Here is a 57,181-nt window from a genome sequence, read left to right on the forward strand (position 1 = left end):
TCTCTCGGAAAACTTATTTTAAAACAATAAGTTAGCTTTAAAAGAGAGGTTGCAAAGCAGCGAAAGCTGTGTAGAATGCGCCGGGCTGACAGGGTGGTGGTTTGATCCTGTTGGTGGCTTCGATCAGGTAGATCGGTAGCGGTTGAAGAGGTGGTTGACAGCGGTTTGAAACGCTGTAGAATTCGCCTCCCGCTAACGAGAAGCTGGATGTTGGTCGGGGATGCAAGTAGTTGAGTAGAAAGAACTTCTTCGGAAAGAACTTCGAAAAACAGCTTGACGCAAGATGAGGCTGCTGTAGAATGCGCGCCTCGGTTGAGACGAAAGACTTAACCAACCGCTCTTTAACAACTGAATCAAGCAATTCGTGTGGGTGCTTGTGAGGTAAGACTGCTAGTCGCAAGATTATCAGCATCACAAGTAACACTCGTTAATTTGAGAGTTTTTTGTCGATTGCTGAGCTAAGTTTAGGGTTTTCACAAAACCCAAGCAGTATTGAACTGAAGAGTTTGATCATGGCTCAGATTGAACGCTGGCGGCAGGCCTAACACATGCAAGTCGAGCGGTAGAGAGAAGCTTGCTTCTCTTGAGAGCGGCGGACGGGTGAGTAATGCCTAGGAATCTGCCTAGTGGTGGGGGATAACGTTCGGAAACGGACGCTAATACCGCATACGTCCTACGGGAGAAAGCGGGGGACCTTCGGGCCTCGCGCCATTAGATGAGCCTAGGTCGGATTAGCTAGTTGGTGAGGTAAAGGCTCACCAAGGCGACGATCCGTAACTGGTCTGAGAGGATGATCAGTCACACTGGAACTGAGACACGGTCCAGACTCCTACGGGAGGCAGCAGTGGGGAATATTGGACAATGGGCGAAAGCCTGATCCAGCCATGCCGCGTGTGTGAAGAAGGTCTTCGGATTGTAAAGCACTTTAAGTTGGGAGGAAGGGTAGTAACTTAATACGTTGCTATTTTGACGTTACCGACAGAATAAGCACCGGCTAACTTCGTGCCAGCAGCCGCGGTAATACGAAGGGTGCAAGCGTTAATCGGAATTACTGGGCGTAAAGCGCGCGTAGGTGGTTCAGTAAGTTGGATGTGAAATCCCCGGGCTCAACCTGGGAACTGCATCCAAAACTGCTGAACTAGAGTACGGTAGAGGGTGGTGGAATTTCCTGTGTAGCGGTGAAATGCGTAGATATAGGAAGGAACACCAGTGGCGAAGGCGACCACCTGGACTGATACTGACACTGAGGTGCGAAAGCGTGGGGAGCAAACAGGATTAGATACCCTGGTAGTCCACGCCGTAAACGATGTCAACTAGCCGTTGGGAGTCTTGAACTCTTAGTGGCGCAGCTAACGCATTAAGTTGACCGCCTGGGGAGTACGGCCGCAAGGTTAAAACTCAAATGAATTGACGGGGGCCCGCACAAGCGGTGGAGCATGTGGTTTAATTCGAAGCAACGCGAAGAACCTTACCTGGCCTTGACATGCTGAGAACTTTCCAGAGATGGATTGGTGCCTTCGGGAACTCAGACACAGGTGCTGCATGGCTGTCGTCAGCTCGTGTCGTGAGATGTTGGGTTAAGTCCCGTAACGAGCGCAACCCTTGTCCTTAGTTACCAGCACGTTATGGTGGGAACTCTAAGGAGACTGCCGGTGACAAACCGGAGGAAGGTGGGGATGACGTCAAGTCATCATGGCCCTTACGGCCAGGGCTACACACGTGCTACAATGGTCGGTACAAAGGGTTGCCAAGCCGCGAGGTGGAGCTAATCCCATAAAACCGATCGTAGTCCGGATCGCAGTCTGCAACTCGACTGCGTGAAGTCGGAATCGCTAGTAATCGTGAATCAGAATGTCACGGTGAATACGTTCCCGGGCCTTGTACACACCGCCCGTCACACCATGGGAGTGGGTTGCACCAGAAGTAGCTAGTCTAACCGCAAGGGGGACGGTTACCACGGTGTGATTCATGACTGGGGTGAAGTCGTAACAAGGTAGCCGTAGGGGAACCTGCGGCTGGATCACCTCCTTAATCGAAGACTTCAGCTTCTTCATAAGTTCCCACACGAATTGCTTGATTCATTGAAAAAGACGATTGGGTCTGTAGCTCAGTTGGTTAGAGCGCACCCCTGATAAGGGTGAGGTCGGCAGTTCGAATCTGCCCAGACCCACCAATTGTTGTGGGGTTTGGCCTTGTACGAATATGGGGCCATAGCTCAGCTGGGAGAGCGCCTGCCTTGCACGCAGGAGGTCAGCGGTTCGATCCCGCTTGGCTCCACCACTTACAGCACGTGTTGAGAGTTCAGAAATGAGCGTTCCTACGACGAGTAGATGAATGTTGATTTCTGGTCTTTGACCAGTACGAATATCGTTCTTTAAAAATTTGGGTATGTGATAGAAGTGACTGATTAATTACTTTCACTGGTAATTAATTTGGTCAAGGTAAAATTTGCGTGTTCTCAATTGCAAATTTTCGGCGAATGTCGTCTTCACGTTAGAGACAGTAACCAGATTGCTTGGGGTTATATGGTCAAGTGAAGAAGCGCATACGGTGGATGCCTTGGCAGTCAGAGGCGATGAAAGACGTTGTAGCCTGCGATAAGCTCCGGGGAGTCGGCAAACAGACTTTGATCCGGAGATCTCTGAATGGGGGAACCCAGCCAGCATAAGCTGGTTATTACACACTGAATACATAGGTGTGTAAGGCGAACCAGGGGAACTGAAACATCTAAGTACCCTGAGGAATAGAAATCAACCGAGATTCCCTTAGTAGTGGCGAGCGAACGGGGACTAGCCCTTAAGTGGCTTTGAGATTAGTGGAAGGCTCTGGAAAGTGCCGCCGTAGTGGGTGATAGCCCCGTACACGAAAATCTCTTAGTCATGAAATCGAGTAGGACGGAGCACGAGAAACTTTGTCTGAATATGGGGGGACCATCCTCCAAGGCTAAATACTACTGACTGACCGATAGTGAACTAGTACCGTGAGGGAAAGGCGAAAAGAACCCCGGAGAGGGGAGTGAAATAGATCCTGAAACCGTATGCGTACAAGCAGTGGGAGCCCACTTTGTTGGGTGACTGCGTACCTTTTGTATAATGGGTCAGCGACTTATATTCAGTGGCGAGCTTAACCGAATAGGGGAGGCGTAGCGAAAGCGAGTCTTAATAGGGCGTTTAGTCGCTGGGTATAGACCCGAAACCGGGCGATCTATCCATGGGCAGGTTGAAGGTTGGGTAACACTAACTGGAGGACCGAACCGACTACCGTTGAAAAGTTAGCGGATGACCTGTGGATCGGAGTGAAAGGCTAATCAAGCTCGGAGATAGCTGGTTCTCCTCGAAAGCTATTTAGGTAGCGCCTCGTGTATCACTGCTGGGGGTAGAGCACTGTTTCGGCTAGGGGGTCATCCCGACTTACCAAACCGATGCAAACTCCGAATACCAGCAAGTGTCAGCACGGGAGACACACGGCGGGTGCTAACGTCCGTCGTGAAAAGGGAAACAACCCAGACCGTCAGCTAAGGTCCCAAAGTTATGGTTAAGTGGGAAACGATGTGGGAAGGCTTAGACAGCTAGGAGGTTGGCTTAGAAGCAGCCACCCTTTAAAGAAAGCGTAATAGCTCACTAGTCGAGTCGGCCTGCGCGGAAGATGTAACGGGGCTCAAACCATACACCGAAGCTACGGGTTCATCTTAGGATGAGCGGTAGAGGAGCGTTCTGTAAGCCTGTGAAGGTGAGTTGAGAAGCTTGCTGGAGGTATCAGAAGTGCGAATGCTGACATGAGTAACGACAATGGGAGTGAAAAACTCCCACGCCGAAAGACCAAGGTTTCCTGCGCAACGTTAATCGACGCAGGGTTAGTCGGCCCCTAAGGCGAGGCAGAAATGCGTAGTCGATGGGAAACGGGTTAATATTCCCGTACTTCTAGTTACTGCGATGGAGGGACGGAGAAGGCTAGGCCAGCACGGCGTTGGTTGTCCGTGTTTAAGGTGGTAGGCTGAATGCTTAGGTAAATCCGGGCGTTCAAGGCCGAGAACTGATGACGAGTTATCTTTTAGATGACGAAGTGGTTGATGCCATGCTTCCAGGAAAAGCTTCTAAGCTTCAGGTAACTAGGAACCGTACCCCAAACCGACACAGGTGGTTAGGTAGAGAATACCAAGGCGCTTGAGAGAACTCGGGTGAAGGAACTAGGCAAAATGGCACCGTAACTTCGGGAGAAGGTGCGCCGGTGAGGGTGAAGTATTTACTACGTAAGCCCATGCCGGTCGAAGATACCAGGCCGCTGCGACTGTTTATTAAAAACACAGCACTCTGCAAACACGAAAGTGGACGTATAGGGTGTGACGCCTGCCCGGTGCCGGAAGGTTAATTGATGGGGTTAGCTAACGCGAAGCTCTTGATCGAAGCCCCGGTAAACGGCGGCCGTAACTATAACGGTCCTAAGGTAGCGAAATTCCTTGTCGGGTAAGTTCCGACCTGCACGAATGGCGTAACGATGGCGGCGCTGTCTCCACCCGAGACTCAGTGAAATTGAAATCGCTGTGAAGATGCAGTGTATCCGCGGCTAGACGGAAAGACCCCGTGAACCTTTACTATAGCTTTGCACTGGACTTTGAGTTTACTTGTGTAGGATAGGTGGGAGGCTTTGAAGCGTGGACGCCAGTTCGCGTGGAGCCAACCTTGAAATACCACCCTGGTAACCTTGAGGTTCTAACTCTGGTCCGTTATCCGGATCGAGGACAGTGTATGGTGGGTAGTTTGACTGGGGCGGTCTCCTCCTAAAGAGTAACGGAGGAGTACGAAGGTGCGCTCAGACCGGTCGGAAATCGGTCGTAGAGTATAAAGGCAAAAGCGCGCTTGACTGCGAGACAGACACGTCGAGCAGGTACGAAAGTAGGTCTTAGTGATCCGGTGGTTCTGTATGGAAGGGCCATCGCTCAACGGATAAAAGGTACTCCGGGGATAACAGGCTGATACCGCCCAAGAGTTCATATCGACGGCGGTGTTTGGCACCTCGATGTCGGCTCATCACATCCTGGGGCTGAAGCCGGTCCCAAGGGTATGGCTGTTCGCCATTTAAAGTGGTACGCGAGCTGGGTTTAGAACGTCGTGAGACAGTTCGGTCCCTATCTGCCGTGGACGTTTGAGATTTGAGAGGGGCTGCTCCTAGTACGAGAGGACCGGAGTGGACGAACCTCTGGTGTTCCGGTTGTCACGCCAGTGGCATTGCCGGGTAGCTATGTTCGGAAAAGATAACCGCTGAAAGCATCTAAGCGGGAAACTTGCCTCGAGATGAGATCTCACTGGAACCTTGAGTTCCCTAAAGGGCCGTCGAAGACTACGACGTTGATAGGTTGGGTGTGTAAGCGCTGTGAGGCGTTGAGCTAACCAATACTAATTGCCCGTGAGGCTTGACCATATAACACCCAAACAATTTGATGTTTGTGTGTCTAGATGAAGACTGCAACAGCCGAAAATCTGCAAGAACTGCAAAATACCTGATATCACATACCCAATTCGGAGCAACGTCTAACGACGGTACTCCAGCTGAATCGCTTGACGACCATAGAGCATTGGAACCACCTGATCCCATCCCGAACTCAGTAGTGAAACGATGCATCGCCGATGGTAGTGTGGGGTTTCCCCATGTGAGAGTAGGTCATCGTCAAGCACCTATACCAAAACCCCCGATCAGGAAACTGGTCGGGGGTTTTACTTTGCGCGCGTGAAAATAAAGCGTTATGCACTGACCCCGGGTACTGCTCGGTTTGGGTTTATCTCCGGCTCATAGCTCTTTGGTAGGCAATCTAGCTGTCTCAGGCATATATAGCGCATAAAAAAAGCCACCTTCCGGTGGCTTCTATCTGTTCGTCTGGGTTCAGTCGCCGCGGTATTCGCAGCCACTGGTGCAGGTTTCATGAATGCGTATGCGCGACAGTTCGGGAAGAAGGGGTTTGAGTTCTTGCCAGATCCACTTGGCGAGCACTTCGCTGGTCGGGTTTTCCAGTCCAGGGATATCGTTGAGGTAGTTGTGATCCAGCTGCTCATAGAGTGGCTTGAAGATCGCCTTGATCTCGGAGAAGTCACGAATCCAGCCGGTATAGGGGTCGACTTCCCCCTCGATATAGACTGCAACCCGAAACGAATGGCCGTGCAGGCGGCCGCATTTGTGGCCTTCGGGGACGTGAGGCAGTCGGTGGGCGGCCTCGAACATAAACTCTTTGAACAGTTCCACGGGCATTTCTCTCTGGTCGTACGCGGCTATCAGCACGCTTAGCTAAGGTGCGAATCTTACCAGTTCAGGCGCTGATTTACCGGGTTTGGCCCGCTCGCGTGTATCCAATCCGTACGGATTATTGCTGATTACGCTCAAGGCGATAGGTGCTTACGGCCTCGTAGACGGCCTTTCTCAGGCGATTGATGCCGCCAATCGGACGATGCTCGGGCAATGCGTGCCATGGATTGAAGGACAGGTTGTCACAGAACAGGTTCTGTTCGCGGCTATCGAAGTCCTGTGCGGGAAGCCGAATGCTCGCGACTGTCTCGAAAGGTGAGATGGACTCATCCCACTCGACGCTGGGATCCTCTATCGGCATGTAGTACTCGGGGTCCTGTCGCTGCACCTGCAGGGCAAAGCAGGCGGGTACGCGGTCGAGAGAGAGCTGTTGATAGAGCGCATTGCGCAGGAAGTTGGGTAGGTCCTGGTTTTGCGCGGGCAAGGTATAGCCTGGGCAGGCCTGCGGGTCAGGTATGACCCGGTATTTGATATTGAGCGGTCCCAGCTTGAAGGGGGCGATGGAGTTGTAAGTGGTCGCCACGGGGCTTTCTGGGGCGGGCGCGAGGGTTTTCAGGGCGATAACCAGGTGCCTGATCTCCCAGCTTTCAGGGTTCCAGCTGGGAAAGAACGCCAGGGCTTTCTTGCCATCGGCCTGGGCGGCAAAGTTGCTCTTGTATTCGGCTACATCACGGACGAAGAAGGCGGGGTGATTGAACATCACGAAGTCCTGTTCGGCGGCGTGCTGTGGGCTCTTGCTGAGTTTCTCTCCGGGTACGCCGAGCAGTTTGATGGCCATCCCGCGGGCATCACGGGCGCGGTCGAACTGTGGGTAGGCGTTGCCGTTGGAAAGTCGCATCCAGGCTTGCCAGGTTTTCCCGGGTTCACTGAAGACGCCGTGCTGCAACTCGGGAGCGAGGGAAGGGCTGACGGTGAACTGGGCTTTTACGCAACCATGGGCCTTGGCATGGGCATCGCGCAGCACCCGGGTGTTGTCGCGATGCTGTTCGACGACGCGGATGGCATCTTCGATAATGCTGCGAGTCAATGCCGCCTCATTGGCTGGGATCTGTTCTTCGCTGGACACCGGCCCGGAAAACTTCCAGTGGTAATAAGCGCTGCCGATACCCCAACCGCCCAGGCCAATGATGACGACCAAGAGGAGTAGTTTGCCCAGGAGACTGCCTAGCCAGAGCCAGAGTCGTTTAAGCATCGCGTAAGTCCCTGTGAGTGGTTAGTGGTTTCGCAACCGGTAGTCGATCCTTTCTAGTTCTGGCACTCCGGCCCCGGGCTCCACTCCTTGGCGGCAACGGGCTGGAGCTGTTGTTCAAGGCTTGGGTTGCCCAGCACTTTGAGGTACTCGACCAGCGCCCAGCGCTCTTCCGGCTGCAGGGCGCGCCCGATCACGCCATCCTGGCGGCAACCTGCGCGGAATTCATGGCCCTGATTGCTGTTTCCGGTGATACGGGTATCGAAGAGGAAGCCCCCTGCGAACTTCTCGCTGTCAAAGCCGACATGCTTGGGGTTGAACTCGAAGTTGCCCACCCAGAACTGGCTGTCGCGCTCCGAGACGGGGGAGAGCAGTTGGAACAGGTTGGGTACTGAGCCGTTATGCAGAAATGGCGGAGTGGCCCAGATACCGTCTAGTGGCCTGGCCTTGTAGCCGCGTTTTTCCTGGACACCGATAGGCAGGCCGAAGCCGTCCATGCGCCAGCGCTCGCGGTCGGAAATACCGGCATCCTGATAGGCGCGGTTTTCCACGTAAGCGGTGACATAGGCCAGGGCCTTGGCGCTGGAAATGTTGTTCAGGTCGATATCATCCAGGGTTGCGCCAAAAAGTCGGACATCCAGCTTGCCGAGTTCGGCCTTGGTCCAGCCGAGCTTGCTGATATCGAAGCGGTGATCGGCAATATTGTCGGCGGTGGTCGGGTCGGTGCCTACGATTGCGGTGGGCACCACTCGCATGCGCCATTCGGGGTCACGGGAGGGGGCAAAGCGCTCCGCTGGCTTTTTCGGGTCGGGGGCATGGCAGTAGGCGCAATTTTCGCTATAGAGCGCACGTCCCTGGCTTGCGAGGGGCAGATCGATCTTGCCGAAGACCTGCTCTGGCCAGGCCGGTGGTTTGAGTTGCTTGAGGGTCTCTTCCAGCGTGTGCAGATCGCGCAGGCGTACGCTGGAGGAATAGCGCTCGGACTCGGCCGCTGGGTGCCCGTCAGCCCCGAGCAGGTGCAGGGTTGCCCCCACGCCAAGCGCTTCGCCGACGTTGCGCGCCATGGGCTGCATGGCTGAGCCGTTCCATTGAACCCAGTCGAATTTCCAGATGTCCCAGACCTGCGGATAGCTTACCGGTGCATTGGCGATGCGGTAGTTGCTGGGGTCGATGGCATCGCCGAAGACGCTGTTGGCGATGCGGCCGAAGGCGTCGGTGCGGCCAAAACCCTCTTCGGTGGGGTAGAGGCCGCGGTGCCAGTCGTTAAAGGCGGTGCCGAGCAGCCTGTCGAGTACAACTTTGAAGTCGCGGCGTAGTTGCGCGTGCTTGGCCGCGTATTCATCGCCGAGCACTTGCTTGGCGAAACGGCGAAACTTCAGCGGGTTGTAGTAGGTAAAGGCCATGCTCATGCCGAGCGACTGTCCGAAACTACCGCCGCGAATGGTCGGCACGGTCGACGCCAGCGAATGCAGTGCCGCCCCGCCATCGATGCGTACCGACTGGCCCTTGTAGCGCAACTCGCCGGTGTGGCAGGCGGCGCAGCTGATATCCAGATAGTGTTCGCCGCTTTCATCGTCCGCATGGCGGGCAAAACCCACAGGCAGATTACCGGGGTTCTGTGGACTAGGCTGTTGTTCCGGGTCGACCAGAAAGCCGAAGCGCGCCAGATAGTCGGGTGCGGCGAATTTTGCGCGGCTGAGGGGCAGCTCAAGTGCGCCGAACCACTCATAGCGCAGGCCTTTAACCTGGGTGCCCTGTGGCGTGTAGTAATAGGTCTGGCGCTCGTCCATGCTCCACTGGTCGAGGTAGTGAAGCTTGTCCGGCTTCTGGTACACCGGCAGATTCGGCTTGGCGATGAAATAGAGGCTAACGCTGAGAGCGATAATCAGCAGTACGAGTACGCCAGAGAGAACCCTGCGGATGATGCGCATCGGTACATCCTTGTAGTGTTTTTATTTTAAGGTTTATGCCAAGCAAATCTGTTTATGGCAAGTGGCCAGTGTCTATGGATGATTGGCCGATGCAACTTCATTGCATAGTCTGTGCAATGGTTAGGGCGTTTTCTGAATTGAGAAAGGAGTAGGCGATGCATCCCTTTGACGCGGAAAAACCACCGCAGTTGGCGCTATTGCTGGGTTATGCGGGGTTGGTGCCTTTTGTCAGTGGGGCGCTGGGCATCTGGGTGACGCCGGAAGGCTGGCGGCCTTTCGTTCTCGAGGCGCTGCTTGATTACGCGGCTGTGATCCTGGCTTTTATGGGAGCGATTCACTGGGGGCTGGCGATACGTGGAGAGGATGCGGGCGAACATGCACAGGTGCAGCTTGGTCTTTCGGTGATACCGCCATTGCTGGGCTGGTTGGCCATCAGTGCCGGGCTGCCGATGAGCCTGGCTTTGCCGCTCTGTCTGCTGGCGTTTCTGGGGCTTTATTTTGCCGACTTGAGAGCCGTCAAGCTGGGGCTTGCGCCCGGCTGGTATCCGAGTTTGCGCAAGCCGCTGACCTGGGTGGTGTGCCTTAGCCTACTGCTGGCCTGGGCCAGTGTCTGGGTGCGCTGAGTTCAGCCATTGCTCGACGCAGCGCAGGGTCTGGGCCTGGCGCTGCGACCAGTCACCATGAATGCATTGCAGCGGTTGTTGATGCTGGCGTAGCCAGCGCTCGCAGTCGCGATAGAAGTCGAGGCGCTGTTGCAGCTGGGGCTGACAGCGCTGACCATCTTCGACCCAGGGTACGGCGACAGGGTCGAGCAGCAGGTGCAAATGGTAGTCGCGTTGCAGCAAGGCCTGCTCGATCCAGTCCGGGCAGTCGCCAAACAGTGCCTGGCTCCAGAGCAGGTTGCTCAACAGATGGGTGTCGAGTATCAGCAACTCCGGGCGGCGCAAGCGTGCGGCGTCTTCCCAGTCCAGCTGACCCTGGGCGATGCTGCTGATATCGGCGTAACAGGTATCGCGCTGTTCTCGCTCGATAAAATGCCGAACAAACTCACCGACCACCAGCCCGCCGAAGGCGCTGTGGATTTCCTGCGCCAGCCAGCTCTTGCCGCTGGACTCCGGGCCGGTCAGGACCAGTACCTTCATGCTTCAACCAGGGCGCGATCACGCTGCCAGGTCAGCCAGCCGCTGATGGCCAGCAGGGTGAAGAGAGCATATAGCCCGGCGGTCAGGAGCAGGCCATGGGTGAGGAACAGGGCGACAAACAGCAGGTCCAGGACAATCCACAGGGGCCAGCATTCGACCCTTTTCTGCGCCATCCACACCTGGGCCACCAGGCTGAACGCACTGAGCGCGGCATCCTGCCAGGGGGCCGTCGCGTCGGTGTAGCTGGCCATCAGAAAGCCCAGCACGAGGGCTCCCGTTGCCCCCAGGGTCAGGCTGAACATCAGGCCCTGGCTGGTCAGACGGCTGACCTGGACGCCCTGGTGGCTGGCACCGCCGAGGGTCCATTGCCACCAGCCATAAAGCTGTAAAGCGGCGTACACGCCTTGCAGGAGCATGTTCGAATAGAGTTTGCCTTCAAAGAAGATCCAGGCATACATCAGCACCATCACCAGGCCGATTGGCCAGCACCAGCGGTTCTGTCTTACGGTCAGCCAGACCGCCAGGACACCAATGGCAGAGGCAATGATTTCCAGGTTGGACATGGGACTCCAGTCGCCAGGGGCAGGTATAAGCTCGGATGGCCGGCGATTGTAGCCATTGCTGTGTGGTTCGTCTTTGCTTATCCCTTCTGGGTTTGACCGGGCTGTGCGTGGGTTTGGCGATATACTGCACGGCACTTAGCGGAGGGTTGGCGTGGTCAGGTCGGTTGTGAGTCTTATCGTGATGGTCTATCTGGCAGCCCTCGGCCTTGTGGCGCAGGCTGCCCCAGCGGTGCCGGCCCGCGAGGTGTCGTCGAGCGCCTCGGTGGTGTTCCTCAACCCGGGCTTTTCCAATGAACCCTTCTGGGTGGGTTACAGCGATTTTATGCAGGCGGCCGCCGACAGTCTGGGCATACGCCTGCGTATCCTCTATGGCGAGCGCGATCCCCAGCGCATTCTGCGGGATGCCCGCAGCGTGCTGGCCGACAGCGATCAGCCGGACTATCTGGTCTTTGTCAACGAGATGTATGTCGGTCCGGAACTGCTGCGCCTGTTTGCTGCAAGCCCGATCAAGACCTTCTCCCTGCATAGTACCCTGACGCCTGAGCAGCAGAGCATCATCGGCGGTCCGCGCGAGCAGTACCGCAACTGGATCGGCAGCCTGATACCCAATGATGAAGAGGCCGGTTACTGGATGGCCAAGGCGCTGATCGGCAAGTTGCGGGGGCGCTCAGGCAGCCTGCTGGCGTTTGCCGGCGTTCGCCATACACCCTCATCCAGTCTGCGTGAACAGGGCCTGCAGCGAGCCCTGACGGAACATCCCGAAGTGCGCTTGCAGCAACTGGTGCATGGCGAATGGAAGCGCCAGCGTGCTTACGAGCAGGCGCAGATGTTGCTGCAGCGTTATCCGGATGTGCGTCTGGTCTGGTCGGCCAATGACGAGATGGCCTTTGGCGTCATGCAGGCGGCGCAGGAGCTAGGACGCCAGCCCGGCAAGGATATCCACTTGTCGGCGCTGAATACTTCCGATGAGGTGCTGCAGGCCCGAATCGACGGCAAGATCTGCGTCCTGGTCGGTGGTCACTTTACCCTTGGCGGTTGGGCCATGGTGATGCTGCACGATTACCATGCCGGCATCGATTTCGCCGAGCGTGGCGGCAAGAACCGGGTCGACCAGCTATTCAGCCTTCTCGATGCAGGGCAGGCCGCGCGCTTGCAGCAGCGCATCCGGCGCAAGGGCTACGGACTCGACTTTCACCAGTTCAGTGCCCTCTATCGACCGCAGCTGAAAGACTACGGCTTCTCCAGCCAGCCTCTGCTGGAGTGATTCAGACCCCGGCCAGATGCAGCACCAGTTTGACCGCGGCGAAGATCAGCAGTACGAAGACAAAGGTAAACAGTACGCCCATGATGATGAAGTGGCTCGGTTTGCCTCGGCTGAAGTCGCGGCTACGGTTTTTCCCACTTTGTACGCCCAGGGCCGCAGACAGCACGCTCTGCAGCACTTCCCAGAATGTCAGGGGCTTGTCGTTCTCGTCATCCATGCACACCTCCTCGTCATTGAAGATCAACCGCGATGGTTGCTTAAGCTTAGTCGTACTGGGCAACTCCGCTCCAGAGTGACGTAAGACGGTTATGGCAAGGCAAAAGCTTATTAGAAAATAATTCTAGAAAGATGTTCTTGTATTTGTATACTGGCTCGGCGCGCAACCTCTATCAGCCCCTATACCTACAGGAATATCCCATGAGTCAGACCCTCCAGCTGTACCAGAGCGTTGGTGCCAAACAGTTCAGCGCCATGATCCGCGAGGTCGCACCGTACTTCGCCAGCATCGATCCGCAGTTCGTCGAGCTGCGGGCCGGCTATGCCGAAGTCACCTTCGCCAAGCGCCGCGAGGTGCTTAACCATATTGGCACCGTACACGCCATTGCCCTGTGCAATGCGGCGGAGCTGGCGGCGGGAACCATGACCGATGCATCCATCGGCAAAGGTTATCGCTGGATTCCCAAGGGCATGACGGTGGAGTACCTGGCCAAGGCCGATGGCGATATCCGCGCCGTGGCCGATGGCAGCGGGGTGGACTGGAGCAGCCTGGGCGATCTGATGGTGCCGGTCACGGCCTATGTCGGTGACAAACTGGTGTTCCGTGCACAGATCAATATGTACGTCAGTCAGGCCTGAGCGGGGGAGTTTAGCCATGGCAGCATTTAGTATGAGCGAGGTGCACTATCCGCCAGCTGACAAACGCTGGATCAGCCTATGGCTGATTCTGCTGGTGACCGGTATCGCGGGTTTCGACAGCGCCCTGGCGCAAGACCAGGTGTCGACCTCGCAGATTGAACGCGGGCGTTACCTGGTGCGGACCAGCGGTTGTAACGACTGCCACACCCCGGGCTATCCGGAGTCGGCCGGCCAGGTTGATGAGCAAGACTGGCTGACGGGCAGTGACCTGGGCTGGCGGGGCCCCTGGGGTACGACTTACGCGGGCAATCTGCGTCAGGTTGTACAGCACATGGATGAACAGCGTTGGCTCAGCCATGCGCGGACTGCCTGGCGGCCGCCCATGCCCTGGTTCAACCTGCGCGATATGAGCGATGCCGACCTGAGCGCAATCTATCGTTATATTCGCCATCTAGGCGCGGCAGGCGAGGCGGGGCCGGCTTATGTGCCGCCAGGGCAAGAGCCGAAAACCGCCTATGTGCAGTTTCCGCCGGGTCCCTGAGTACGCCACCTGCTCGACTCAGTTCTGTGGCGTTAGCCTACGCCGCGTGCGGCTGTCGAGCAGGTGGCTGGCGCGGGCGCGTAATTGCCCGCAGCCGCCATCGATATCCTGGCCCGCCGAGTTGCGCACCTTGGTCAGCACGCCGCGGCTGTGCAGATAGCGCACGATCTGCACGATACGCTCGCCATCGGGGCGCTGGAACTCATCGGCTTCCAGGCTGTTGTAGGGGATCAGGTTCATGATCGCGTACTTGCCCTTGAGCAGGCGCAGGATGCCGTCCATTTCCTCCTGGCTGTCGTTGATCCCCTTGAGCAGCGTCCACTGGTACTGGATCGGGTAATCAATCTGTCGCGCGTAGGTTTCGCCCAGCTCGACTAGCTCTTCAGGATCGATCCGCGGCGCACGCGGCAGCAGTGTCTGGCGCAGTTCGGCATCGGTGGTGTGCAGCGAAAGCGCCAGGGCCGGTTTGATCTGCTGCTGTGGCAGGCGCTCGAAGACCCGCGGGTCGCCGACGGTGGAAAACACCAGGTTGCGCTGGCCAATACCGCCTTCGGTGCCGAGCAGGTCGATGGCTTCGAGCACGTTGTCGAGGTTATGCGCCGGTTCGCCCATGCCCATGAAGACCACTTTCTTCACTGGGCGAAAGCGCCGCGCCAGAGCAACCTGGGCGACGATCTCGGCGGTGCTCAGCTGGCGCAGCAGGCCGCTCTTGCCGGTCATGCAGAACACGCAGCCCACCGCGCAACCGACCTGGCTGGAGACGCATAGGCCGTCGCGCGGCAGCAGCACGCTTTCCACCATCTGCTTGTCCGCCAGCTCCACCAGCAGGCGCGCCGAGCCATCGCCGGCCGGGTGTTCGGCGCTCAAGCGGGCCAGGCCGTCGAGCTCGCGGCTCAACTGCGGCAGGGCATTACGCACCGTCAGTGGCAGAAAGTTCTCGGTCTTCTGGTTGCGCGTGCCGGTATCCAGCGGCTTGCCTTGCAGCCAGGCACGGGTGATCCGCCCGATGTGCAGGGGCTTGGCACCGAGGTCGGTGAGGCGCTGGTGAAAATCGTGAATATGCATGGGGCGCGCATGCTACCACCGGGTCGATTGCGGTGGTATCCGTCGGCAGGGGCGGACGTCGGTTGGGGAGCGGAAAAGCGCGTATGGCTTTGCTCAAGCCGCTCGGGACACTCATACTAGCGCCTTGATTGGCCTGACCTAGCTGTGCGGAGCGGTAGATGAAATTTATACACCAGCGCGAACACCTCAACGAAGACGATGTCGTCGTGATCGAGTGCTCGCAGACCTGCAATATTCGCCTGATGAGCGATGCCAACTTCCGCAGCTTCAAGAATGGTGGCCGGCACACCTATCACGGCGGCGCATTCGATACCTTCCCGGCGAAGATCACCGTACCCAGCAGCGGCTTCTGGAATATCACCATCGATACAGTGAGTCGCAAGGCCATCAGCGTGACGCGCAAGCCGACGCTCAAGCATTCGATCAAGATCGTGCGCAAGTCCACTTCGCGCCTGAGCTGAGTGCGCGGGCGCTACTCGGTGCTGGCGTGTTGCGAGCTGTCGTTGCCCAGGCGGTACTGGTTCTCGCCGCTGCGCTTGGCTTCATACATCGCCAGGTCGGCGATGTGAATCAGCCGGTCCATGCTCGGCGTGTGGTCCGGGAATATAGCGATACCCAGGCTGGCACTGATGCGCTGTGGGCTGTTGGCGAGATCGAGTGGGGCGGCTAGCGCCGCGAAGATCTTCTCGCCGATAGCGCGGGCTTCCTCCTCTAGGCTGCCGTTCAAGGCCAGACCTTCGAGGATGACCACGAATTCATCGCCGCCGATGCGTGCCACGCTGTCGGATTCGCGTAGTGCGCCCTTGAGTCGTTGCGCCGTGGCGACCAGCACCTGATCACCGGCCGCATGGCCGTGAGCATCGTTGATCGCCTTGAAACCATTGAGGTCGATAAACACCAGGGCCACGCGCGTCGCATTGCGCCGCGCGCGCTCCATGGCATTGCCCAGGCGATCTTCGAACACCAGTCGGTTGGGCAAGCCGGTCAGCACATCGTGATGCGCCAACTGGTGTAGCTGCTGAGTCCAGGTTTTCTCTTCGGTGATGTCGCGTACCACGCCCATCATTTTTACAGCCACACCCTGCGAGTTTTTCACCACGTTGCCGGTTTCGCGTAGCCAGCGCACGCTGCCGTCCGCCCAGACCACACGGTATTCCTCGTCGTGGTTCTCGCCGGACTCAATACAGCGCAACTCGCCTGCACGCACACGCTCACGATCATCAGGGTGCACGCTGGCGCAAAACAGTTCGTAGCTCGGCGTTACCGCGCCCACTGCATGGCCGAACATGGCGTAAATTGCCTCAGACCAATACAGACGGTTGGTGTCGATATCCCAATCCCAGGTGCCAATCCGGGCGAAGTACTGGCTGCGTTTGAATCGCTCGACATCTTCCAGTGACCGTCCAGGCTCGCTGCCCGGCTGCAGCAGGATAAGCCGGTCTGCGTGGCCAGCCCCCAGGCACGAGACTTCAAGTGGCAATCGACTGCCGCTAACGCTGACTATCTGCCGGCCTGGTGTCGTGCCAAGGGGCTCGACTGCATTGAGTTCCGGCAAGCAGTCGGTCAGGCGTAAGCCAAGCAGCTCGTCGCCGGCTTTATCTAGCAATTGGGATGCCGCCAGGTTGTGCTGGCGAATAATTCCGGCGCGGTCAATCAGCAGTACGCCATCGGCCAGTTTGTCGAACAGCTGACCGTGGATTTCCAGCCGTTGCCGGGCCCGACGCTCACGACGGATCAGTCTGACCAGCAGGGCCAGGAGCAGCAGGGTGGCGGCGAGGGCGAAGATGATTAGGAACATGCACTTCCGCGTCGCAAGGTGGCTTGAGTTCCCTGAGTGAACAGGGAAGTAGCGCAGGCATTATGCCTGCGCTCATTCGTTAGTTGTCATATCCCAGATTGGGTGCCAGCCAGCGTTCACTGACGTTGAGATCCTGCTTCTTGCGCTCGGTGTAGCTTTGCACCTGGTCCTTGTCGATCTTGCCCACGGCGAAGTACTGCGCCTGCGGGTGGGCGAAGTACCAGCCACTGACCGAGGCGGCGGGGAACATGGCGTAGTGCTCGGTGAGGAACACGCCGCTGCGGCCGGCCTTGTCGAATTCGGCGATGGGGTCGAGCAGATTGAACAGGGTCTTCTTCTCGGTATGGTCCGGGCAGGCCGGGTAGCCGGGAGCTGGGCGGATGCCCTTGTAGGCTTCCTTGATCAGCTCGTCGTTGGAAAGCTGCTCTTCCGGATCGTACCCCCAGTAGTGGGTACGTACTTCTTTGTGCAGCCATTCGGCGCAGGCTTCGGCCAGGCGGTCGGCCAGGGCCTTGACCATGATCGAGTTGTAGTCGTCGCCGGCCTCCTGGTAGGCCTTGGCCACTTCTTCGGCACCGATGCCGGCGGTGGTGATAAAGCCGCCGACGTAATCGGTGATGCCGCTGTCTTTCGGCGCGACGAAGTCGGCCAGAGAGAAGTTCGGTTTGCCGTCCGGCTTGATGGTCTGCTGACGAAGGTGATGCAGCTTGGCCAGGGGCTTGCCGTCGTCGCCGTACAGCTCCAGATCGTCGTCATTCACCTGGTTGGCCGGCCAGAAACCGAGTACGGCGCGGGCGCTGATCAGTTTTTCGTCGATCAGCTTGTTCAGCATCGCCTGGGCATCTGCGAACAGTGCGGTAGCGGCTTCGCCAACCACTTCATCGGTCAGGATGCGCGGGTATTTGCCGGCCAGGTCCCAGGAGATAAAGAACGGCGTCCAGTCGATATATTCGGCCAGCACCTTGAGGTCGATATTTTCCAGCACCTTGACGCCGGTAAAGCTCGGCACGGTCGGCTGATAGGTCGCCCAGTCGAATTTGGGTTTGTTGGCGACCGAGGCGGCGTAGCTCAGACGTTCGGTGCGGGCGCTGCGGTTGGCGGTGCGCTCGCGCACTTCGATGTAGTCGAGGCGGGTGCGCTCGACAAAGTCGGCCTTGAGTTCTTTGGACAGCAACTGGGTGGCCACGCCCACAGCGCGTGAGGCGTCGGTGACGTAAACCACGGCATCGTTCTGGTACTTGGGCTCGATCTTCACCGCGGTGTGGGCTTTCGAGGTGGTCGCGCCGCCGATCATCAGCGGCAGGCTAAAGCCCTGGCGCTGCATCTCGCGGGCGACATGCACCATCTCGTCCAGCGATGGGGTGATCAGGCCAGACAGGCCGATGATGTCGCACTTCTCGGCGATCGCCGTTTGCAGGATCTTCTCCGCCGGCACCATCACGCCGAGGTCGACGATGTCGTAGCCGTTACAGCCCAAGACCACACCGACGATATTCTTGCCGATATCGTGCACATCGCCTTTCACGGTCGCCATCAGGATCTTGCCCTTGGCTTCCGGCTTGTCGCCTTTTTCCAGCTCGATAAAGGGGATCAGGTGACCGACCGCCTGCTTCATCACTCGGGCGGATTTAACCACCTGCGGCAGGAACATCTTGCCCGCGCCGAAGAGGTCGCCAACCACGTTCATCCCGGCCATCAGCGGGCCTTCGATCACTTCGATGGGGCGCGCGCACTGCTGGCGGCATTCTTCGGTGTCTTCGATGATATGGCTGGTGATGCCCTTGACCAGCGCGTGCTTGAGGCGATCGACCACACTCCAGGTGCGCCATTCCTCGGTCTCGACTTCCTTGACGCTGCCGTCGCCCTTGTAGTTGTCGGCAATCGCCAGCAAGGCCTCGGTGCCGTTCGGCGTGCGGTTGAGCACCACGTCTTCCACCGCGTCGCGCAGTTCCTTGGGAATCTCGTCGTAGATTTCCAGCTGGCCGGCGTTGACGATGCCCATGGTCAGGCCGTTCTGGATCGCGTAGTAGAGGAACACCGAGTGAATGGCTTCCCGCACCGGGTTGTTGCCACGGAAGGAGAACGACACGTTGGACACCCCGCCCGAAGACAGGGCGTGGGGCAGGTGGTCGCGGATATAGGCGCAGGCCTCGATAAAGTCGACCGCGTAGTTGTTGTGTTCCTCGATGCCGGTCGCCACGGCGAAGATGTTCGGGTCGAAGATGATGTCTTCCGGCGGAAAGCCCACTTCATTGACCAGAATGTCGTAGCTGCGCTGGCAGATCTCGCGCTTGCGCGCGGCGGTGTCAGCCTGGCCGGCTTCGTCGAAGGCCATTACCACCACGGCCGCGCCGTAGCGCTTGCACAGCTTGGCGTGGTGTTTGAACTGCTCGACGCCTTCCTTCATCGAGATCGAGTTGACGATGCCCTTGCCCTGGATGCACTTGAGGCCGGCTTCGATCACTTCCCACTTGGAGGAGTCGATCATGATCGGCACGCGAGAAATGTCTGGCTCGCCAGCGATCAGATTCAAGAAGGTGACCATGGCCTTCTGTGAATCGAGCATGCCCTCGTCCATGTTGATGTCGATCACCTGGGCACCGGCTTCCACCTGCTGCAGGGCGACTTCCAGGGCTTCGGTGTAGTTGTCCTCGCGGATCAGGCGGGCGAACTTGGCGCTGCCGGTGATATTGGTGCGCTCGCCGACGTTGATAAACAGCGAGTTGCGGTCGATGGTGAAGGGCTCAAGACCGGACAGGCGGCAGGCCTTGGGAATATCCGGAATGGCGCGCGGCGGGTATTTGCTCACCGCTTCGGCAATCGCCTGGATATGCGCGGGCGTGGTGCCGCAGCAGCCGCCGACTATGTTCAAGAAGCCCGAGGCAGCGAATTCTTCCACTACCACGGCCATTTCCGCCGGGGTTTCGTCGTATTCACCGAAGGCGTTCGGCAGGCCGGCGTTGGGGTGGGCGGAGACGTTGGTTTCCGCCTTGGCCGCCAGTTCTTCCAGGTACGGACGCAGGTCCCTGGCACCGAGGGCGCAGTTCAGGCCCACGGAGATCGGGTTGGCGTGGCGCACCGAGTTCCAGAAAGCTTCGGTGGTCTGCCCGGACAGGGTGCGGCCGGAGGCGTCGGTGATGGTGCCGGAAATCATGATTGGCAGTTCGACGCCGTCGTCCTCGAATACCTGCTGCACGGCGAAGATCGCCGCCTTGGCGTTGAGGGTGTCGAAGATGGTTTCGATCAGGATCATGTCCGCGCCGCCTTCGATCAGGCCGCGGGTGGCTTCCACGTAGTTTTCCACCAGCTCGTCGAAGGTGACATTGCGGTAGCCGGGGTTGTTCACGTCTGGGGAGATCGAGCAGGTGCGGCTGGTTGGGCCCAGGACGCCGGCGACGAAGCGCGGGCGATCCGGGGTTTCCAGGGTCTTTGCATCGGCCACACTTCGGGCCAGGCGTGCGCCTTCGACGTTCAGCTCATACACCAGGCTCTCCATGCCGTAATCGGCCTGGGACACCTGGGTGGCGTTAAAGGTGTTGGTTTCGAGAATGTCGGCACCGGCATCCAGGTAGGCCTTCTCGATCGCGCCAATCACGTCCGGGCGGCTCAAGATCAGCAGGTCGTTGTTGCCTTTTACATCCTGCGGCCAATCGGCGAAGCGCGCGCCGCGGTAGTCCTCTTCCTCCAGCTTGTAGCTCTGGATCATGGTGCCCATACCGCCGTCGAGGATCAGGATGCGTTCCTTCAGGGCTTGCTGGAGAGCTTGGAGGCGGGCGCTGCGATCGGACAGAGACATGGAGAGAACTACCTGGGACGCGTGAAAAAAGATGCGCGATGATAACAAAGCTGCACGCTTTTGCAGTGGTCTGCGCTTTTACATGAATTTCGCTCATGTTCGCCGATTGGCCTTGTTGAGCCCGTGCCGGCTAGAATCGGGTCCTGAGCCATTTTAGAGACGCCTCCATGGTCTGCCGCTTACTGCTTGGCGTGTGTTGTTTGTTCATCGGCTCATTGCAGGCGGCTGAACCCATCTCCTACAGCCGCGATATCCAGCCGATATTTACCCAGCATTGTGTGGCCTGCCACGCCTGTTACGACGCCGCCTGTCAGCTCAACCTGGGCAGCGGCGAAGGCGTGCAGCGCGGTGCCAGCAAGGCTGCGGTGTACAACGGCACGCGCACCCAGGCGCAGGCCACCACGCGCCTGTTTGTCGATGCCCATGGCCCGGCGGCCTGGCAGCGCAAGGGTTTTACCTCGGTGCTGGATGCGCAGGGCAGTCAGGCAGCGTTAATGGCGAGGATGCTGGAACTGGGCCATCGGCAGCCGTTTGCTGCCAATAGCAAGCTGCCGGCGACGCTGGATATCGGCATCAAGCGGGTCAACCAATGCCCGCTGCCGCAGGAGTTCGACGAGTTTGCCCGGAACAATCCGCAAGCCGGCATGCCGTTCGCGGTCACAGGTTTGACTGAGGCCGACTACCAGACGCTGCAGGCTTGGATAGAACAGGGCGCGCCGGTCGATCAGCAGGCGCTGCAGGCCAGTGCAGCCGAGGCCCAGCAGATCGCCAGCTGGGAAAGCTTTATGAACGCCCCCGGTGCCCGCGAGGCGCTGGTTTCGCGTTGGCTGTATGAGCACCTGTTTCTCGCCCATCTGCATTTTGCCGGCGGTGAGCCTGGGCATTTCTTTCAGATGGTGCGTTCGCGTACCCCCAGCGGTGAGCCGGTGGACGTCATCGCCACGCGCCTGCCCAACGAGGACCCCGGCAGCGAGTTCTATTACCGTCTGACGCCGGTGCAGGGGGTGATAGTGCACAAGACTCATATCACCTATGGGCTCAGCGCGGCTAAGCTGGCGCGGGTCAAGGAGCTGTTCTTCGCCAGCGACTGGCAGGCGGATGCGGTGCCGGGCTATAGCCTGCAGCGCCGCGCCAACCCGTTCGAGACCTTCGCGGCGATTCCGGCCCAGGCGCGTTACCAATTTATGCTGGATAACGCCGAATACTTTGTGCGCACCTTTATCCGCGGCCCGGTGTGTCGTGGGCAGATCGCCACGGATGTGATTCGCGATAATTTCTGGACCCTTTTCCAGGACCCGCAGCACGACCTCTATATCACCGACCCCGAGTACCGTGAGCAGGCCAAGGCGTTGCTGGCCGTGCCCGGGCTGCGGGATAGCCTCAGTGACTTTCTCGGCCTGTGGCGCTCCTACCGCGACAAGCGCAATGACTATGAAGCGCTGCGCATGCAGCGCTATGCCGATGCGCCCGGGCCGAGCTGGTCGCATATCTGGGCCGGTAATGACAATGCGTTGCTGTCGATCTTCCGCCAGCATGACAGCGCCTCGGTGCGTAAAGGCCTGATCGGCGAGGTGCCGCAGACCCTCTGGTGGCTGGATTTTCCGCTGCTGGAGCGCACCTATTACCAGCTGGTGGTGAATTTCGATGTGTTCGGCAACGTGTCGCACCAGGCGCAGACGCGGCTGTATTTTGATCTGATCCGCAATAGTGCCGAGGTCAACTTCCTCCGCCTGATGCCGGCCGAGTCGCGCCAGGGCTATCTGAATGACTGGTACCAGAGCAGCGGCAAGCTGAAGATCTGGCTGCATTACCAGGCCATCGATAGGAAAAGTCCGAGCGCCCTGCGCCTGCCTGGCAACGACCCCAAACGCAGCTTTGTCGAGACTCTGCTGGAACGCTACGGCAGCCTGAATGCGCGGCCGGATCCGATCAACCGCTGCACCGGCGCGCATTGTCATCGCCCAGGGCTGGACGCCGAGTTGCAGCGCGTCGAGCAGTCCCTGAGCCTGCTGGCAGCCAAACCTGCGGGCACGCTCAAGGTGATCGATCAACTGCCCGAGGCAACCTTGTTACGGCTGGAAATGGCCGATGGCCGGCGCGAGGTTTACAGCCTGCTGCGCAACCGCGCGCACAGCAATGTGGCCTTTATGCTCGGGGAGGAACTGCGCTATCAGCCGGCGCTGGATACCCTGACGGTGTATCCAGGCGTGCTCAGCAGTTACCCGAACTTTATCTTCAATGTTCAGGCGGAGCAGACGGCTGAGTTTGTTGCGGCGCTGGAGCAGGCCCGTGACGCCGCGGCCTTCGAGAAAGTCGTCGAACGCTGGGGCATTCGCCGCACGCATCCCGAGTTCTGGCGCTATTTCCACGATATGTCGGCGTATATCCAGCAAACCGAACCGATCGAAGCCGGGGTGCTGGATATGAATCGCTATCAGAACCTTTGAAATAAACGGGATTATTACTGCGCTACTATCCCTACCAATTTACTAGGACTTTGCCGGCATGGCCGACTGGCGTACACTGCGCCCATGTTTGCGAGGAGTTGCCATGAGCACCATTACCATTACCGACGCTGCCCACGACTATCTGGCTGATCTGCTGAGCAAGCAGAACACCCCGGGCATCGGCATTCGCGTATTTATCACCCAGCCGGGCACCCAGTACGCCGAAACCTGCATCGCCTACTGCAAGCCGGGCGAACAGAAGGCTGAAGACACCGCCCTGGGCCTGGCCAGCTTTACCGCCTGGATCGACGCGGTCAGCGAGCCCTTCCTGGAAGACGCCGTGGTCGACTACGCCACTGACCGCATGGGCGGCCAGCTGACCATCAAGGCACCGAACGCCAAGGTGCCGATGGTCAACGAAGACAGCCCGATCAACGAACGCATCAGCTACTACCTGCAGACCGAGATCAATCCCGGTCTGGCCAGCCACGGCGGTGAAGTCAGCCTGATCGATGTGGTCGACGACGGTATCGCGGTATTGAAGTTCGGCGGTGGCTGCCAGGGCTGCGGCCAGGTCGACCTGACCCTCAAGGAAGGCATCGAGAAGACCCTGCTTGAGCGCATCCCGGAGCTGAAAGGCGTGCGTGACGTCACCGACCATAGCAACAAGGAAAACGCCTACTACTAAGGTGCGGGCCAAATAAAAAGGCGACCCAGTGGGTCGCCTTTTTGCTGCCTGTGATTTACGGATTGAAGTTAAAACGAGGCTTGTGGCGCGCTACGCCTAGCCGGCAGCAGCATCAGCATGGCCAGGCCGACCAGGGGCAGGATCACCAGGTTGAGCGCGCTCCAGCCGAGGCCGCTGATCAACACGCCGGCGCTGAATGCGGCTCCCGCGGCCAGCACGCCATTGATCAGCTCCATTAGACCCTGGGCCTGGCCGCGCTGGGTGTCGTCATGGCCTTCGGCAAGCAGCGTGGTGCCGGCGACCAGCATCAGGTTCCAGCCCAGCCCGAGCAGCAAGGAGCTGAATAGAAAGTGCAGCTGTTGCAGGCCACTGAGGGCGACAGTGGCGCTGCCCAGCAGTATCAGCCCGCCCAGCAGGGCCACTCGGCGGCTGCCGAGGCGGTCGACCAGAGGGCCGGCAAGGAAGGCGGGGAGAAACATGCCGAGCATATGCCACTGGATCACCTGGGCGCTGCTTTCCAGGGCAAAGCCGCAGAAGTTCATGGCCAGGGGCGTGGCATTCATCACCAGGACCATCAGACCATTGCCCACCGCGGTGGTGGCGATGGCTGCGCGTATCACCGGGTTGCCCAGAAGCTGGCGTAACTCTTTGAGTCCGGCCTTGGCCCTGGGCGGGGCAGCGCCTTCGCGCAATCTGCTCAGCAGGAGCAGGGCCAGCAGGGCGAGGGAGGCGATCAACAGGTAGGCACCGACAAAGGGCCGGTCCAGCAGCTTCCCTGCCCCCAGCAGCAGGCTTGGCACCAGCAGGGCTGCCAGCACGCCGCCGCCAATGACGTAGGCGCTGGCGCGACCTTTCTCAGTCGCACTGACGGCTTCCAGCGCGGCAAAGCGGTAGTACATCGCCGACGCCTGATAAGCGCCGATGGGCAGGGCTCCCAGACAAAACAGCAAAAAGTCGCCCAGCCACACGCCCAGCGCGCTCAGCAGGCCGCCCAGCACCCCGGCACCGGCTCCGAGCATCAAGCCGGGACGCCGGCCATGGCGCTGCATAAACAGCGACAGGGGCTGTACGGTGAACAGGTTGCCCAGCATCCACAAGCCCAGCGGCAGGGTGGCCAGGCTATTGAACGGGGCCAGTTGCAGCCCCACCAGGGCGGTCAGGGTGATGCCGATCATCGAGCACGACCAGTACAACGCCTGGCCGGCAAACAGCAAACGGATAGAGGAATTGCGTAACAGCAGCATCGGTGGGCTCCCGGGACGAGTTTGGCTAAGCGATGGTTAAACCTTGGCCTTACAGCCAGCAGGCTTGAGTACCCGCTCAGTGGAGGCGGGGAAGTGTTCCAGCTTGGCGGCCGGGCGGGGCGGGCGGCTCAGCAGTTCGCCGCCGCAGTTCGGGCAAACGCCTTGCAGACGGTCGCTGGCGCAGGTGCGGCAGAAGGTGCACTCGAACGAGCAGATCAGCGCATCTGGCGAATCGCCAGGCAGGTCGCGGTCGCAGCATTCGCAGTTGGGGCGTAGTTGCAGCATGGTGGGCTCCCTGGGTTTGAGGCGGTCAGGCGAAGCGTTCGCTGTATTCCTGGGGGCTGATACCCAGGTGTTTGTGAAAGCTGCGCCGCAGGTTTTCCGCATGGGCGAAACCACTCAGGCGCGCCACGGTGCCGATCGAGGCCTGGGCGCTCTGCAGCAGGGTGCGCGCGGTTTCCAGGCGAATACGTTCGACATAGCGGCCAGGCCCCATGCCCAGCTCCTGGACAAACACCCGCGACAGCGTGCGCGGGGTCATATGAGCCTGTTCGGCCAGGGCCGCCAGGGACAGGTCGTCGCTCAGGTGCAGGGGGATCCATTCGAGCAGGGCGCTCAGGCGCGGCACGCGGCTGGGCTCCGGGGTCAGCAGGGCGCTGAACTGGGCCTGCCCACCGGGGCGGCGCAGAAACATCACCAGGCGTCTGGCCACCGCCAGGGCGATGGGCCGACCCAGGTCGGCTTCGACCAGGGCCAGTGCCAGGTCGATGCCGGCCGTGACCCCGGCTGAAGTGAAGATATGGCCGTTGCCGGCGGGGTCCTGGGGATCATAGGTGTGCAGACAATCGTCGGCGATCTTGACCTGCGGATGGCGTGTACGCAGCTGCTCGACATCGGCCCAGTGGGTGGTGGCACGGCGGCCATCGAGCAGGCCCGCGGCGGCGAGGATCAGCGCGCCGGAACACACCGAACCGAGGCGGCGCACCTGGGGGGCGGCAGCGCCCAGCCAGGCCAGCAGTGGCTCGTTATGACATTGCGCCTGTTCACCCAGGCCGCCAGGAATAAGCAGGGTGTCGATCTGCGCCGGATCGGTCTCGCCCCAGGCCTGCTCGGCCACCAGCTGAAAGCCGGCCGAGGTGGCAACGGCTCCGGGCTGTTGAGCGAGTACCAGCAGGCGATAGAAAGGCGGCAGGCCCTGACGTTGACGCTCGTCATTGGCCGAGGCGAAGACCTGCAACGGACCGCTCAGATCCAGGCTCATGACATTGGGGTAGAGCAGGCAGGCGATGGTCTTCAGGGCATCCATGGAGGGGTTCTCGAGCGGCGATGGATGCAGTGTGCGCCGATCGAGTAAATGGCAACAATGACATTAAGCCCACAGATATTGCCATTTCCGCTCGCGCCGGTTGGGCGCGAGCGAAGGGGCGGATTACTCCGGCATGCTCCAGGGTTCCAGGGCAAAACCTTGCTGGCTGAGCTGTTCGCGGGACTGTTGCAGCAGGTTGGCGAACTGCACCGGGTCGCTGTAGACCGTGCTCGACAGCTGGGTGCGACCGAGCAGGCGGGTGCTGGTGCGGTCAATCACGCTCAGGCTGAGGTTGCCGGTGCCATCCTGGGGAGCCCAGGCGACACACTGGAAAGGTTTAAAGGCGCGGTCGGCAATCAGCAGTGCTTCGTTAAAACGCAACGGGGCGTTCATGGGGTCGGTTTCTCCGAGTTGATCCCAAATCTACAAGGGCAGGCGGTCAATTCACGCTTGCCAGTCATAGATGTTGATGACCGACCCTGACCCTCAAGTCACATAGTTGATGAAAAATGCAAGAAATTGTCCGATTAATCACATTTTCATGGGCAACGCCGCGGTTGGCGTGACCTGTGAGCGATCTGCCGGCTGAGTCCGCAGGCTTAGCAGGCGCTTAGCAGTTGGCGCAGGTAACGGCCGATATAGCGCTGAAAACGCTTGTCGTGCCAGTAGGTCAGGTGGCTCAGGGGTGTGTGCCGGGCGTACCAGGGGCCGACCGGCATGGCGCGGTCCTCGGCGACCACCGCGGCGTAGCTGGGCAAGGGCCGTAGCGGGTAGCCGAGCGGGTCGGCCGGGGCATAGAGATTGAGCCAGCGCGCCTGCTCACGTACTGCGTTGGGCAGGCAGTTGCCGGGAAAGCGGATCGGTATCACCGGGTCACAGGCGAAGGTAAACAGCGGGATATTGCAGCCGAAGGTGATCAGGCCGCTGAGGGTTTCCAGGGCCAGAAAGGGATCGAGCGGACAGCTTTCGGCCTGGTTGATGCGTTGTTGGTCCCAGGCGAAGTTGGAAAAGATATGCCCGCCCAACGAATGCGCCAGCACCACCAGCGGGGTGTCGGCATCCACCTTGGCGCGCAGGGCCAGTAGGCCGTTGCGCAGGCACTGATGGACTTCTTCGTAGGTGGTGTCGTAGGCCTGGCTGACCTTGCGGTAGCCGCTGGCGTCGCCGAGAAACAGGGTGACGATGCGTCTGAGCCAACGCCAGCGCACCGGTTGGTCGCGCAGGCTCTGCAGGTAGGCGTACTGGCGGTTGTCCAGCACGCTGGCCCAGTAGAGGCTCTGGAAGGCCACGTCGCTGGCTTCGATACCGAGTTGCTGGCGCAGGCCGGCAATCAGGCCCTCGGCGAAAACGTGCTGGCCCTCGTCATTACGCTGGTCGGGCTGGGTGCCGATGCCATGAATAATGGCGACTGCGAGTTTTATTCTGGCCATCCGTGGTCATGCCTCGATTACTGCTTGATCGGTGAGGGCGGCTATAGCGCTTGCAGGCGTTCGTCCAGACGGCCGCTGTCGACCAGTTCGAGAAACTCGTCGCCCAGGCGCTGGCTTTCGGCCATGGCCTGCTGCCAGTAACGCTGACGGCCGGCATCGTCGCCCAGGTAGCGGCTGAAGTCCTTGCGGTCTGGCAGTTTGCCATGAGGCAGGCGGGCCAGGTAGTCGCGTGATGGGGCCAGCAGCACGACATCCTGCAAACGGTTGCTGTCGCCACGACGCCAGGGCATGCCCTTGTCGAACCAGCCGGGGATCACCTTGTCGGTGAAATGCGGGTAGAGCACGATGTCGTTGCCGCTGTAGGGCAGGTCCAGGTGATAGTCGAGCAGGCCGCCATCGCGGTAGGTGCCAGGGCCGGCCCCGGGAATATCGCGTACGCCCTGCATGACCATGGGGATGGAGCCGGAGGCGAGCAGGGCATGGCGCAGGTTGGCGCTATCGAGTTGCAGGTAGCGCGAGGGGAAGTCGTGCAGCGCAGTCAGCGGCGGTGCCTGCCGGGCATCGTGCAGGATTACCCGCTCGAAGTGGCGGGCCAGGCGCGCGCGGCCGAGCAGGTTGTTGCCGATCACCGAGGACAGGCCCAGGCCGAGGGCCCCGCGATGGTCGTGCTGGAGCAGGCCGTGGCTCTTCACCACCACGATGTTCAGGCGGTAATGGGCATTGCTGAGGATGCTGGCATCCTGGGCCTGCAGCAGCTGTTCGAGCATCAGGCTGCAGCTTTGCGACACCTCGGCCATGCTCACACCCTTGGCAAAGCGCTGGGCGGTATAGAGTTCGCCCAGGCGGCGAATACCGGCCGCGGCATCTGGCAGGCAAGCGCTGGCAAAGCGCCAGGAACCGATGGACGCGCCGATCAGGGCGCGCTCGCGTGGCGCGCGCAATAGCCAGTCGCCGAACAGGGCCAGGTCCAGTCCCTGGATGCCCAGGGCCTTGGGGCCGCCGGCAGCACCGGGCAGAATGCCCACATCCGCCGGTTGCAGGCCCTGCTCGCGAATACGCGCAAGTGCCCGTTTGCCGGCTTTGATAGTCAGGGCTGGGGACTTGATCAAGATCGCACTCATGCTGGCCTCCGTTGCGCAAGGCAGCGATTATAGAGCGCTGTTTTCCCAGACCAAGCCACTTCAGCGCATGAATGATGCAAGCATGCAGGCGGGTAATTGGCGGCCGTCTGGGTTTTAAGCTTGGATTAAGTCCGTTGCAGTACCTTGGGTTGCGTAGAAAGCTATTGCGTAAGGATATTCACGATGAACCGATTGACCGCTTTATTCACCGCCGCTGCCCTGGCCCTGACTGCGGGCCTGGCCCAGGCTCGCGATCTCGGTCCGGACGAGGCGCTCAAACTGCGTGACGCCGGTATCATCCAGACCTTCGAAAAACTCAATGCGGCAATTCTGACCCAGCATCCCGGCGGCACGATCGAGGAGACCGAGCTGGAAGAAGAATACGGTCGCTATATCTACCAGGTCGAAGTTCGCGACGCCCAGGGCGTGCAATGGGACGTCGAACTGGACGCCACCAACGGGCAACTTCTGAAGAACCAACAGGACGATTGATGACTATTCGAGCGGTCCTTTACCGCACGCTGTTGGCTGCGCTGCTGGTGGTGCCGACCTTCAGCAGTGCCCGCGACCTGAATCAGGATGAGGCCCTGCGTCTGCGCCGCGAGGGGGCGATTCTGCCCCTCGATCAGCTGATGCAGGTGGCGATGCAGCGTTACCCTGGTGCCGTGCTGCTCGAAGTCGAGCTGGAAGAGGAAGAGGGTGTGCTGGTATATGAGGTGGAGCTGGTGACCCAGCAGGGTGTGGTGCGCGAGCTGGAGCTGCATGCCGGCACCGCTGAAGTGCTCAAGGACGAGGTGGATGACTGAATGCGCCTGTTGCTGGTTGAAGACCATGTACCGCTGGCCGACGAATTAGTCGCCGACCTGACTCGCCAGGGCTATGCAATCGACTGGCTGGCCGATGGCCGCGATGCGGCCTATCAGGGGGCGAGCGAGCCCTATGACCTGATCATCCTCGACCTCGGCCTGCCTGGTAAGCCGGGCCTGCAGGTGTTGCAGGAGTGGCGAGCAGGGGGCGTGACCACCCCGGTGCTGATCCTCACCGCCCGCGGTTCCTGGGCGGAGCGTATCGAAGGGCTCAAGGCCGGGGCCGACGACTATCTGAGCAAACCCTTTCACCCCGAAGAGCTGCACCTGCGTATCCAGGCGCTGCTGCGCCGTGCCCATGGCCTGGCCAACCAGCCGCAGCTGCACGCGGCGGGCTGGCAGCTGGACGAGCGTCAGCAGTGCGTCAGCCGCGGCAACCAGAAGATCGAGCTGACGGCCGCGGAATTTCGGCTGTTGCGTTATTTCATGCTGCATGTCGGCCAGATACTGTCCAAGAGTCACCTTGCCGAGCACCTGTATGACGGTGAAAGCGAGCGTGACTCCAACGTTATCGAAGTGCACGTCAACCACCTGCGGCGCAAGCTTGGCCGCGAGGTGATAGAAACCCGCCGCGGCCAGGGTTATCGCTTCAGTGGGGCAGTTGCTTGAAGTCTATCCAGCGCCGCTTGAGTCTCGGCCTCGCCGGCGTTCTGCTGGCCATCGGTCTGGTGCTGGCGCAGGGCAGCCTATGGTTGTTTGACCGCAGCCTGCGGAGCTATTTGCAGGACGGCCTGCAGGATGAAACACAGACCCTGTTGAGCGCCCTGGTGCGCGGCCCGGTCGGCGTGCAGCTGGACGAGCAGCGCCTGAGTGCGGCCTTCCAGCGGCCCTATTCGGGGTTGTATTTCCGTATCGACTTTGCCGGGCAGACCTGGCGCTCGCGCTCCTTGTGGGACCGCGAGCTGTCGCCGATGGCCGAGCCCGGCCTGCAACAGGCCCTGGGTGAAGGCCCGCAGGGCCAGCTATGGCTGATCTATCGGGCGGATTACCAACGCTTTGGCCAGCAGATCACGATTCATGTGGCCCGCGATTACACCCCGGTGCTGGACAGTTTCAGGCGCGTGCAACGTATCGTTCTGGGGCTTGGCCTGGCCGCCCTGGTGCTGATCCTGCTGTTCCAGCGCCTGATCGTCAGCCGCTCGTTGCGCCCGCTGGAGCGGGTGCGTCAGCAGATCATGCAGCTGCAGCAGGGCCAGCGCAGCCAGCTCGATCAGCAGGTGCCGCAGGAGCTGGAGCCGCTGGTGGCGCAGATCAACCATCTGCTGACCCATACCGAAGCCACCCTCAAGCGCTCGCGCAACGCCTTGGGCAACCTTGGCCACGCCCTGAAAACGCCGCTGGCGGTGCTGGTCAGCCTGGCTTCGCGCGAAGAGCTGCGGCAATTGCCGGAGTTGCAGGCCAGTTTGCACAGCCAGTTACAGCAGATTGAGCAGCGCGTGGCGCGCGAGCTGGGGCGCGCACGCCTGGCCGGCGAAGCCTTGCCGGGGGCGCATTTCGACTGCGCCGTGGAGCTGCCCGAGTTGTTCGCCACCCTGCGCATGATCCACGGCCATCATCTGCAGCTGGACTGGCAGGCTGCTGCCGGCTTGCGTTTGCCCTGGGACCGCGAGGACCTGCTGGAGCTGCTCGGCAATCTGCTGGATAACGCCTGCAAATGGGCCGACAGCCAGGTGCGCCTAGAGCTCGAGCGAGTGGCGGCGGGCTATCTGATCCGCATCGAGGACGACGGCCCAGGCATCGACGCGGAGCAGCGTGAGGAGGTGCTCGACCGCGGCAGCCGCCTGGACGAGCAGGTCGCAGGACATGGCCTGGGTCTGGGCATAGTGCGCGATATCGTCGATGCCTGGGGTGGGCAGCTGCAGTTGGGCGAGAGCGCCCTGGGCGGCCTGGCGGTATCGATCGAGCTGCCCGCCCGCAGCCCTTGAGCCACGGCCGGTGCTGGTACTCAAGGGCGGGCCGGATCAGAGGGTGTTTACAAAAGTAGCGAGCGATGGCCAGGCAAGGCGAAACGCAGTAACAGCTTCGTTGGTCAATCAGCCGAGAAAGCGGAGTGTACGAGTAGTACATGAGCATTTTGAGGTTGACTTCAACGCAGCATGGCCGAGCGCAGTAGTTTGTAAACACCCTCTCACATGCCGTTGGCAAATGCCGGGAGGCTCATGTCGATGGCCTCGCGCACGGGGCGCAGGGCATGGGCGTATCTGGCCAGGATATCCAGATCGTAATCGAGGCGCGCGTGCAGGCGCTGGTCGTCCTCGCTGCTCGGCTCCACGCCGTTCATCACCTGCTCGACCCGACGCACGATCAGGTGCTCGGGCAGGTAGCAGAGGCGGCAATTCTTGTAGCTGGACGCGCGCAGCTCGCTGATCGGGTAGGCTCCGCCGATGCCGGAGGAAACCCCCACCAGCAGGGCCGGCTTGTGCGCCAACTCGGCCTTGCTGGCATAGATAAAGAAGTTCTTGATCGCCGGGCAGGCCATGCCATTCCACTCGGGGGCGACAATCACCACGGCATCGGCGGCCTGCAGCTGTTTGCGGTACAGCTCCCAGGGCCCGGCATCTTCGGCCGGCCAGAGCGGCAGCGGAGCCAGACCCAAGTCGATCAGGCTGCTCTGGGCGTCAGTGCTGTGCTCCAGCTGGATCAGGCGTTGGCGAATAAAGCGCGCGACCTTGCCTGACTGGCTGTTGTTGCGGCCGGAGCCGGCAACCAGGGCGATATTGAGCATGTGTAACCCCCATAAATGAAAAACGCAGGCTAACGATTGCTAGCCTGCGTCACAAGTAAACAGCCGTCAGAGTGACGGTCCGATGATGCCACGCCCGGCGTTTAGACGCGGAACTGATCCATCAGGCTCTGCTGGTGGTTGGCCAGCTTGTTGAGGTTCTGGCTGATCTGCGCCGACTCGTCGGCCTGGCCTGAGATCGACTCGGTGACATCGCGGATCGAGGCGACGTTGCGGTTGATCTCCTCGGCCACCGAACTCTGTTCTTCGGCTGCACTGGCGATCTGCAGGTTCATGTCGGTGATCACGCTGACCGCCTGGCTGATGCGCTGCAGCACCGCCACCGCCAGTTCGACCTGTTCGACGCTGCCCTGGGCCTGGCGATGGCTGCTGTGCATGGTGCTGACCACTTCCTTGGTGCCGTTCTGCAGGCCCTCGATCACCTGACGGATTTCCTCCACCGAGTCCTGGGTGCGTTTGGCCAGGTTGCGCACTTCGTCGGCGACCACCGCAAAACCGCGCCCGGCTTCCCCGGCGCGGGCGGCCTCGATGGCTGCGTTGAGCGCCAGCAGGTTGGTCTGTTCGGCGATCGAGCGGATCACTTCCAGTACCGAGCCGATCTTCTCGCTGCTGTTGGCCAGGCCTTCAACCTCCTGCATGGCCACGTTCATTTCGCCCGCCAGCAGTTCGATGGTCGCGGTGGTCTTGCCGATCACGCTCATGCCTTCGCGGCTGGCCTGGTCGGCGGTGCGCGCCGCTTCCGCGGCCTGGGCGGCGTTGTGCGCCACATCCTGGGCGGTGGCGCTCATTTCCTGGAAGGCAGTGGCCACCTGATCGACTTCACGGTACTGCTGCTGCATGCCGCTGCTGGTCTGGCTGGCGATCATGGCCGACTGGTCGGCGGTGCTGCGGGCGTCCTGCACGCTGAGTTTGACGTCGGCGATGATCGGCTGCAGCTTGTCGAGGAAGCGGTTGAACCAGCTGGCCAGTTCGCCCAGCTCATCCTGCCTGGCGTAGTCCAGGCGGCGGGTCAGGTCGCCCTCGCCACTGGCGATATCCTTGAGCATGGCCGCCACGCCGAGAATCGGCCGGGTCACGCCCAGGGCGGTGAGCCAGATCAGCAGGATGCCGACCACTCCGGCGGCCAGCCCCAGGCCCAGGGATACCGCGGTGCTGCGGCTGCCCATGGCGTCCATCTGGGCTTCCAGGCGGGTGGCCGGCTCGAGCAGCACCTGCTCGGGTACTTCCATCAGCACGCCCCAGGGTTTGGACGTAGGGATCGGCAGTAACGGCTGCAGCACCTGCATGGTGCCGTTATGGTGCAGCACTTCGGGGCGATTGCTCTGCAGCAGGCTCAGTATTTCGCTGTGCTGGTCGCTAAAGGCCTTTTCCAGCTTGCCGCCGAGCAGGCTGCTGTCGCGGCTGTGGCCGGCAAGCAGGCCGGCGGGACTGATGATGCTGACGTGGCCGGCTCCGTCGAACAGGCCTTTGCTGGCGCTGCTGCTCAGCTCCTGGAGGCTGGCCAGGCTGATGTCGACGCCCAGTACACCGATGATCTTGCCGTCTTGTTCGAGGGGGAAGGCGATACTGGTCATCAGGGTGTTCACCCCGTCAATATCGTCGGTATAGGGGTCGAGCAGGCAGGCCTCTTTGCTCTGCAGCGGGCAGGTGTACCAGGCGTTATAGGGCGCGCCGCTGATGCCCGGCGTACTGTCACTCAGCATTGCCTCGCTCATTGTTTCGGCACTCAGCTCGCCACTGGCGTCCTGTGACCAGTACAGGGCGAAGCGGCCCTTATCGTTGCTGCTCAGGTTCTCCTGGTCGGTAAACAGCTCGTCCTTGCCATCCAGAGCATTGGCTTCGAAGGCGACATAGATACCCAGCAGGCTGCGGTTGGCTTGCAAGGCGCTGCGTACCTGGCGGGTGAGGTCTTCGCGCAGGTCGAAGGCGTCGAGAAAGCGTTTTGCGGCCTGCTCGCGGATAAACAGCACCTGGGTAGCGGCCCCCCGGCCGTATTGATAGGCATCCATAAAGTAGCGCTGGATCTGCAGAGCCTGGGCCTGGCCGCGGGCTTCCATGCGCAATTGCGCCGATTCCTCGAGCATGCTGCTGCTGGCCTTCTTGACCAGCTCGGCGCTGCGCGAGGCCTGGACCACGGAGGCACCGACCAGGACGGCGACGATGGCCAGCAGGCAGAGGCCGGCGAGCAGGGTGATTTTGAGCTGGATGGAGAGGCGGCTGAACAGCATTTTCAGGACCTTTTTATTGGCGAGGCTTGAAGCGCCTATCGGCGCGGCTACGGATTTCTTTAGGTGCGAGGTCAGCAAGATGCAGGCCAGCAGGAAGCGTACGGGCGAGGGTAAACGAAATTCCGATCGACCTGTATAAAATAATTTACGGGTGTTTTGACAGTTTGGTCAGCATTGGGCAGAGTACGCGCCCTTCGCCGAACAGGCGCTGTATCCATAGAGGGCATCGGCCTTCGCGGACCTACCTAATTGCGGGAGTAAACAGATGAACGCAGTCGTTGCGGCAGTGGGGATCATGCTGATCCTCAGCTTGTGCCGTGTGCACGTTGTGGTGGCCCTGATCGTCGGCGCGCTGGCCGGTGGTCTGCTCGGCGGCCTGGGGGTTGATGGCGCGTTGGCGGCCTTCAACAAGGGCCTGGGGGGCGGGGCCACCGTGGCGCTGTCCTATGCCTTGCTTGGGGCCTTTGCCGTGGCGATTGCCAAGTCCGGCCTGGCCCATGCCCTGGCGGACAAGGCGTTGGCCATGGTGGGCCGGCAGGAGGGGCAGGGTGCGGGCCTGCTCAAGTGGCTGCTGATCCTGTTGCTGCTGGCGGTGGCCATCTCGTCGCAGAACGTTCTGCCGATCCATATCGCCTTTATTCCGCTGCTGGTGCCGCCGCTGCTCTATGTGCTGAGCAAGCTGCAACTGGATCGGCGGCTGATTGCCTGCGTGCTGACGTTCGGCCTGATCACCCCCTATATGTTTCTGCCGGTGGGCTTCGGCGGTATCTTCCTCAATGAAATCCTGCTGGCCAATGTGGCCAAGGCCGGGGTCGATACCACGGGGCTGAGCGTCACCCGGGCCATGGCGATCCCGGCCCTGGGCATGCTTTGCGGGCTGCTGGTGGCGGTGCTGTTCAGCTACCGAAAAAAACGCGTCTATGACCTGCAGAAGATCGAGCAGGTCGAGCGGGTCGAGGTGGCCTACAACCCCTGGAGCCTGCTGGCGGCGGGCGTGGCAATAGTCGCCGCCTTTGTCGTGCAGCTTTGGCTGGATTCGATGATCATCGGGGCCCTGGTGGGCTTCGTGGTGTTCTCGGTGTCCGGCGTGGTGCGCTGGAAAGAGGCAGACGACCTGTTCACCGAAGGCATGAAGATGATGGCGATGATCGGCTTTATCATGATCGCCGCCGCCGGTTTCGCCGAGGTGATGAAGGCCACGGGCCAGGTGCAGACCCTGGTCGACAGTTCGGCCGAGCTGATTGGCCATAACAAGGCCCTGGGCGCACTGCTGATGCTGCTGGTCGGCCTGCTGGTGACCATGGGCATCGGCTCGTCTTTTTCCACGGTGCCGATCATTGCGGCGATCTTCGTGCCTCTGGGCCTGACGCTGGGCTTCAGCCCGCTGGCCATTCTGTGCATCGTTGGCACCGCAGGGGCGCTGGGCGATGCCGGCTCGCCGGCTTCGGACTCGACCCTGGGGCCCACCTCGGGGCTGAACGTCGATGGTCAGCACAACCATATCTGGGACAGCGTGGTACCAACCTTCCTGCACTACAACCTGCCGCTGCTGGTGTTTGGATGGGCAGCGGCTATGGTGATCTGACCGGGGCATTGCTTGTCCGCTGCCGTGATGGTGGCGGACGACTCAACCTTTCAGCGGGGCTACCGATAAACCGGTAGCCCCGTTTTTATTTGGCTTGCTAAGTAAGGATCAGTCCGATGCGCCTGACATTGAAGATGAAAGTGGTGTTGCTTGCCCTGGTTCCCGTGGTGTTGTTTGCCCTGGTGCTCAGTGGCGCGGCAGCCAAGGTCCTGCAGAACCTGGCCGCCCGGGAGGTCGAGGAAACCCGCGAGCGCCTGCTGGAGGAAAGCCGCAGCGAGCTGCAGCACTATGTGCAGATCGCCCTGGGCTCGGTGCAGGCGCTGTATGACGGTGCCGCGCAAGGCGATATGGCCAGCCGCGAGCAGGCCATCGCCGTGCTGTCGAAGATCAAGTTTGGCAAGGATGGCTACTTCTTCGGCCATGACTCCAACGTGGTGCGCCTGTTCCGTGGCGACAGCCCGGTGGATGTCGGCAAGAGCCTGGCTGATCGGCGCGATCCCAATGGCGTGTACATCAACCGTGAGCTGGTGAATGTCGCCAAGAACAACACTTACTACGTCAATTACAGTTCGCCGCTGCCGACCGATGATTCGGTGCTGGTGCCGAAAATGGCCTACAGCTACTACCTGCCGAAATGGGACATGGCCCTGGGCACCGCCATCAACCTGGATGGCGTGGAGGCGCAAATAGCCAAGGTGCAGACCGAGATCGACCAGCGCATCGGCACCCTGATCACCAGCATCCTGGTGATTGCCGCGGTGTTGCTGGTGGTGTTCGGCATAGTCGGGGTGGTGCTGAGCAACACCTTCCTGCGCCCGCTGCAGCAGATCAAGAACAACCTCGATGACATTGCCGCAGGCGAGGGCGATCTGACCCGGCGTCTGCCGATCAATGGCGATGACGAACTGGGCCAGCTGGCGGGCTCCTTCAACCGCTTCGTGGAGAAGATTCACGGCCTGGTGCGGCAGATCGTCGATATGACCGGTCAGCTGACCGAGCTGGTCGGCCAGGTATCGGCCCAGGCGCAGCGCTCGGAAGAGGCCATGGAGCGTCAGCGCCATGAGACCGACCAGGTGGCCACCGCCATCAATGAAATGTCCGCCGCCGCCCATGAGGTGGCGCAAAGCGCCCAGGGTGCAGCGGAGGCGGCGCAGAAGACCGACACCGAAGGCCAGGCGGCAAAACTGGTGGTCGATGGCAGCATCACGCGCATTCACACCCTGGTGGATGATATTCGCGGTAGCGGGGTGTCCCTCGACAACCTGCAGAAGGATGTCGCTTCGATTGTCAGCGTCCTCGACGTGATTCGCTCGATTGCCGAACAGACCAACCTGCTGGCGCTCAATGCCGCCATCGAAGCGGCCCGTGCCGGTGAGGCGGGGCGCGGTTTTGCGGTGGTCGCCGACGAGGTGCGCGCGTTGGCCAGTCGGACTCAGCAAAGCACCCAGGAAATCCAGGGCATGATCGACCGTCTGCAGAAGGGCACTGAGGATGCGGTGACCTCGATGCGTCGCTCCAGTGATGCCGGCGATGTGACCAGCGAACAGGCCAACAAGGCTGGCCAGTCGCTGGACGCCATTGCCCAGCTGATTGCCACCATCAATGCGATGAACGCGCAGATTGCCAGCGCCGCCGAGGAGCAGACCGCGGTGGCCGAGGAAATCAACCGCAGCGTGCACAAGATCGCCGTGGCGGTGGACAGCGTGGCCGACGAAACCCAGCAGGGCGCGCAAACCGTGCGCAACCTCGATGCCCTGGGCGAACGCTTGGGCGCGCTGGTGCGGCAGTTCCGTATCTAGTGGCAAGAGGTGTGCTGCTTAGGCCGTGGCCGGCGGCTGCGAGCAAAAAGCGGGTCATGGCCCCGAAGGACCATGACCCGCTGGTTACTCGTTCAACAGCCTGCTAGAGCAGTCTCCGGCCATCTTCACGGCTGATGATCACCGTCGCTGAGCGTGGCCGTTTGCCTGGGCCATCGGGCCAGGTGCTGCCATCGTCCGGATGCTGGATATTGACGAACAGCGTCTTGAAGTCCGGTGTCTGGCTGATACCGGTGACTTCGCAGCCAACTGGCCCGACCAGGAAGCGTTTGACCTCGCCGCTTTTCGGGTCGGCTACGAGCATCTGGTTGTTGCCGAACGGGCCGCTGCCAAGCTGGCCGCCGCTCATGTCGGTTTGAATCCACAACCGCCCTTCATCGTCGAACCACAGGCCATCCGGGCTGGCGAAGATGTTGCTGTCGTTCAGGGTTCGGCCGCGCGGGTCGCGGCTGTCGTCCTGGGTGCCGCCGAGCAGGAAGATATCCCAGGCAAAGCGGTTGCCGGCGAAATCCTTGCTGGCTTCGCGCCAACGAATGATATGCCCGTAGGGGTTTGGGCTGCGCGGGTTGGCGGCGTCGCTGGTGGTGCGGCTGCTGTTGTTGGTCAGGGTGAAGTAGACGTCGCCAGTGTCCGGGTTGACCGCACCCCATTCCGGGCGGTCCATCTTGGTCGCGCCGACGATATCGGCGGCCAGGCGAGTGTTGATCAGCACCTCACCCTGGTCGGCAAAGCTCACGCCAGCGACTGCGCAGGCGGCCTGGAAGGCCGGGTCGGCGAAGTCCAATGCCAGCCAGGTGCCAGTGCCGTCGGCATCGAAGCGAGCGACGTAGAGGGTGCCCTTGTCCAATAGGTAGTTTTTCGCTTTGCCGCGCTGGTACTTGTCACGGCTGACGTATTTGTAGATGTATTCGTTCTGCGCATCGTCGCCGGAATAGCAGACCAGACGTTTGCCGGGCTTGACCGGGGCGAACACCAGGCCCTCATGGGCGAAGCGGCCCAGGGCGGTACGTTTGACAGGCACCGATTGCGGGTCGAAGGGGTCGATCTCGACAATCCAGCCGAACTGGTTCGGCTCGTTGCGATAGTCTTCGCTGGCATCGGTGCCGTGGCGGCTGGCGTCGAAGCGCTGGAACTCATCACCGGCCAGGGTTTCCCAACCGTAGCGGCTGGTTTTGCGGATACCGTAGCGGCTGTGTTCGCGCGGTTGCTCGCTGTCCTGGCTGGCAAAATAGCCGGCCCAGTTTTCCTCGCAGGTAAGGTACGTACCCCAGGGCGTATGGCCATTTGAGCAGTTGTTCTGGGTGCCGCGCGCCCGGGTGCCGCTCTTGCTGTGGCGGGTTTTCATCAGCGCGTTGCCGCGGGCTGGGCCGGCGATGGTCATTGGCGTGGCTGCGGTGATGCGGCGGTTACGCGGGCTCGGCACAACGGCCCAATCGCCGCGTTTGTCGCGACGGATCTCCACCACGGACACGCCGTGGGCGTTGATTTCCTTGCGCACTTCATCGGCAATGGTGCGTTTGCCGGCGACCGTAGTAGGGCCGTTGGGGTGCAGCAGTTGTGCATCGATGTACTCGTGATTGAGTACCAGCAAGCCATGATCGGAGCGCTTGCCTTTGCCCGACTGGCTATCGATGGGGAAGAAGTGCATGCCGTCGTGGTGCATGCCGAGCTGCTCTGCCTGATCCTGGGCGCTGTTGCCGGCGTCCTCGGCGAATGCCGGGTAGCTGCCGGTGAGCGGTGTGCCCCAAGGGATAAAGGGCTTGGCCTTGAAGCCTGCGGGCACCGTGATGGTGTCGGCGCGGGTTACCGCCACGGGCGCGAAGGGCAGACGATTACGCTTGAACGGCTGGCCCTTGAGGCGTTCTTGCAACGCATCCAGTGGCTCGTCGGCTTCGACGCGGGTCGACAGGCCAATGCCGAGAAATGCCATGGCACCGATGGCGGCCCCGCCAGCGACGACCTGGCGGCGTGCCAGACCAGGGTTGATTAGCTGGTTGATATGGGGGTTGCCGGAATGGTTGCTGGGGAGTTCATCACCGTTGCCGAACAGCGTGGTGCTCTGGTCATCATGGGGGCTCATGCAAGGCTCCTTCAGGTTAATCGACGGGGCCTTGACGCTAACCAAGGAATACGACGAAACCATGACACCCCCTGTGTCGCGGTGCACAAAACCAGCGGCTAAATAAAATGCAAAAAAAACCCCAGCATTTCTGCCGGGGTTCTTCTTTCAACACCCTCAACCTTGATCGTGGCCTCGGTTGAGTGAGCCTGTTCTTAGCCGAACTGGTTCATGGTGTTGTCTTTGCCGCTTGCCTTCAGAGCCGCTTCGCCAGCGAAGTACTCTTTATGGTTGTCGCCGATGTCGGAGCCAGCCATGTTCTGGTGCTTGACGCAGGCGATGCCCTGACGCAGTTCTTCACGCTGCACGCCTTTCACGTAGGCCAGCATGCCCTGGTCTGCGAAGTAACCCTTGGCCAGGTTGTCGGTGGACAGCGCGGCGGTGTGGTAGGTCGGCAGAGTGATCAGGTGGTGGAAGATACCGGCGTGAGCCGAACCGTCGCGCTGGAAGGTGCGGATCTTCTCGTCGGCAACCTGAGCCAGTTCGGTGGCGTCGTAATCGATGCTCATCAGCTTGGCGCGGTCGTAGGCGGAAACATCCTTGCCTTCGGCTACGAAGGCATCGTAGACCTGCTGGCGGAAGTTCAGGGTCCAGTTGAACGATGGGCTGTTGTTGTAAACCAGCTTGGCGTTCGGGATGGTCTTGCGGATTTCGTCAACCATGGCCGCGATCTGACCAACGTGCGGCTTCTCGGTTTCGATCCACAGCAGGTCGGCACCGTTCTGCAGCGAGGTGATGCAGTCCAGTACGCAGCGCGCTTCACCGGTGCCAGCACGGAACTGGAACAGGTTGGACGGCAGACGCTTGGGACGCAGCAGTTTGCCTTCGCGGTTCAGAACCACGTCACCGTTGTTCAGGTTGGCAGCGGACACTTCTTCGCAGTCGAGGAAGGAGTTGTACTGGTCGCCCAGGTCGCCAGGGGCGTTGGTCACGGCGATCTGCTTGGTCAGGCCAGCACCCAGGGAGTCGGTACGCGCAACGATCACGCCGTTGTCGATGCCCAGCTCGAGGAATGCGTAGCGAACGGCGGCGATCTTGGCGAGGAAGTCGGCGTGAGGAACGGTTACTTTACCGTCCTGGTGACCGCACTGCTTCTCGTCGGAAACCTGGTTTTCGATCTGGATGCAGCAAGCGCCTGCTTCGATCATGCGCTTGGCCAGCAGGTAGGTGGCTTCCGGGTTACCGAAGCCAGCGTCGATGTCGGCGATGATCGGTACGATGTGGGTCTCGTAGTTGTCGATCTGGTTCTGGATATCGGCGGCCTTGGCGCTGTCGCCGGCTTCGCGAGCGGCGTCCAGAGCGGTGAACAGCAGGTCCAGTTCGCGGCTATCGGCCTGACGCAGGAAGGTGTACAGCTCTTCGATCAGGTCGGAGACTGCAGTCTTCTCGTGCATCGACTGGTCCGGCAGCGGGCCGAAGTCGGAACGCAGAGCAGCAACCATCCAGCCGGACAGGTAGAGGTAGCGCTTGTTGGTGGTCTTCAGGTGCTTCTTGATCGAGATCAGCTTCTGCTGCCCGATGAAACCATGCCAGCAGCCCAGGGACTGGGTGTAGACGGAGGAGTCGGCATCGTACTCGGCCATGTCTTTACGCATGATATCGGCGGTGTACTGTGCGATTTCCAGACCGGTCTTGAAGCGGTTCTGAGCGCGCATGCGAGCCACGGATTCCGGGTTGATAGCGCTCCAGCTGCTGCCGTAGGTCTCTTTCAGAGCGGCGACTGCCTTGATGTCGTTTTGATAAGCTGACATGGTCAATCCTTCAAAGTATGTGTTTGGTTGAGCACCGGCTTCCCCACTGAACACCTGTGTTGCCGGAGGGTGTTGTGGCGCACTGCAGAACGTCGAGAGGTCGACTAAGACGGAATTGATCCGGGAGGAGGGTGACGAGCTAAACAGTCTGCTGATGGTCAGCTGCTGCAAATGACTGGGTCATTTGGCGCTTACCGGATCAAGGATGCCGGCGGGCGACTCAGATGCTGCGACTCATGCTGGCTGATTCAAACGCTTCCCCGTCCCTCAGGACAACTTCGTTCCAGTCGCAATCTCATCGAACCGCCTTGTGGGCTTTACAACGCAAATCGGCTCGGACGGTAAGTTGGAGCGCGATTCGGAGGTCCTTTCGGTACCTCTGATTAGCGGGAGCGGGGCCATCATGCCTCCGCCAAAAGTGTTCGTCAATTATTTTGTAGTGCTTTTTACGTACTACTACATAAGTCCTATAGCGACCGGCAAGTCAGGCTGCAGCTGCTTCAGTCGACGACTTCAACCTTCACCCGCAGGCTCATGTCCTCGCGGCCCTGGGTCGAGCGGCGCTGCAGGAAACCGTCGCGATCGACCTGGCTCTGTTCGCTGACGCCGCCGATGCTGATCCATTCGCCAAGGCGGCCGCTGACCCGGGTGTCGGTGTTTTGCACGTCGATGGCACCCGGCTGGGACTGGCTCAAGCGGTCGCGGTTGCTGCTGATGCTGATATGCACCCGCTCGCCGCTAAGGCTGGCGGTGACATAGAAGCCGCGGGTCACATCGCGGTACTGGGTGTTGTGGTAGGGCTGGCCATAGGCGTCGTGACCGTAGCTGGTCAGGGGCACGCTCTGGCCGACCTGGATCAGCGCCGGGTAGCCTTCGGTGGCCTGCACCTGCTGGGTGCCGCCGCCACGGCTGTCGGTGCTGCGGCGGATGATGCGCACCTGGTCGCGGCCCTGTATCTCGCCCCGGCCGATCTGCGCCTGAACATCGCCGGCGCTGATGCTGCCGTCCACACGGTAGCCCTGGTCGTTCTGCTGGCTGGATTCGCTGCTGTCGACGCTGATCAGCAGGCGGCGCGGCTGGGTGTCGATCTGTTGCAACAGGCTGCGAACTTCCTCGATCTTCGCCGGCGCGGCATTGACGATCAGCTGGTTGCCATAGGCGTTGACCTTGCCCTCGTTGCCGAGTACCGATTGCACCACGCTGAGCACTTCATCAGCCGTGCGGAAATTCAGCGGAATCACTTCGGTAGCGGCGCTGAGCGACAGGCTGCAGCTCAGCAGGGTCGCGGCAAGCAGGGTACGCAGCGTCATAGCAGAAAACTCCGTAAGTCGGCATCGGTGGTGCTGATATCCCAGGCTTGGTCGAACTGAGTGCGGCGCAGGCGGACCCGGGCCGGGTCCTGGTAAAGGGCGTAGCCACTGAATTGGCTGATTTCCGGGAGCAGCAGCAAGCCGCAGTCATCGGCCAGCAGAAACCCTAGTTCCTCGCTGGGATGGTCCGGGTTGAGCTTGCGGATCTGCAAGTTGGAGGACAGGCGGCGGGACAGGCCGAGCAGGCGATGGCCTTCCCGGGTCGCGCGGCTGGTGTCCCTGAGCAGGATGCGCAGCTGGTTGCGCGGGCTGGCCAGGAGAAACCGGGTGCAGGCCTCCTGCACGCTGCTGTGGTGATAGAGCCAGGGCTCCAGGTCATGGCTGTAGATGCACAGGCTGCGCTGGGCCTGCTGGAGCAGGGCAAGGGCATGGGCGCGGGCCTGTTCGGGCTGGCTGAAGCGTTCCAGGTTCGGATGGGCACCGAGGATAAAGGGTGCAGGTTCCGCGCGGGGTCTTTCGCCTGATTGGCTGGGAGGGTTGTGCACGGCAAAACGCCCCGGAGACTGAAACTCGATGGCGGGAAGCTCTAGGGACTCCTGGCTTTCGGTTGCGTCACTCGGGGCGTTTTCGTCGTTCATCTCGGCCTCTAGGCGCTATGACGCACCATATCCACGTGGGGGATGCCGGCGTCCAGGTATTCTCCGCTGACGATGGCAAACCCGAGCTTTTCATAGAAGGCGGTGGCCTGCACCTGGGCGCTGAGCATTTGTTGCGTCAGGCCGCGTTTTTCCGCTTCCGCGACTACCGCATTGATCAGTGCGGCACCGACATTCAGGCCGCGCCAGTCCTTGAGCACCGAGACCCGGCCGATATGGCCGTCGGGCAGCAGGCGCGCGGTGCCGATCGGATAGTCGCCCTCGCAGGCAAGGAAATGCACGGCCTCGGCGTCTTCGGCGTCCCATTCGAGTTCCGGCGGCACCGCTTGTTCAGCGATAAACACGGTCTCGCGAATGCGCCGCAGATCGGCATTGTCCTTCTGCCAGTCGGCCAGGCGGACGTGAATCTCACTCATCAGCAAACTCCAGGCTGCCTTGTATGACCAGTTCCACCAACAGATTACGCCCTTCGTCATCGGCAAGCCACGCGCCGAGATTGTCGATATGCAGGGCATCGGCCGAGCACACCAGTTTCAGCAGCTCACGCAGGCTGGCCGAGAGCAGGCGGCTCTGGCCGCTGGCGAACAGCACCAGATCCTCGCCGACTTCCGACCAGGCCATGCGCGCGCTGGGATTGCGCACCAGCACCGCGCCATCTTCCAGGCCGGCGAGGAAGGTTTCTTCGTCGATTTCGATGCCGGTAATCAGCTCCGGATACTTGGGCTCGGTCATAAACTGGCCGAACCAGGTCATCAGCAGGCGCTCGTCGCTCATATGCTCGGTGAGCAGGGCCTTGAGGCGGTCCAGGGCGTCGCGCTGGATCTGCGTGGGGTCATCGGTCGGCTGCGCGTCGGCGTCGCTGTAGCGCTCCTCGTCGGGGAGGAACTGGCCGAGAAAATCGGTGAAATGGGTGAGAACTTCGGCGGCGCTCGGCGCACGGAAGCCTACGGAATACGTCATACAGTCATCCTCAGCGGTACCACAGTGGGCCAGAAGCGGCGGCAGATACAGCATGTCGCCGGGCTCCAGGACCCATTCTTCAGTTTTAACGAATTCGGCGAGGATCCTCAGATCCGCGTGGGGCAGCAGCGGGCTGTCCGAGTTGCACATCTGGCCGACCTGCCAGAGGCGCTTGCCGTGCCCCTGCAGGAGGAACACGTCGTAGTTGTCAAAGTGCGGGCCGACACCGCCGCCGGGTGCGGCGAAGCTGATCATCACGTCATCGATGCGCCACTTGGGCAGAAACTTGAACTGTTCGAGCAGTTCGGCCACTTCCGGGACGAACTGGTCGACCGCCTGCACCAGCAGGGTCCAGTCACGCTCGGGCAGTTCGGCAAAGGCGTCTTCGGCGAAGGGGCCGCGGCGCAGTTCCCAGGGGCGTTCGCCGTGCTCGATGACCAGGCGCGACTCGATTTCTTCTTCCAGCGCCAGGCCGGCCAGCTCGTCCGGGGAAATCGGGCTTTCGAAGCCGGGGATGGCCTGGCGTACCAGCAGGGGTTTCTTCTGCCAGTAGTCACGCATGAACTCGCGGGCAGTAATGCCGCCCAGCAGTTGCAGCGGAGTATCAGGATTCATTGCTAAGCCCTTGAAATAAATAAAAGCCTGGAAAAGAAAACGCCCGGCATAGCCGGGCGTCAGAGGGCTACTGCCGTTTAGATGCGCTTGGCCTGGGCCACTGCGTTACCAATGTAGCTGGCCGGGGTCAGCAGCTTGAGCTCGGCCTTGGCGGCGGCTGGCATATCCAGACCGTCGATAAAAGTCTGCAAGGCTTCGGGGCTGATGCCCTTGCCGCGGGTCAACTCTTTGAGCTTCTCGTAGGGGTTTTCGATGGCGTAGCGGCGCATCACGGTCTGGATCGGCTCGGCGAGGACTTCCCAGCAGGCGTCCAGGTCGGCAGCGATGCGGGCTTCGTTCAGCTCCAGCTTGCCGATGCCCTTGAGGCTGGCTTCATAGGCGATAACGCTATGGGCGAAGCCGACACCGAGGTTGCGCAGCACCGTGGAATCGGTCAGGTCGCGCTGCCAGCGCGAGATCGGCAGCTTGCTGGCCAGGTGCTGGAACAGCGCGTTGGCAATCCCCAAGTTGCCTTCGGAGTTTTCGAAGTCGATCGGGTTGACCTTGTGCGGCATGGTCGAGGAGCCGATTTCGCCAGCGATGGTGCGCTGCTTGAAGTAGCCCAGGGAGATATAGCCCCAGATATCGCGATCGAAGTCGATCAGGATGGTGTTGAAGCGGGCGATGGCATCGAACAGCTCGGCGATATAGTCGTGCGGCTCGATCTGGGTGGTGTAGGGGTTGAACTGCAGACCCAGATCGCCTTCGATGAACTGCTTGGCGTTGGCTTCCCAGTCGATCTGCGGATAGGCCGACAGGTGGGCGTTGTAGTTGCCCACTGCGCCGTTGATTTTGCCCAGCAGTGGCACAGCTGCAACCTGGGCGATCTGCCGCTCCAGGCGGTAGACCACGTTGGCCAGTTCCTTGCCCAGGGTAGTCGGCGACGCCGGCTGGCCATGGGTGCGCGAGAGCATCGGCACGTCGGCGAACTTGATCGCCAGTTCACGGATCGCTTCGGCCGTCTGACGCATCAGCGGCAGCAGTACGGTATCGCGGCCTTCACGCAGCATCAGGGCGTGGGACAGGTTGTTGATGTCCTCGCTGGTGCAGGCGAAGTGGATAAATTCGCTGACCTTGTCCAGCTCCGGCAGTTTGGCCGCCTGTTCCTTGAGCAGGTACTCCACGGCTTTGACGTCGTGGTTGGTGGTGCGTTCGATTTCCTTGACCCGCTCGGCGTGCTCGACGGCGAAGTTGTCCGCCAGCTCATTGAGCACGGCCTGGGCTTCGGCGGAGAAGGGCGCGACTTCGGCAACGCCTTCATGGGCGGCCAGGCGCTGCAGCCAGCGCACTTCAACCAGGACGCGGAAACGGATCAGGCCGTATTCGCTGAAGATCGGGCGCAGGGCGCTGGTTTTGCCGGCATAGCGGCCATCAACGGGGGAAACCGCGGTGAGCGAGGAGAGCTGCATGGGAGGCGTTCTCGGACAGTCGGGCATTGAAAAGGGCGCATATCATACATGAAATCAGCCAGCTGATCGCGATTGGCTGCGACCGTTCAGCCGCGCTTGCTTCGCGCAATCGACAGCAGGCTGGCGCTGAAAATCAGCGCCGCGCCAATCAATGAAGTCACATCCGGCGTCTCGCCCCAGCGCAGCCAGGCGAGCACCCCGGCAAAGACGATTGCCAGGTAGGCGACGGGGCCGATCAGGCCCGGCGGTGCCAGGCCGTAGGCCTTGGACATGATGATCTGGCTGGCGGTGGCCAGCAGGCCGATAAACAGCAGCAGCTTGAGTTCGGTGATTCCCAGCGGTTGCCAGGCCCAGGCCAGGGGAATGGCGGCAATCAGCGCGCTGAACAGCGAGAAATAGAAAACGATGCGAAAGGCCGGCTCGGTGTCGCTCATCTCGCGGATCGACACGAAGGCGAAAGCCGCCAGGATGCTCGCCGCCATGCCGATCAGGGTCTGGCTGTCGAGCAGGGCGGCGGAGGGTTTGGCCACCAGCAGCACGCCAAGCAGGCCGACGCTGGTGGTCAGCAGTATGCGCCGGGTCAGGGGCTCCTTGAGCCAGCACCAGGCAATCAGCGGGGTAAACAGCGGCGCGGAATAGGTGAACAGCATGGCGTCGGCCAGCGGCAGGTGGGCGATGGCGTAGAAGAAGCAGTACATCGCCGCCAGGCCGTAGCCGGTACGCCACAGGTGTGACTTGAGGCGAGTGGTTTTAAGCGGTCGGACGCCCCTGAGCAGGAGCAGCGGCAGAAAGAACAGCACGCCCACCAGGCTGCGGAAGAACACCACCGACTCGGTGTTGACGCTGACGGACACCTCGCGGATAGCCGCGCCCATCAGAGCGAACAGCAGGGCCGAAAGGGCCAGCAATGCGGCTCCCTGCAGTGGTTTTACCGAACGACTGGTCACCCGCGCAACAGCGGGTAGAGTTCCTTGAGCAGCTTGCTGCGGCTGAACACCAGCTGCCAGCGGTGCCCGCCCAGTTGTCGCCACAGGCGCGCCGAGCGAATGCCGGCCAGCAGCAGGGCGCGGATCTTCGCCGCATTGTTGGCCTGCTGCAGGTGGCGCGAGTCGCCCTGAACCTGGATGCGTTGGCGGAAGGTGCTGATGGTGTCCTGGTACAGGCTGCCGCAGTTGGCGATGACATTCTCGTGGGTCGGGCCGAAGTGCTCGACCTGCTGCTGGACCTGGTCCAGGCGGCTGCCCATTACCTGCAGCATGTCGTCGCGCTTGTTCAGTTGGCGTTCCAGTGCCAGCAGCGCCAGGGCATAGCGCAACGGGTCGCGTTGCAGGCTGGCCGGGTCGCGTTCCAAGGCACTGACCAGGGCGCGGTAGCCGTCGCGCAGATTGAGGTCGCTGCCGCCGTACACATCCAGGGTACTTGGCGGGTTGCGCACCAGCAGGCTGCCAATCAGGCAGGCCACTGCGGGCTCACTCACCTGGCCGGTGCGGGCGAGCTTGTCGACCAGTACGGCGGACTCGAATACCGCGCCCAGCGCGACCAGTTGCTCCTGGGTCGGGCTCATTGTTGCAGCTCCTTGCTGCTCCAGGGCTCGGCGACTTCGATCACGCCGCCACCCAGGCACACCTCGCCCTCATAGAACACCACGGACTGCCCAGGGGTGACCGCGCGCTGCGGCATGGCGAAGACCGCGCGATAGCCGCTGGCGGTCTTTTCCAGGGTGCAGGCCTGGTCGCCCTGGCGATAGCGCACCTTGGCGGTCAGTTGGCGTGGGCTGCTCAGGTCGATGGGGTTGACCCAGTAGATCTCCGAGGCGAGCAGGGCGCGGCTGAACAGCCAAGGGTGTTCGTTGCCCTGGCCGACCACCAGCACATTGCGCTCGAGGTCCTTGTGCAGCACATACCAGGGCTCGTCGCTGGCGTCTTTCAGGCCGCCGATGCCCAGACCCTGGCGCTGGCCGATGGTGTGGTACATCAGGCCGTGGTGGCGGCCGATGACTTCGCCTTCGGTGGTCTCGATATTGCCCGGTTGAGCCGGCAGGTACTGCTTGAGGAAGTCGCTGAAACGCCGCTCGCCGATAAAGCAGATGCCGGTGGAGTCCTTCTTCTTCGCGGTGGCCAGCTCATATTTCTCGGCAATGGCGCGCACCGCCGGCTTTTCCAGCTCACCGACCGGGAACAGGGTCTTGGCGATCTGTTCACCGCCGACGGCATGCAGGAAGTAGCTCTGGTCCTTGTTCGGATCCAGGCCCTTGAGCAGCTCGGTGCGCCCGTCGATATCCCGTCGGCGTACGTAGTGACCCGTGGCGATCAGGTCGGCACCGAGCATCAGCGCGTAGTCGAGGAAGGCTTTGAACTTGATCTCGCGGTTGCACAGGATGTCCGGGTTCGGCGTGCGCCCGGCCTTGTATTCGGCGAGGAAGTGCTCGAACACGTTGTCCCAGTACTCGGCGGCGAAGTTGGCGGTATGCAACTTGATGCCGATCTTGTCGCACACCGCCTGGGCATCGGCCAGGTCGTCCATGGCGGTGCAGTATTCGGTGCCGTCGTCTTCGTCCCAGTTCTTCATAAACAGGCCTTCGACCTGATAGCCCTGTTCGAGCAGCAGCAGGGCGGAAACGGAGGAGTCGACGCCGCCGGACATACCGACGATTACGCGCTGAGTAGTTGGATCTGGCATGGGGATACTGGGCACAGGGTTGAAAAGAGGGCGATTCTAGCAGGCGCAGAGGTGCGGCCGTTAATCGCGGATCAGGCTCAGGGGAAAACACTGGTCGCTCAGGTAATCGTCAATGCAGCGCAATACCAGCTCGCTGCGCCAGCGCTCGGGTTGTGCGGCCAGTTCGTCGCGGCTTAGCCAGCGCGGGCCGATAATGCCGTCATCCAGCGGATAGTCAGGCCGTTGTTGCAGCGCTTTGGCGGCAAAGCACACGCGCTGGTAGGTGATGCCATTGCTCGGCGCGGTGTATAGATAGATGCCGGTAACGCCGGTCAATTCGACATCCCAGCCGGTTTCCTCGAGGGTTTCGCGCAGGGCGGCCTGGAGCAGGCTTTCGTTGGCCTCCAGGTGCCCGGCAGGCTGGTTGAACACGGCCCGGCCTTCGGCCATTTCTTCGACCAGCAGAAAGCGGCCCTGGTCTTCGATGACCGTGGCCACGGTGATATGCGGCTGCCACTGCATGGACATGCTACCTGTTAGGAAAAAAGGCGATCATAGCCTGATTCTTGCTGCTCTGAATGCACAAACCCCGGCGCGGAGGCCGGGGTTTGTGATGTTGCAACGCCCAGGGGCGCTGGGTGTTTAGACCAGGGCGGAAAGCGCGGCGTTGAAGGTCGCGCTTGGACGCATGGCCTGGCTGGTCAGCTGTGGGTTGGAGCGGTAGTAGCCGCCGATGTCCACTGGCTTGCCCTGTACCGCGCTGAGTTCGGCAACGATGGTTGCTTCGTTCTCGCTAAGGAGTTTTGCCAGTGGCGCGAACTGCGCCTGCAGCTCTGGATCTTCCTGCTGTGCGGCCAGTTCCTGAGCCCAGTACAGGGCCAGGTAGAAGTGGCTACCGCGGTTGTCCAGTTCGCCGGTCTTGCGCGATGGCGACTTGTTGTTGTCCAGCAACTTGCCGGTGGCCGCGTCGAGGGTGGTGCCCAGGAGCTTGGCTTTCGGGTTGTTGGTCTTGATTCCGGTCTCTTCCAGGGAAACCGCCAGGGCCAGGAATTCGCCCAGCGAGTCCCAGCGCAGGTGGTTTTCTTCGAGCAACTGCTGCACATGCTTGGGAGCCGAGCCGCCGGCACCGGTTTCGTACATGCCGCCGCCGGCCATCAATGGAACGATGGACAGCATCTTGGCCGAGGTGCCCAGTTCCATGATCGGGAACAGGTCGGTCAGGTAGTCGCGCAGTACGTTGCCGGTCACCGAAATGGTGTCCTGGCCGCGGATCAGACGCTCCATGCTTACGCGGATGGCCTGGTTGTAGTCCATGATGCGGATGTCCAGACCGGTCAGGTCGTGTTCCCGCAGGTAGGCTTCAACCTTCTTCTGCAGTTCGCGGTCGTGGGCGCGCTCCGGGTCGAGCCAGAAGATCGCCGGGGTGGCGGACTGGCGCGCGCGGGTGACGGCCAGCTTGACCCAGTCGCGGATCGGCGCGTCCTTGGTCTGGCAGGCGCGCCAGATGTCGCCTGCTTCGACTTCATGCTGCATCAGCACAGTGCCGTCGGCTGCGACGACGCGCATGATGCCGTTTTCGGTCAATTCGAAGGTCTTGTCGTGGGAGCCGTATTCTTCGGCCTTCTGCGCCATCAGGCCGACGTTCGGTACGCTGCCCATGGTGGTCGGGTCGAACGCGCCGTTGGTTTTGCAGAAATTGATCATTTCCTGGTAGATACGGGCGTAGGTGCTTTCCGGCATCACCGCCTTGGTGTCCTTGAGCTTGCCGTCCTTGCCCCACATCTGCCCGGAGCTGCGAATCATCGCCGGCATCGAAGCGTCGACGATCACGTCGCTGGGGATGTGCAGGTTGGTGATGCCCTTGACCGAGTCGACCATGGCCATTTCCGGGCGATGGCTGTAGCAGGCGTGGATGTCGTCGAGGATTTCTTCCTGACGTGAGGCGGGCAGGGACTTGATCTTGTCGTAGACGCTGCTGATGCCGTTGTTCGGGTTGACGCCCAGTTCCTTGAACAGCTCGCCGTATTTGTCGAATACGTCCTTGTAGTAGACGCTGACGGCGTGACCGAAGACGATCGGGTGGGAGACCTTCATCATGGTCGCCTTGACGTGCAGGGACCACATCACGCCGTTTTCCTTGCAGTCCTGCAGGGTCTTCTCGAAGAAATCGCGCAGCTTGCGGCAGCTCATAAACATGCTGTCGAACACTTCGCCTTCCTGCAGGGCGAGCTGCTTCTTGACCACGACCTGACCATTCTTGCCGACGAATTCGATGCGCACGTCACCAGCCTTGGCCATGGTGATCGACTGTTCGCTGGAGAAGAAATCGCCGCCGCGCATGTAGTCGGCGTGGGATTGCGACGCCATGCTCCACTTGCCCATGGAGTGCGGATGCTTGCGCACGAATGCCTTGACCGCTGCAGGTGCGCGGCGGTCGGAGTTGCCTTCACGCAACACCGGGTTTACCGCGCTGCCAAGCACCTTGCTGTAGCGGGCGCTGGCTTCTTTCTCGGCTTCAGTTTGCGGGTCTTCAGGGAAGTTCGGGATGTTATAGCCTTGGGCCTGCAGCTCGGCGATTGCGCCTTTGAGCTGCGGCACCGAGGCGCTGATGTTCGGCAACTTGATGATGTTGGCGTCTGGCGAGGTGGCCAGCACGGCCAGCTTGGCGAGGTCGTCGTCGATCTGCTTGTCGGCATCCAACTGGTCGGCAAAGCTTGCAAGGATGCGCCCTGCAAGAGAGATGTCGCGGGTTTCGACGGCAATGCCAGCAGAGGCTGCGAAGGCTTCTACAATAGGAAGAAGCGAATAGGTCGCAAGGGCTGGGGCTTCGTCGGTGAAGGTATAGATGATCTTCGAAGGGGTGGACATGTGGAATTAACTCTCTTCTTCGCTGAGCGTGCACAAACGCCCGACATGCGCAGGTAGGCGCCGAGGTTCGTGTGAACGAACCAGCAGTCGAGGTCTTGCCGCGGTGATGTTGGATGCACCAGTAGAGTGTCGAGCATTTCGAGCCGCGCGAATCGTGGTGGCAATTCGGCGGTTTCAAGAGGCAGATACCTCGCAGAAGTAGCCTGCGCCTTATGACTTGTTAGTCATCGCGGCAGTATACCACTGCGGCAGCGCGTCGCAGAATGCTCAGCCACATAAGACCAACGAACATATGGTTTCGCCCGATTCAAGTGAGTTACTCTCGGGTGATATGACTGTTTTAACCACGAGACGGAGTCCAGCATGGGATACCAAAAGATCCAGGTGCCAGCAACCGGTGACAAAATCACCGTTAATGCCGATACATCCCTGAACGTACCGAACAACCCGATCATCCCGTATATCGAAGGTGATGGCATCGGCGTCGATATCAGCCCGGTCATGATCAAAGTTGTTGATGCCGCGGTCGAGAAGGCCTACGGCGGCGAGCGCAAGATTTCCTGGATGGAGGTCTATGCCGGCGAGAAGGCCACTCAGGTCTATGACCAGGACACCTGGCTGCCGCAGGAAACCCTGGACGCGGTCAAGGATTACGTCGTGTCCATCAAGGGCCCACTGACCACACCTGTCGGCGGCGGTATCCGCTCGCTGAACGTGGCCTTGCGCCAGCAACTCGACCTGTATGTCTGCCTGCGCCCTGTGCGCTGGTTTGAAGGCGTGCCGAGCCCGGTGAAGAAGCCCGGCGATGTCGACATGACCATCTTCCGCGAGAACTCGGAAGACATCTATGCCGGTATCGAGTGGAAGGCCGGCTCGCCGGAAGCGAACAAGGTGATCAAGTTCCTTAAAGAGGAAATGGGCGTCACCAAGATCCGTTTTGATCAGGATTGCGGTATCGGCGTCAAGCCGGTTTCCAAGGAAGGCACCAAGCGCCTGGCGCGCAAGGCGCTGCAGTATGTGGTCGATAACGACCGCGACTCGCTGACCATCGTGCACAAAGGCAACATCATGAAGTTCACCGAGGGTGCCTTCAAGGAGTGGGCTTACGAGATTGCTGCCGATGAGTTCGGCGCAACCCTGCTTGATGGCGGCCCCTGGATGCAGTTCAAGAATCCGCGCACCGGCAAGAACGTCATCGTCAAGGACGCCATCGCCGATGCCATGTTGCAGCAGATTCTGCTGCGTCCGGCTGAATATGATGTGATCGCCACCCTCAACCTCAACGGTGACTACCTGTCTGACGCCCTGGCGGCAGAAGTGGGCGGTATCGGTATCGCGCCGGGTGCCAACCTGTCCGACACCGTGGCCATGTTCGAGGCTACCCACGGCACTGCGCCCAAGTACGCTGGCAAGGACCAGGTGAACCCGGGTTCGTTGATCCTCTCCGCGGAAATGATGCTGCGTCACATGGGCTGGATTGAGGCGGCCGATCTGATCATCAAGGGCACCAATGGCGCTATCTCTGCCAAGACCGTGACCTATGACTTCGAGCGTCTGATGGACGGTGCCAAGCTGCTGTCCTGCTCGGAATTCGGCGATGCGTTGATCTCGCATATGTAAGCGAGCTGCTTTAACTCCCCGTGGTGGCGACCTCCAGGGTGGTCGCCACGGGGCGGTAGACCATAAAAAATTGCAGGGAGCAATTTTTAACGTCGCGCGAGCGACGGCCCGTAGGGTGGTCGCCAGGGATGGCAGACCAAAAAGAAAGGCCGGTCAATCGACCGGCCTTTTTGTGGGTAAGCAATAAACCCGGTAAGTCAGACTTCTACCGTTGCGCCCTGGGGCTGCTTGACCGCAGTCGGGGTGTCAGTGGCGGCAGTCGCCGCGCTGATATTGACGGCGTGGAGCCCTTTAGGACCTTGAATAATATCGAAGCTTACTGGCTGGCCAGCTTTCAGCGTTTTATAGCCGTCCATCTGGATAGCCGAGTAATGGGCGAACAGGTCCTCATCTCGACCGTCGGCGACGATGAATCCATAGCCTTTGGCGTTGTTGAACCACTTGACCTTACCGCTAACCATGCTGACATCCCTCTGCAAAGGACTCCATCACTGGAGTATCATCCACTTAAATTCCACACATAGACTGGCCGAGCGCTGGTGGTGTGGAACCCCTTATACCCCTGACAGGGTATTTGTTGTTTGTAACACTGTTTTGCCGATAGTCAAGGCAATGCTGCAACTGGCTGCGAAGCCGTTCAAACTCTGCCTGGCATCTCCTATTCGCCCTTCAACGAACCCTATTCACCATGCATGCACGTAGCCAGATTCGACTAACATTAAATCAGGATCGCCCGGCAGCGCATGAGGACGATTCCTTCGGTATCGCCGTCCAGGAGTCCAAGCCGGCATTGCAGGCACCTCCTATGTATAAAGTGGTCATATTCAACGATGACTACACGCCCATGGATTTTGTGGTCGAGGTTCTCGAGGTTTTCTTCAACCTCAATCGAGAGCTGGCGACCAAGCTCATGCTGACCGTTCATACCGAAGGGCGAGCAGTGTGTGGAGTGTTTACCCGCGATATTGCTGAAACCAAGGCTACGCAGGTGAATCAATATGCGAGAGAGAGCCAGCATCCGCTACTCTGTGAAATAGAGAAGGACGGTTAACACCGGCCGCTTGGGCATGAGGTGAAGCTATGTTAAATCGAGAGCTCGAAGTCACCCTCAATCTGGCTTTCAAGGAGGCTCGCACCAAGCGTCATGAATTCATGACGGTTGAGCACCTCCTGCTAGCGCTTCTGGATAATGAGGCCGCGGCAAGCGTGTTGCGCGCCTGCGGTGCCAATCTGGATAAATTGCGGCATGACCTGCAAGAATTTATCGACTCCACCACGCCACTGATTCCTCAGCATGATGAAGAGCGCGAAACCCAGCCAACCCTGGGTTTTCAGCGGGTATTGCAGCGCGCGGTATTCCACGTGCAAAGCTCGGGCAAGCGTGAAGTGACCGGGGCCAATGTGCTGGTGGCCATCTTCAGCGAACAGGAAAGCCAGGCGGTGTTCCTGCTCAAGCAGCAGAGTGTTGCGCGTATCGATGTGGTCAACTTTATTGCCCATGGCATCTCCAAGGTGCCGGGTCATGGTGGCCATTCCGAAACCGATCAGGAAATGCAGGACGAAGAGGGCGGTGAGTCTTCCAGCTCCAGCAATCCGCTGGATGCCTATGCTAGTAACCTCAACGAACTGGCGCGCCAGGGACGTATCGACCCGCTGGTCGGTCGTGAGCTGGAGGTCGAGCGGGTCGCGCAGATCCTCGCACGCCGGCGCAAGAACAACCCGCTGCTGGTCGGTGAGGCCGGTGTGGGTAAAACCGCAATTGCCGAAGGTCTGGCCAAGCGCATCGTCGACAATCAGGTACCCGACCTGCTGGCTGACAGCGTGGTCTACTCCCTGGATCTGGGGGCGTTGCTGGCCGGTACCAAATACCGCGGCGACTTCGAGAAACGCCTCAAGGCGTTGCTTAATGAGCTGCGCAAGCGGCCGCACGCCATTCTGTTTATCGACGAGATCCACACCATTATCGGGGCCGGCGCGGCATCCGGTGGGGTGATGGACGCCTCTAATCTGCTCAAGCCGATGCTTTCCTCGGGTGAGATTCGCTGCATCGGCTCCACTACCTTCCAGGAGTTTCGCGGCATTTTCGAGAAGGATCGCGCCCTGGCGCGGCGCTTCCAGAAGGTCGATGTGGTCGAGCCCTCGGTGGAAGACACCATTGGCATTCTGCGGGGCCTGAAAGGGCGCTTCGAGCAGCACCACAGCATCGAGTACAGCGACGAGGCGCTGCGTGCAGCTGCCGAGCTGGCTTCGCGTTATATCAATGACCGGCATATGCCGGACAAGGCCATCGACGTGATCGATGAAGCGGGTGCCTACCAGCGCCTGCAGCCGGTGGAAAAACGCCTGGCACGCATTGATGTGGCGCAGGTCGAGGATATCGTGGCGAAAATTGCCCGGATTCCGCCGAAGCATGTCAGCAGCTCGGATAAAGAACTGCTGCGCAACCTTGAGCGCGACCTGAAGCTGACGGTCTTTGGTCAGGATGCGGCGATCGACTCGCTGTCGACCGCGATCAAGCTGTCGCGGGCTGGGCTCAAGGCACCGGACAAGCCCGTGGGTTCCTTCCTGTTTGCCGGCCCTACCGGGGTGGGCAAGACCGAGGCCGCGCGCCAGTTGGCCAAGGCGCTGGGGGTGGAGTTGATCCGCTTCGACATGTCCGAGTATATGGAGCGCCACACGGTGTCGCGCCTGATCGGTGCGCCGCCCGGTTATGTCGGTTTCGACCAGGGTGGCCTGCTCACCGAGGCCATCACCAAGACCCCGCATTGCGTGCTGCTGCTCGATGAAATCGAGAAGGCTCACCCGGAAGTCTTCAACCTGCTGCTGCAGGTGATGGACCACGGCACCCTGACCGACAACAACGGACGCAAGGCGGATTTCCGCAATGTGATCGTGATCATGACCACCAACGCCGGTGCCGAGACTGCCGCGCGGGCTTCTATTGGTTTCACTCACCAGGATCATTCATCCGATGCCATGGAAGTGATCAAGAAGAGCTTCACGCCGGAGTTCCGTAACCGTCTGGACACCATTATCCAGTTCGGCCGTCTGAGCCACGAGGTGATCAAGAGCATCGTCGACAAGTTCCTCACCGAGCTGCAGGCGCAGCTGGAGGACAAGCGGGTCATGCTTGAGGTCAGCGATGCGGCGCGTAACTGGTTGGCGGAGCAGGGCTACGACGTGCAGATGGGTGCCCGGCCGATGGCGCGCCTGATTCAGGACAAGATCAAGCGTCCGCTGGCAGAAGAGATTCTGTTCGGCGA

Annotated in this window: 46 protein-coding genes, 2 tRNA genes, 3 rRNA genes and 1 pseudogene (1 of these 52 cut by a window edge); 21 read left to right on the top strand and 31 right to left on the bottom strand. The window is 60.7% G+C overall.

All coding sequences use genetic code 11. The annotated features are described in order from the left end of the window. Positions 1 to 494 precede the first annotated feature (494 nt). The 5 genes from WMW70_RS19320 to rrf all read left to right on the top strand — a co-directional run bounded on the left by WMW70_RS19320 (position 495) and on the right by rrf (position 5,670). Positions 495 to 2,031 (top strand): 16S ribosomal RNA (locus WMW70_RS19320). Positions 2,032 to 2,096: 65 nt separating this feature from the next. Then, positions 2,097 to 2,173 (top strand) — tRNA-Ile (locus WMW70_RS19325). Positions 2,174 to 2,204: 31 nt separating this feature from the next. After that, a tRNA-Ala gene (locus tag WMW70_RS19330) sits at positions 2,205 to 2,280 on the top strand. A gap of 247 nt (positions 2,281 to 2,527) precedes the next feature. Next, positions 2,528 to 5,418, top strand: a 23S ribosomal RNA gene (locus WMW70_RS19335). Positions 5,419 to 5,554: 136 nt separating this feature from the next. Beyond that, positions 5,555 to 5,670, top strand: a 5S ribosomal RNA gene (rrf, locus tag WMW70_RS19340). Together the 16S, 23S and 5S rRNA genes with 2 tRNA genes alongside form the textbook arrangement of a ribosomal RNA operon. A 207-nt stretch (positions 5,671 to 5,877) precedes the next feature. Here rrf and queD read toward each other — a convergent pair. The 3 genes from queD to WMW70_RS19355 form a co-directional block, all read right to left on the bottom strand. Then, a complete protein-coding gene (gene queD, locus WMW70_RS19345) occupies positions 5,878 to 6,234 on the bottom strand; it encodes a 6-carboxytetrahydropterin synthase QueD (protein ID WP_341439092.1) in 357 nt (118 codons plus the stop codon). Between the two features lie 118 nt (positions 6,235 to 6,352). Next, positions 6,353 to 7,486: a catalase family protein gene (locus tag WMW70_RS19350; RefSeq protein ID WP_341439094.1), complete on the bottom strand. Its 1,134-nt coding sequence runs from the start codon at positions 7,484 to 7,486 to the stop codon at positions 6,353 to 6,355. Positions 7,487 to 7,539: 53 nt separating this feature from the next. Further along, positions 7,540 to 9,414 carry a di-heme-cytochrome C peroxidase gene (locus WMW70_RS19355; RefSeq protein WP_341439095.1) on the bottom strand — a complete coding sequence of 625 codons (1,875 nt, stop codon included), beginning with the start codon at positions 9,412 to 9,414 and terminating at the stop codon, positions 7,540 to 7,542. Positions 9,415 to 9,569: 155 nt separating this feature from the next. Here WMW70_RS19355 and WMW70_RS19360 point away from each other — a divergent pair, with 155 nt between their 5' ends. Next, positions 9,570 to 10,037: a DUF3429 domain-containing protein gene (locus WMW70_RS19360; protein WP_341439096.1), complete on the top strand. Its 468-nt coding sequence runs from the start codon at positions 9,570 to 9,572 to the stop codon at positions 10,035 to 10,037. On the opposite strand, the gene WMW70_RS19365 is transcribed toward WMW70_RS19360, so the two are convergent. Together WMW70_RS19365 and pnuC are read right to left on the bottom strand one after the other, a co-directional pair. After that, positions 10,002 to 10,556 carry an AAA family ATPase gene (locus tag WMW70_RS19365; protein ID WP_341439097.1) on the bottom strand — a complete coding sequence of 185 codons (555 nt, stop codon included), beginning with the start codon at positions 10,554 to 10,556 and terminating at the stop codon, positions 10,002 to 10,004. The two genes, WMW70_RS19360 and WMW70_RS19365, sit on opposite strands and share 36 nt — an antisense overlap. Then, entirely contained in the window at positions 10,553 to 11,119 is a 567-nt protein-coding gene (gene pnuC / locus WMW70_RS19370; RefSeq protein ID WP_341439098.1) for a nicotinamide riboside transporter PnuC, read from the bottom strand. The genes WMW70_RS19365 and pnuC overlap by 4 nt, the downstream gene beginning before the upstream one ends. Before the next feature lie 175 nt (positions 11,120 to 11,294). On the opposite strand from pnuC, the gene WMW70_RS19375 reads away from it, so the two are divergent. Beyond that, entirely contained in the window at positions 11,295 to 12,383 is a 1,089-nt protein-coding gene (locus tag WMW70_RS19375; protein ID WP_445942173.1) for an ABC transporter substrate-binding protein, read from the top strand. A 1-nt stretch (position 12,384) separates the two neighbouring features. Here the strand turns inward: WMW70_RS19375 and WMW70_RS19380 are convergent, their stop codons facing one another. Next, positions 12,385 to 12,600 (bottom strand): DUF2970 domain-containing protein, encoded by a 216-nt coding sequence (locus tag WMW70_RS19380; RefSeq protein WP_341439099.1) that lies wholly within the window; start codon positions 12,598 to 12,600, stop codon positions 12,385 to 12,387. A 200-nt stretch (positions 12,601 to 12,800) separates the two neighbouring features. On the opposite strand from WMW70_RS19380, the gene WMW70_RS19385 reads away from it, so the two are divergent. Next, positions 12,801 to 13,238 (top strand): hotdog fold domain-containing protein, encoded by a 438-nt coding sequence (locus WMW70_RS19385; protein WP_341439100.1) that lies wholly within the window; start codon positions 12,801 to 12,803, stop codon positions 13,236 to 13,238. A 16-nt stretch (positions 13,239 to 13,254) separates the two neighbouring features. Further along, a complete protein-coding gene (locus WMW70_RS19390; RefSeq protein WP_341439101.1) occupies positions 13,255 to 13,779 on the top strand; it encodes a cytochrome C in 525 nt (174 codons plus the stop codon). 18 nt (positions 13,780 to 13,797) lie between these two features. Here the strand turns inward: WMW70_RS19390 and WMW70_RS19395 are convergent, their stop codons facing one another. After that, complete coding sequence (locus WMW70_RS19395; RefSeq protein ID WP_341439102.1) at positions 13,798 to 14,844, bottom strand: RNA methyltransferase; 1,047 nt, start codon at positions 14,842 to 14,844, stop codon at positions 13,798 to 13,800. 158 nt (positions 14,845 to 15,002) lie between these two features. Between WMW70_RS19395 and WMW70_RS19400 the strand changes: the two genes are divergently transcribed. Beyond that, positions 15,003 to 15,305: a DUF1883 domain-containing protein gene (locus tag WMW70_RS19400; protein WP_090256153.1), complete on the top strand. Its 303-nt coding sequence runs from the start codon at positions 15,003 to 15,005 to the stop codon at positions 15,303 to 15,305. A gap of 11 nt (positions 15,306 to 15,316) precedes the next feature. Here WMW70_RS19400 and WMW70_RS19405 read toward each other — a convergent pair whose 3' ends face one another. Both WMW70_RS19405 and metH read right to left on the bottom strand, forming a co-directional pair. Then, positions 15,317 to 16,642, bottom strand: a complete 1,326-nt coding sequence (locus tag WMW70_RS19405; protein ID WP_341439103.1) for a diguanylate cyclase domain-containing protein — start codon at positions 16,640 to 16,642, stop codon at positions 15,317 to 15,319. A 79-nt stretch (positions 16,643 to 16,721) separates the two neighbouring features. Further along, positions 16,722 to 20,438 (bottom strand): methionine synthase, encoded by a 3,717-nt coding sequence (gene metH / locus WMW70_RS19410; RefSeq protein ID WP_341439104.1) that lies wholly within the window; start codon positions 20,436 to 20,438, stop codon positions 16,722 to 16,724. 167 nt (positions 20,439 to 20,605) lie between these two features. Here metH and WMW70_RS19415 point away from each other — a divergent pair, with 167 nt between their 5' ends. Together WMW70_RS19415 and nfuA are read left to right on the top strand one after the other, a co-directional pair. After that, positions 20,606 to 22,885: a fatty acid cis/trans isomerase gene (locus tag WMW70_RS19415; protein ID WP_341439105.1), complete on the top strand. Its 2,280-nt coding sequence runs from the start codon at positions 20,606 to 20,608 to the stop codon at positions 22,883 to 22,885. Positions 22,886 to 22,988: 103 nt separating this feature from the next. After that, positions 22,989 to 23,573, top strand: coding sequence for a Fe-S biogenesis protein NfuA (nfuA, locus tag WMW70_RS19420; protein ID WP_341439106.1), 585 nt, complete (start codon positions 22,989 to 22,991; stop codon positions 23,571 to 23,573). A 68-nt stretch (positions 23,574 to 23,641) separates the two neighbouring features. Here nfuA and WMW70_RS19425 read toward each other — a convergent pair whose 3' ends face one another. From WMW70_RS19425 to WMW70_RS19450, 6 genes are all read right to left on the bottom strand, one after another. Further along, entirely contained in the window at positions 23,642 to 24,814 is a 1,173-nt protein-coding gene (locus tag WMW70_RS19425) for an MFS transporter (protein ID WP_341439273.1), read from the bottom strand. Positions 24,815 to 24,853: 39 nt separating this feature from the next. Next, positions 24,854 to 25,102: a DUF1272 domain-containing protein gene (locus WMW70_RS19430; protein ID WP_341439107.1), complete on the bottom strand. Its 249-nt coding sequence runs from the start codon at positions 25,100 to 25,102 to the stop codon at positions 24,854 to 24,856. Positions 25,103 to 25,127: 25 nt separating this feature from the next. Beyond that, positions 25,128 to 26,123, bottom strand: coding sequence for a GlxA family transcriptional regulator (locus WMW70_RS19435; RefSeq protein WP_341439108.1), 996 nt, complete (start codon positions 26,121 to 26,123; stop codon positions 25,128 to 25,130). Positions 26,124 to 26,246: 123 nt separating this feature from the next. After that, complete coding sequence (locus tag WMW70_RS19440; RefSeq protein ID WP_341439109.1) at positions 26,247 to 26,516, bottom strand: hypothetical protein; 270 nt, start codon at positions 26,514 to 26,516, stop codon at positions 26,247 to 26,249. Positions 26,517 to 26,722: 206 nt separating this feature from the next. Further along, a complete protein-coding gene (locus tag WMW70_RS19445) occupies positions 26,723 to 27,544 on the bottom strand; it encodes a hypothetical protein (RefSeq protein ID WP_341439274.1) in 822 nt (273 codons plus the stop codon). Positions 27,545 to 27,594: 50 nt separating this feature from the next. Continuing rightward, the gene (locus tag WMW70_RS19450; protein WP_341439110.1) at positions 27,595 to 28,674 is read right to left on the bottom strand and encodes a patatin-like phospholipase family protein; all 1,080 of its coding nucleotides are present in this window, start codon (positions 28,672 to 28,674) and stop codon (positions 27,595 to 27,597) included. 183 nt (positions 28,675 to 28,857) lie between these two features. Between WMW70_RS19450 and WMW70_RS19455 the strand changes: the two genes are divergently transcribed. Genes WMW70_RS19455 through WMW70_RS19470 form a run of 4 tightly spaced genes read left to right on the top strand, consistent with a single transcriptional unit; the run spans position 28,858 to position 31,465 of the window. Next, positions 28,858 to 29,166 carry a PepSY domain-containing protein gene (locus tag WMW70_RS19455; protein ID WP_341439111.1) on the top strand — a complete coding sequence of 103 codons (309 nt, stop codon included), beginning with the start codon at positions 28,858 to 28,860 and terminating at the stop codon, positions 29,164 to 29,166. A 5-nt stretch (positions 29,167 to 29,171) separates the two neighbouring features. Further along, positions 29,172 to 29,480, top strand: coding sequence for a PepSY domain-containing protein (locus WMW70_RS19460; protein WP_341439275.1), 309 nt, complete (start codon positions 29,172 to 29,174; stop codon positions 29,478 to 29,480). Continuing rightward, positions 29,481 to 30,149, top strand: coding sequence for a response regulator transcription factor (locus tag WMW70_RS19465; RefSeq protein WP_341439112.1), 669 nt, complete (start codon positions 29,481 to 29,483; stop codon positions 30,147 to 30,149). It begins immediately after the preceding gene. After that, positions 30,146 to 31,465 carry a sensor histidine kinase gene (locus tag WMW70_RS19470; protein ID WP_341439113.1) on the top strand — a complete coding sequence of 440 codons (1,320 nt, stop codon included), beginning with the start codon at positions 30,146 to 30,148 and terminating at the stop codon, positions 31,463 to 31,465. The genes WMW70_RS19465 and WMW70_RS19470 overlap by 4 nt, the downstream gene beginning before the upstream one ends. 203 nt (positions 31,466 to 31,668) lie before the next feature. On the opposite strand, the gene WMW70_RS19475 is transcribed toward WMW70_RS19470, so the two are convergent. The 3 genes and pseudogenes from WMW70_RS19475 to WMW70_RS22170 form a co-directional block, all read right to left on the bottom strand. Beyond that, entirely contained in the window at positions 31,669 to 32,265 is a 597-nt protein-coding gene (locus WMW70_RS19475; protein ID WP_341439114.1) for an NADPH-dependent FMN reductase, read from the bottom strand. A 101-nt stretch (positions 32,266 to 32,366) separates the two neighbouring features. Continuing rightward, positions 32,367 to 33,149, bottom strand: a complete 783-nt coding sequence (locus WMW70_RS22165) for a methyl-accepting chemotaxis protein (protein WP_445942174.1) — start codon at positions 33,147 to 33,149, stop codon at positions 32,367 to 32,369. A gap of 75 nt (positions 33,150 to 33,224) precedes the next feature. Further along, a pseudogene (locus WMW70_RS22170) lies at positions 33,225 to 34,511 on the bottom strand (PDC sensor domain-containing protein); the annotation flags it as partial. A 265-nt stretch (positions 34,512 to 34,776) separates the two neighbouring features. Here WMW70_RS22170 and WMW70_RS19485 point away from each other — a divergent pair. Both WMW70_RS19485 and WMW70_RS19490 read left to right on the top strand, forming a co-directional pair. Further along, entirely contained in the window at positions 34,777 to 36,096 is a 1,320-nt protein-coding gene (locus WMW70_RS19485; protein ID WP_341439116.1) for a Na+/H+ antiporter family protein, read from the top strand. Between the two features lie 116 nt (positions 36,097 to 36,212). Further along, the gene (locus tag WMW70_RS19490; protein ID WP_341439117.1) at positions 36,213 to 37,895 is read left to right on the top strand and encodes a methyl-accepting chemotaxis protein; all 1,683 of its coding nucleotides are present in this window, start codon (positions 36,213 to 36,215) and stop codon (positions 37,893 to 37,895) included. Between the two features lie 103 nt (positions 37,896 to 37,998). Here WMW70_RS19490 and WMW70_RS19495 read toward each other — a convergent pair whose 3' ends face one another. The 12 genes from WMW70_RS19495 to WMW70_RS19550 form a co-directional block, all read right to left on the bottom strand. Continuing rightward, complete coding sequence (locus WMW70_RS19495; RefSeq protein WP_341439118.1) at positions 37,999 to 39,993, bottom strand: PhoX family protein; 1,995 nt, start codon at positions 39,991 to 39,993, stop codon at positions 37,999 to 38,001. Between the two features lie 194 nt (positions 39,994 to 40,187). Next, on the bottom strand, positions 40,188 to 41,783 hold the full coding sequence (locus WMW70_RS19500) for an isocitrate lyase (RefSeq protein WP_341439119.1): 1,596 nt from the start codon (positions 41,781 to 41,783) through the stop codon (positions 40,188 to 40,190). A 500-nt stretch (positions 41,784 to 42,283) separates the two neighbouring features. Beyond that, entirely contained in the window at positions 42,284 to 43,093 is an 810-nt protein-coding gene (locus WMW70_RS19505) for a secretin N-terminal domain-containing protein (RefSeq protein WP_341439120.1), read from the bottom strand. Continuing rightward, on the bottom strand, positions 43,090 to 43,731 hold the full coding sequence (locus WMW70_RS19510; protein ID WP_341439121.1) for a DUF7931 domain-containing protein: 642 nt from the start codon (positions 43,729 to 43,731) through the stop codon (positions 43,090 to 43,092). The genes WMW70_RS19505 and WMW70_RS19510 overlap by 4 nt, the downstream gene beginning before the upstream one ends. Before the next feature lie 8 nt (positions 43,732 to 43,739). Continuing rightward, complete coding sequence (locus WMW70_RS19515) at positions 43,740 to 44,165, bottom strand: GNAT family N-acetyltransferase (protein WP_341439122.1); 426 nt, start codon at positions 44,163 to 44,165, stop codon at positions 43,740 to 43,742. Beyond that, positions 44,158 to 45,324 (bottom strand): ribosomal protein uL16 3-hydroxylase, encoded by a 1,167-nt coding sequence (locus WMW70_RS19520; protein ID WP_341439123.1) that lies wholly within the window; start codon positions 45,322 to 45,324, stop codon positions 44,158 to 44,160. The genes WMW70_RS19515 and WMW70_RS19520 overlap by 8 nt, the downstream gene beginning before the upstream one ends. Before the next feature lie 77 nt (positions 45,325 to 45,401). Continuing rightward, on the bottom strand, positions 45,402 to 46,772 hold the full coding sequence (gene purB, locus WMW70_RS19525; RefSeq protein ID WP_341439124.1) for an adenylosuccinate lyase: 1,371 nt from the start codon (positions 46,770 to 46,772) through the stop codon (positions 45,402 to 45,404). Between the two features lie 86 nt (positions 46,773 to 46,858). Continuing rightward, positions 46,859 to 47,719 carry a DMT family transporter gene (locus WMW70_RS19530; RefSeq protein ID WP_341439125.1) on the bottom strand — a complete coding sequence of 287 codons (861 nt, stop codon included), beginning with the start codon at positions 47,717 to 47,719 and terminating at the stop codon, positions 46,859 to 46,861. Beyond that, positions 47,716 to 48,336 (bottom strand): high frequency lysogenization protein HflD, encoded by a 621-nt coding sequence (gene hflD / locus WMW70_RS19535; protein ID WP_341439126.1) that lies wholly within the window; start codon positions 48,334 to 48,336, stop codon positions 47,716 to 47,718. The genes WMW70_RS19530 and hflD overlap by 4 nt, the downstream gene beginning before the upstream one ends. Further along, complete coding sequence (mnmA, locus tag WMW70_RS19540; RefSeq protein ID WP_341439127.1) at positions 48,333 to 49,451, bottom strand: tRNA 2-thiouridine(34) synthase MnmA; 1,119 nt, start codon at positions 49,449 to 49,451, stop codon at positions 48,333 to 48,335. The genes hflD and mnmA overlap by 4 nt, the downstream gene beginning before the upstream one ends. Positions 49,452 to 49,511: 60 nt before the next feature. Continuing rightward, complete coding sequence (locus WMW70_RS19545; RefSeq protein ID WP_341439276.1) at positions 49,512 to 49,952, bottom strand: NUDIX hydrolase; 441 nt, start codon at positions 49,950 to 49,952, stop codon at positions 49,512 to 49,514. A 120-nt stretch (positions 49,953 to 50,072) separates the two neighbouring features. Next, the gene (locus WMW70_RS19550; RefSeq protein ID WP_341439128.1) at positions 50,073 to 52,298 is read right to left on the bottom strand and encodes an NADP-dependent isocitrate dehydrogenase; all 2,226 of its coding nucleotides are present in this window, start codon (positions 52,296 to 52,298) and stop codon (positions 50,073 to 50,075) included. A 363-nt stretch (positions 52,299 to 52,661) separates the two neighbouring features. On the opposite strand from WMW70_RS19550, the gene icd reads away from it, so the two are divergent. Next, positions 52,662 to 53,918: an NADP-dependent isocitrate dehydrogenase gene (gene icd / locus WMW70_RS19555; RefSeq protein WP_341439129.1), complete on the top strand. Its 1,257-nt coding sequence runs from the start codon at positions 52,662 to 52,664 to the stop codon at positions 53,916 to 53,918. Between the two features lie 197 nt (positions 53,919 to 54,115). On the opposite strand, the gene cspD is transcribed toward icd, so the two are convergent. Then, complete coding sequence (gene cspD, locus WMW70_RS19560) at positions 54,116 to 54,379, bottom strand: cold shock domain-containing protein CspD (protein ID WP_341439130.1); 264 nt, start codon at positions 54,377 to 54,379, stop codon at positions 54,116 to 54,118. Between the two features lie 227 nt (positions 54,380 to 54,606). Here cspD and clpS point away from each other — a divergent pair, with 227 nt between their 5' ends. After that, complete coding sequence (clpS, locus tag WMW70_RS19565) at positions 54,607 to 54,969, top strand: ATP-dependent Clp protease adapter ClpS (protein ID WP_341439131.1); 363 nt, start codon at positions 54,607 to 54,609, stop codon at positions 54,967 to 54,969. Positions 54,970 to 54,998: 29 nt separating this feature from the next. Continuing rightward, positions 54,999 to 57,181: the 5' portion of an ATP-dependent Clp protease ATP-binding subunit ClpA gene (gene clpA, locus WMW70_RS19570; protein ID WP_341439132.1), read on the top strand. 88 nt of this gene lie beyond the right edge of the window; 2,183 of the gene's 2,271 nt are visible here — the first part of the coding sequence; it begins with the start codon at positions 54,999 to 55,001; its stop codon lies off the right edge, out of view.

Source organism: Pseudomonas sp. XK-1, assembly GCF_038069885.1.
Classification (GTDB): Bacteria; Pseudomonadota; Gammaproteobacteria; order Pseudomonadales; family Pseudomonadaceae; genus Aquipseudomonas.

Excerpts from the sequence above, each read along its gene's own strand:
- WMW70_RS19350 (WP_341439094.1), bottom strand. The coding sequence starts at position 7,486 with ATGCTTAAACGACTCTGGCTCTGGCTAGGCAGTCTCCTGGGCAAACTA.
- WMW70_RS19355 (WP_341439095.1), bottom strand. The coding sequence starts at position 9,414 with ATGCGCATCATCCGCAGGGTTCTCTCTGGCGTACTCGTACTGCTGATT.
- WMW70_RS19360 (WP_341439096.1), top strand. The coding sequence starts at position 9,570 with ATGCATCCCTTTGACGCGGAAAAACCACCGCAGTTGGCGCTATTGCTG.
- WMW70_RS19365 (WP_341439097.1), bottom strand. The coding sequence starts at position 10,556 with ATGAAGGTACTGGTCCTGACCGGCCCGGAGTCCAGCGGCAAGAGCTGG.
- pnuC (WP_341439098.1), bottom strand. The coding sequence starts at position 11,119 with ATGTCCAACCTGGAAATCATTGCCTCTGCCATTGGTGTCCTGGCGGTC.
- WMW70_RS19380 (WP_341439099.1), bottom strand. The coding sequence starts at position 12,600 with ATGGATGACGAGAACGACAAGCCCCTGACATTCTGGGAAGTGCTGCAG.
- WMW70_RS19385 (WP_341439100.1), top strand. The coding sequence starts at position 12,801 with ATGAGTCAGACCCTCCAGCTGTACCAGAGCGTTGGTGCCAAACAGTTC.
- WMW70_RS19390 (WP_341439101.1), top strand. The coding sequence starts at position 13,255 with ATGGCAGCATTTAGTATGAGCGAGGTGCACTATCCGCCAGCTGACAAA.
- WMW70_RS19395 (WP_341439102.1), bottom strand. The coding sequence starts at position 14,844 with ATGCATATTCACGATTTTCACCAGCGCCTCACCGACCTCGGTGCCAAG.
- WMW70_RS19400 (WP_090256153.1), top strand. The coding sequence starts at position 15,003 with ATGAAATTTATACACCAGCGCGAACACCTCAACGAAGACGATGTCGTC.
- WMW70_RS19405 (WP_341439103.1), bottom strand. The coding sequence starts at position 16,642 with ATGTTCCTAATCATCTTCGCCCTCGCCGCCACCCTGCTGCTCCTGGCC.
- metH (WP_341439104.1), bottom strand. The coding sequence starts at position 20,438 with ATGTCTCTGTCCGATCGCAGCGCCCGCCTCCAAGCTCTCCAGCAAGCC.
- WMW70_RS19415 (WP_341439105.1), top strand. The coding sequence starts at position 20,606 with ATGGTCTGCCGCTTACTGCTTGGCGTGTGTTGTTTGTTCATCGGCTCA.
- nfuA (WP_341439106.1), top strand. The coding sequence starts at position 22,989 with ATGAGCACCATTACCATTACCGACGCTGCCCACGACTATCTGGCTGAT.
- WMW70_RS19430 (WP_341439107.1), bottom strand. The coding sequence starts at position 25,102 with ATGCTGCAACTACGCCCCAACTGCGAATGCTGCGACCGCGACCTGCCT.
- WMW70_RS19435 (WP_341439108.1), bottom strand. The coding sequence starts at position 26,123 with ATGGATGCCCTGAAGACCATCGCCTGCCTGCTCTACCCCAATGTCATG.
- WMW70_RS19440 (WP_341439109.1), bottom strand. The coding sequence starts at position 26,516 with ATGAACGCCCCGTTGCGTTTTAACGAAGCACTGCTGATTGCCGACCGC.
- WMW70_RS19450 (WP_341439110.1), bottom strand. The coding sequence starts at position 28,674 with ATGAGTGCGATCTTGATCAAGTCCCCAGCCCTGACTATCAAAGCCGGC.
- WMW70_RS19455 (WP_341439111.1), top strand. The coding sequence starts at position 28,858 with ATGAACCGATTGACCGCTTTATTCACCGCCGCTGCCCTGGCCCTGACT.
- WMW70_RS19465 (WP_341439112.1), top strand. The coding sequence starts at position 29,481 with ATGCGCCTGTTGCTGGTTGAAGACCATGTACCGCTGGCCGACGAATTA.
- WMW70_RS19475 (WP_341439114.1), bottom strand. The coding sequence starts at position 32,265 with ATGCTCAATATCGCCCTGGTTGCCGGCTCCGGCCGCAACAACAGCCAG.
- WMW70_RS22165 (WP_445942174.1), bottom strand. The coding sequence starts at position 33,149 with ATGATCGCCAGCCAGACCAGCAGCGGCATGCAGCAGCAGTACCGTGAA.
- WMW70_RS19485 (WP_341439116.1), top strand. The coding sequence starts at position 34,777 with ATGAACGCAGTCGTTGCGGCAGTGGGGATCATGCTGATCCTCAGCTTG.
- WMW70_RS19490 (WP_341439117.1), top strand. The coding sequence starts at position 36,213 with ATGCGCCTGACATTGAAGATGAAAGTGGTGTTGCTTGCCCTGGTTCCC.
- WMW70_RS19495 (WP_341439118.1), bottom strand. The coding sequence starts at position 39,993 with ATGAGCCCCCATGATGACCAGAGCACCACGCTGTTCGGCAACGGTGAT.
- WMW70_RS19500 (WP_341439119.1), bottom strand. The coding sequence starts at position 41,783 with ATGTCAGCTTATCAAAACGACATCAAGGCAGTCGCCGCTCTGAAAGAG.
- WMW70_RS19505 (WP_341439120.1), bottom strand. The coding sequence starts at position 43,093 with ATGACGCTGCGTACCCTGCTTGCCGCGACCCTGCTGAGCTGCAGCCTG.
- WMW70_RS19510 (WP_341439121.1), bottom strand. The coding sequence starts at position 43,731 with ATGAACGACGAAAACGCCCCGAGTGACGCAACCGAAAGCCAGGAGTCC.
- WMW70_RS19515 (WP_341439122.1), bottom strand. The coding sequence starts at position 44,165 with ATGAGTGAGATTCACGTCCGCCTGGCCGACTGGCAGAAGGACAATGCC.
- WMW70_RS19520 (WP_341439123.1), bottom strand. The coding sequence starts at position 45,324 with ATGAATCCTGATACTCCGCTGCAACTGCTGGGCGGCATTACTGCCCGC.
- purB (WP_341439124.1), bottom strand. The coding sequence starts at position 46,772 with ATGCAGCTCTCCTCGCTCACCGCGGTTTCCCCCGTTGATGGCCGCTAT.
- hflD (WP_341439126.1), bottom strand. The coding sequence starts at position 48,336 with ATGAGCCCGACCCAGGAGCAACTGGTCGCGCTGGGCGCGGTATTCGAG.
- mnmA (WP_341439127.1), bottom strand. The coding sequence starts at position 49,451 with ATGCCAGATCCAACTACTCAGCGCGTAATCGTCGGTATGTCCGGCGGC.
- WMW70_RS19545 (WP_341439276.1), bottom strand. The coding sequence starts at position 49,952 with ATGCAGTGGCAGCCGCATATCACCGTGGCCACGGTCATCGAAGACCAG.
- WMW70_RS19550 (WP_341439128.1), bottom strand. The coding sequence starts at position 52,298 with ATGTCCACCCCTTCGAAGATCATCTATACCTTCACCGACGAAGCCCCA.
- icd (WP_341439129.1), top strand. The coding sequence starts at position 52,662 with ATGGGATACCAAAAGATCCAGGTGCCAGCAACCGGTGACAAAATCACC.
- cspD (WP_341439130.1), bottom strand. The coding sequence starts at position 54,379 with ATGGTTAGCGGTAAGGTCAAGTGGTTCAACAACGCCAAAGGCTATGGA.
- clpS (WP_341439131.1), top strand. The coding sequence starts at position 54,607 with ATGCATGCACGTAGCCAGATTCGACTAACATTAAATCAGGATCGCCCG.